Annotated in this window: 48 protein-coding genes and 1 tRNA gene (1 of these 49 running past the window's edge); 33 read left to right on the forward strand and 16 right to left on the reverse strand. The window is 47.4% G+C overall.

The genetic code is table 11. The features are described from left to right. Nucleotides 1–77: 77 nt before the first annotated feature. On the forward strand, nt 78–1,730 hold the full coding sequence (locus I6E49_RS14560; RefSeq protein WP_235400293.1) for an outer membrane beta-barrel protein: 1,653 nt from the start codon (nt 78–80) through the stop codon (nt 1,728–1,730). A gap of 83 nt (nt 1,731–1,813) precedes the next feature. Here the strand turns inward: I6E49_RS14560 and I6E49_RS02665 are convergent, their stop codons facing one another. From I6E49_RS02665 to I6E49_RS02675, 3 genes are all read right to left on the reverse strand, one after another. Next, a complete protein-coding gene (locus I6E49_RS02665) occupies nt 1,814–2,269 on the reverse strand; it encodes a copper resistance protein NlpE (protein ID WP_235400294.1) in 456 nt (151 codons plus the stop codon). 73 nt (nt 2,270–2,342) lie between these two features. Then, nucleotides 2,343–2,849: a thioredoxin family protein gene (locus I6E49_RS02670; RefSeq protein ID WP_235400295.1), complete on the reverse strand. Its 507-nt coding sequence runs from the start codon at nt 2,847–2,849 to the stop codon at nt 2,343–2,345. A gap of 17 nt (nt 2,850–2,866) precedes the next feature. Further along, the gene (locus I6E49_RS02675; protein ID WP_235400296.1) at nt 2,867–3,376 is read right to left on the reverse strand and encodes a nitroreductase family protein; all 510 of its coding nucleotides are present in this window, start codon (nt 3,374–3,376) and stop codon (nt 2,867–2,869) included. 144 nt (nt 3,377–3,520) lie between these two features. On the opposite strand from I6E49_RS02675, the gene I6E49_RS02680 reads away from it, so the two are divergent. The 18 genes from I6E49_RS02680 (at nt 3,521) to I6E49_RS02765 (ending at nt 25,120) form a co-directional block, all read left to right on the forward strand. Then, nucleotides 3,521–3,907 carry a hypothetical protein gene (locus I6E49_RS02680; protein WP_235400297.1) on the forward strand — a complete coding sequence of 129 codons (387 nt, stop codon included), beginning with the start codon at nt 3,521–3,523 and terminating at the stop codon, nt 3,905–3,907. Nucleotides 3,908–3,917: 10 nt separating this feature from the next. Further along, nucleotides 3,918–4,571, forward strand: coding sequence for an FHA domain-containing protein (locus I6E49_RS02685; protein WP_235400298.1), 654 nt, complete (start codon nt 3,918–3,920; stop codon nt 4,569–4,571). A gap of 23 nt (nt 4,572–4,594) precedes the next feature. Beyond that, nucleotides 4,595–5,350: a caspase family protein gene (locus tag I6E49_RS02690; RefSeq protein ID WP_235400299.1), complete on the forward strand. Its 756-nt coding sequence runs from the start codon at nt 4,595–4,597 to the stop codon at nt 5,348–5,350. A 51-nt stretch (nt 5,351–5,401) separates the two neighbouring features. After that, nucleotides 5,402–6,175 carry an FHA domain-containing protein gene (locus I6E49_RS02695; RefSeq protein WP_235400300.1) on the forward strand — a complete coding sequence of 258 codons (774 nt, stop codon included), beginning with the start codon at nt 5,402–5,404 and terminating at the stop codon, nt 6,173–6,175. Nucleotides 6,176–6,254: 79 nt separating this feature from the next. Next, nucleotides 6,255–7,796 (forward strand): serine/threonine-protein kinase, encoded by a 1,542-nt coding sequence (locus I6E49_RS02700; protein WP_235400301.1) that lies wholly within the window; start codon nt 6,255–6,257, stop codon nt 7,794–7,796. A gap of 105 nt (nt 7,797–7,901) precedes the next feature. Further along, the gene (locus tag I6E49_RS02705; RefSeq protein ID WP_235400302.1) at nt 7,902–9,284 is read left to right on the forward strand and encodes an SEL1-like repeat protein; all 1,383 of its coding nucleotides are present in this window, start codon (nt 7,902–7,904) and stop codon (nt 9,282–9,284) included. A 33-nt stretch (nt 9,285–9,317) separates the two neighbouring features. Further along, on the forward strand, nt 9,318–10,130 hold the full coding sequence (locus I6E49_RS02710) for a hypothetical protein (protein ID WP_235400303.1): 813 nt from the start codon (nt 9,318–9,320) through the stop codon (nt 10,128–10,130). Nucleotides 10,131–10,133: 3 nt separating this feature from the next. Further along, complete coding sequence (locus I6E49_RS02715; RefSeq protein ID WP_235400304.1) at nt 10,134–11,288, forward strand: formylglycine-generating enzyme family protein; 1,155 nt, start codon at nt 10,134–10,136, stop codon at nt 11,286–11,288. A 25-nt stretch (nt 11,289–11,313) separates the two neighbouring features. Then, the gene (locus I6E49_RS02720) at nt 11,314–12,687 is read left to right on the forward strand and encodes a tetratricopeptide repeat protein (protein ID WP_235400305.1); all 1,374 of its coding nucleotides are present in this window, start codon (nt 11,314–11,316) and stop codon (nt 12,685–12,687) included. A 33-nt stretch (nt 12,688–12,720) separates the two neighbouring features. Continuing rightward, a complete protein-coding gene (locus I6E49_RS02725) occupies nt 12,721–14,307 on the forward strand; it encodes an SEL1-like repeat protein (protein WP_235400306.1) in 1,587 nt (528 codons plus the stop codon). A 151-nt stretch (nt 14,308–14,458) separates the two neighbouring features. Next, complete coding sequence (locus I6E49_RS02730) at nt 14,459–15,973, forward strand: SEL1-like repeat protein (RefSeq protein ID WP_235400307.1); 1,515 nt, start codon at nt 14,459–14,461, stop codon at nt 15,971–15,973. A 144-nt stretch (nt 15,974–16,117) separates the two neighbouring features. After that, nucleotides 16,118–16,996, forward strand: a complete 879-nt coding sequence (locus I6E49_RS02735; protein WP_235400308.1) for a PP2C family protein-serine/threonine phosphatase — start codon at nt 16,118–16,120, stop codon at nt 16,994–16,996. A gap of 157 nt (nt 16,997–17,153) precedes the next feature. After that, the gene (locus I6E49_RS02740; protein WP_235400309.1) at nt 17,154–18,008 is read left to right on the forward strand and encodes a hypothetical protein; all 855 of its coding nucleotides are present in this window, start codon (nt 17,154–17,156) and stop codon (nt 18,006–18,008) included. Nucleotides 18,009–18,041: 33 nt separating this feature from the next. After that, nucleotides 18,042–19,643, forward strand: a complete 1,602-nt coding sequence (locus tag I6E49_RS02745) for a tetratricopeptide repeat protein (protein ID WP_235400310.1) — start codon at nt 18,042–18,044, stop codon at nt 19,641–19,643. A gap of 1 nt (nt 19,644) precedes the next feature. Continuing rightward, nucleotides 19,645–20,733 carry a hypothetical protein gene (locus I6E49_RS02750; protein WP_235400311.1) on the forward strand — a complete coding sequence of 363 codons (1,089 nt, stop codon included), beginning with the start codon at nt 19,645–19,647 and terminating at the stop codon, nt 20,731–20,733. Continuing rightward, entirely contained in the window at nt 20,730–21,461 is a 732-nt protein-coding gene (locus tag I6E49_RS02755; protein ID WP_235400312.1) for a hypothetical protein, read from the forward strand. The genes I6E49_RS02750 and I6E49_RS02755 overlap by 4 nt, the downstream gene beginning before the upstream one ends. Nucleotides 21,462–21,483: 22 nt before the next feature. Next, complete coding sequence (locus I6E49_RS02760; protein WP_235400313.1) at nt 21,484–22,470, forward strand: hypothetical protein; 987 nt, start codon at nt 21,484–21,486, stop codon at nt 22,468–22,470. Nucleotides 22,471–22,516: 46 nt separating this feature from the next. Further along, nucleotides 22,517–25,120, forward strand: a complete 2,604-nt coding sequence (locus I6E49_RS02765) for a M6 family metalloprotease domain-containing protein (RefSeq protein WP_235400314.1) — start codon at nt 22,517–22,519, stop codon at nt 25,118–25,120. Between the two features lie 17 nt (nt 25,121–25,137). On the opposite strand, the gene I6E49_RS02770 is transcribed toward I6E49_RS02765, so the two are convergent. Both I6E49_RS02770 and I6E49_RS02775 read right to left on the reverse strand, forming a co-directional pair. Next, a complete protein-coding gene (locus I6E49_RS02770; protein ID WP_235400315.1) occupies nt 25,138–25,902 on the reverse strand; it encodes a M15 family metallopeptidase in 765 nt (254 codons plus the stop codon). Nucleotides 25,903–25,997: 95 nt separating this feature from the next. After that, complete coding sequence (locus I6E49_RS02775) at nt 25,998–26,165, reverse strand: PG1828 family lipoprotein (RefSeq protein WP_235392661.1); 168 nt, start codon at nt 26,163–26,165, stop codon at nt 25,998–26,000. A 314-nt stretch (nt 26,166–26,479) separates the two neighbouring features. Here I6E49_RS02775 and mtaB point away from each other — a divergent pair, with 314 nt between their 5' ends. From mtaB to I6E49_RS02790, 3 genes are all read left to right on the forward strand, one after another. Further along, on the forward strand, nt 26,480–27,847 hold the full coding sequence (mtaB, locus tag I6E49_RS02780) for a tRNA (N(6)-L-threonylcarbamoyladenosine(37)-C(2))-methylthiotransferase MtaB (protein ID WP_235400316.1): 1,368 nt from the start codon (nt 26,480–26,482) through the stop codon (nt 27,845–27,847). 28 nt (nt 27,848–27,875) lie between these two features. Next, nucleotides 27,876–28,898: a glycosyltransferase family 2 protein gene (locus tag I6E49_RS02785; protein WP_235400318.1), complete on the forward strand. Its 1,023-nt coding sequence runs from the start codon at nt 27,876–27,878 to the stop codon at nt 28,896–28,898. A 157-nt stretch (nt 28,899–29,055) separates the two neighbouring features. Beyond that, the gene (locus tag I6E49_RS02790) at nt 29,056–29,847 is read left to right on the forward strand and encodes a gliding motility protein GldB (RefSeq protein WP_235400320.1); all 792 of its coding nucleotides are present in this window, start codon (nt 29,056–29,058) and stop codon (nt 29,845–29,847) included. Nucleotides 29,848–30,087: 240 nt separating this feature from the next. Here the strand turns inward: I6E49_RS02790 and mltG are convergent, their stop codons facing one another. Then, entirely contained in the window at nt 30,088–31,143 is a 1,056-nt protein-coding gene (gene mltG / locus I6E49_RS02795; protein ID WP_235400321.1) for an endolytic transglycosylase MltG, read from the reverse strand. A gap of 159 nt (nt 31,144–31,302) precedes the next feature. Here mltG and I6E49_RS02800 point away from each other — a divergent pair, with 159 nt between their 5' ends. Next, nucleotides 31,303–31,941: an HAD family hydrolase gene (locus tag I6E49_RS02800; protein WP_235400322.1), complete on the forward strand. Its 639-nt coding sequence runs from the start codon at nt 31,303–31,305 to the stop codon at nt 31,939–31,941. A gap of 147 nt (nt 31,942–32,088) precedes the next feature. Here I6E49_RS02800 and I6E49_RS02805 read toward each other — a convergent pair whose 3' ends face one another. The 5 genes from I6E49_RS02805 to I6E49_RS02825 form a co-directional block, all read right to left on the reverse strand. After that, complete coding sequence (locus I6E49_RS02805; RefSeq protein ID WP_235400323.1) at nt 32,089–33,330, reverse strand: ABC transporter permease; 1,242 nt, start codon at nt 33,328–33,330, stop codon at nt 32,089–32,091. Nucleotides 33,331–33,561: 231 nt separating this feature from the next. Then, nucleotides 33,562–34,314, reverse strand: coding sequence for an ABC transporter ATP-binding protein (locus I6E49_RS02810; protein ID WP_235400324.1), 753 nt, complete (start codon nt 34,312–34,314; stop codon nt 33,562–33,564). Between the two features lie 12 nt (nt 34,315–34,326). Continuing rightward, the gene (locus tag I6E49_RS02815; RefSeq protein ID WP_235400325.1) at nt 34,327–35,511 is read right to left on the reverse strand and encodes an efflux RND transporter periplasmic adaptor subunit; all 1,185 of its coding nucleotides are present in this window, start codon (nt 35,509–35,511) and stop codon (nt 34,327–34,329) included. A gap of 83 nt (nt 35,512–35,594) precedes the next feature. Further along, on the reverse strand, nt 35,595–36,938 hold the full coding sequence (locus I6E49_RS02820) for a TolC family protein (protein WP_235400326.1): 1,344 nt from the start codon (nt 36,936–36,938) through the stop codon (nt 35,595–35,597). 421 nt (nt 36,939–37,359) lie between these two features. Then, the gene (locus I6E49_RS02825) at nt 37,360–37,962 is read right to left on the reverse strand and encodes a riboflavin synthase (RefSeq protein ID WP_235400328.1); all 603 of its coding nucleotides are present in this window, start codon (nt 37,960–37,962) and stop codon (nt 37,360–37,362) included. Nucleotides 37,963–38,646: 684 nt separating this feature from the next. On the opposite strand from I6E49_RS02825, the gene I6E49_RS02830 reads away from it, so the two are divergent. The 3 genes from I6E49_RS02830 to I6E49_RS02840 all read left to right on the forward strand — a co-directional run bounded on the left by I6E49_RS02830 (nt 38,647) and on the right by I6E49_RS02840 (nt 41,678). Then, nucleotides 38,647–38,883 (forward strand): DUF4492 domain-containing protein, encoded by a 237-nt coding sequence (locus I6E49_RS02830; RefSeq protein ID WP_235400329.1) that lies wholly within the window; start codon nt 38,647–38,649, stop codon nt 38,881–38,883. A gap of 64 nt (nt 38,884–38,947) precedes the next feature. Further along, nucleotides 38,948–40,519, forward strand: a complete 1,572-nt coding sequence (locus I6E49_RS02835; RefSeq protein WP_235400330.1) for a cytochrome ubiquinol oxidase subunit I — start codon at nt 38,948–38,950, stop codon at nt 40,517–40,519. Nucleotides 40,520–40,574: 55 nt separating this feature from the next. Continuing rightward, nucleotides 40,575–41,678, forward strand: a complete 1,104-nt coding sequence (locus I6E49_RS02840) for a cytochrome d ubiquinol oxidase subunit II (RefSeq protein WP_235400331.1) — start codon at nt 40,575–40,577, stop codon at nt 41,676–41,678. Between the two features lie 98 nt (nt 41,679–41,776). On the opposite strand, the gene I6E49_RS02845 is transcribed toward I6E49_RS02840, so the two are convergent. Continuing rightward, nucleotides 41,777–42,754 carry an SPFH domain-containing protein gene (locus I6E49_RS02845; RefSeq protein ID WP_235400332.1) on the reverse strand — a complete coding sequence of 326 codons (978 nt, stop codon included), beginning with the start codon at nt 42,752–42,754 and terminating at the stop codon, nt 41,777–41,779. Nucleotides 42,755–43,052: 298 nt separating this feature from the next. On the opposite strand from I6E49_RS02845, the gene I6E49_RS02850 reads away from it, so the two are divergent. From I6E49_RS02850 to I6E49_RS02860, 3 genes are read left to right on the forward strand one after another with little or no spacing between them, the layout of a single operon-like run. Then, nucleotides 43,053–43,964, forward strand: a complete 912-nt coding sequence (locus tag I6E49_RS02850; protein WP_441006956.1) for a metallophosphoesterase — start codon at nt 43,053–43,055, stop codon at nt 43,962–43,964. Nucleotides 43,965–43,997: 33 nt separating this feature from the next. Then, a complete protein-coding gene (locus I6E49_RS02855; protein ID WP_235400335.1) occupies nt 43,998–46,784 on the forward strand; it encodes a TonB-dependent receptor in 2,787 nt (928 codons plus the stop codon). A gap of 5 nt (nt 46,785–46,789) precedes the next feature. Continuing rightward, entirely contained in the window at nt 46,790–48,169 is a 1,380-nt protein-coding gene (locus I6E49_RS02860; protein WP_235400337.1) for a hypothetical protein, read from the forward strand. Between the two features lie 21 nt (nt 48,170–48,190). On the opposite strand, the gene thrC is transcribed toward I6E49_RS02860, so the two are convergent. Genes thrC through thrA form a run of 3 tightly spaced genes read right to left on the reverse strand, consistent with a single transcriptional unit; the run spans nt 48,191 to nt 53,251 of the window. Beyond that, nucleotides 48,191–49,492, reverse strand: a complete 1,302-nt coding sequence (gene thrC, locus I6E49_RS02865) for a threonine synthase (protein WP_235400339.1) — start codon at nt 49,490–49,492, stop codon at nt 48,191–48,193. Nucleotides 49,493–49,525: 33 nt separating this feature from the next. Beyond that, nucleotides 49,526–50,803, reverse strand: a complete 1,278-nt coding sequence (locus I6E49_RS02870) for a cofactor-independent phosphoglycerate mutase (RefSeq protein ID WP_235400340.1) — start codon at nt 50,801–50,803, stop codon at nt 49,526–49,528. A gap of 12 nt (nt 50,804–50,815) precedes the next feature. Beyond that, on the reverse strand, nt 50,816–53,251 hold the full coding sequence (thrA, locus tag I6E49_RS02875; protein ID WP_235400342.1) for a bifunctional aspartate kinase/homoserine dehydrogenase I: 2,436 nt from the start codon (nt 53,249–53,251) through the stop codon (nt 50,816–50,818). A gap of 19 nt (nt 53,252–53,270) precedes the next feature. Between thrA and I6E49_RS02880 the strand changes: the two genes are divergently transcribed. Continuing rightward, nucleotides 53,271–53,435 carry a hypothetical protein gene (locus I6E49_RS02880; protein ID WP_235400344.1) on the forward strand — a complete coding sequence of 55 codons (165 nt, stop codon included), beginning with the start codon at nt 53,271–53,273 and terminating at the stop codon, nt 53,433–53,435. 402 nt (nt 53,436–53,837) lie between these two features. After that, nucleotides 53,838–54,212, forward strand: a complete 375-nt coding sequence (locus tag I6E49_RS02885) for a DUF805 domain-containing protein (protein WP_235400345.1) — start codon at nt 53,838–53,840, stop codon at nt 54,210–54,212. 115 nt (nt 54,213–54,327) lie between these two features. Here the strand turns inward: I6E49_RS02885 and I6E49_RS02890 are convergent. Further along, nucleotides 54,328–54,401 (reverse strand) — tRNA-Arg (locus I6E49_RS02890). 278 nt (nt 54,402–54,679) lie between these two features. On the opposite strand from I6E49_RS02890, the gene I6E49_RS02895 reads away from it, so the two are divergent. Beyond that, nucleotides 54,680–56,587, forward strand: a complete 1,908-nt coding sequence (locus I6E49_RS02895) for an SUMF1/EgtB/PvdO family nonheme iron enzyme (RefSeq protein WP_235400346.1) — start codon at nt 54,680–54,682, stop codon at nt 56,585–56,587. Between the two features lie 34 nt (nt 56,588–56,621). Next, nucleotides 56,622–57,671: the 5' portion of a glycosyl hydrolase family 28 protein gene (locus I6E49_RS02900; protein ID WP_235400347.1), read on the forward strand. The gene runs 231 nt beyond the window's last position; only the first 1,050 of its 1,281 coding nucleotides appear in the window; its start codon is at nt 56,622–56,624; its stop codon lies off the right edge, out of view.

A 57,671-nucleotide genomic window follows, 5' to 3' on the forward strand; every position in this document is an offset into this window, starting at 1 on the left:
AATCATAAAGGTACTAAAAATTATTGAGATTACCAACTTTTACAAAGACTTTCTTATCCCGAACTCAGGTTATCAGTGTGAACGTGAAGGCTGAATATGGGAAAATCCGAAACACTGATGAGAACAAGGGTGCCTCGTATGGCTATGAGCCAAACCAGTTTGAATATCATTCGCTCAGTGCTGCTCTTGCCGCCAAGCCCGGCGACGCACTCTACGAACGACTCATCACACGCAACCGCAACTATCAGTCTTCCGAACAGCAGACACGTGGCATCAACATCGATTATACGTGGAAGCACTTCCTCGGCAAGAAAGGCTCGTTCTCTCTGCAAGGCTACACCTACATCAATGGAGCCAATGAGGACACATACATCAACCGCAATCTGGAGTATCTTCGCGAAAAGCAAAGCGAGACAGTATGGCAGTATTACGACCGCAGCAACAATGATCTTAGCACACGTCTTGGTGCTTCGTTCGACTATTGGTTTGGCAAGAAGGTGTATGTCAACATTCTCGACAACGTGACCTATTCACGCACACGCACTACACGCGATTTCTTCACCGACAACAACGAGCAGAACGTAGTAGACGGCACACCTACAACGCTTGATCCTACAAATGCTCTGAGCAATCTTATGCACAAGTGGACCAACCAGTTGACGCTGAAGTCGACCATCACACCGGTGAAGGCCCTGATGATTATGCCTAAGTTCAGCTGGAATGTCTATCGTGAGAATACCGACTACCGCTACGGACCGCTCGACACTACAGCCGTGCGTACAAGTCAAACCTACGAGCCGTCGATATTCCTGAAGTGGAAGATGAGCCGTATGCGCAATATGGACTTCTCGTTTGCATACACCACCACAGTGCCCGACCTCGTCAGTACTCTCGGCTACCGCAATACCATCGACCCGCTCGCTATATCTACGGGCAACCCTTTGTTGCGCAATTCGCACAGCCACACCACTACGTACAACTATCATCGCATGTGGCTGCGCAAGCAGATAGTGATGGGACTGAGTGCATCGTACATCAAGAACATCAACCCCGTTGCCACACTCTATCGCTACAACTCATCTACGGGTGTGTATGAGTCGAAGCCGATGAACGTGAAGGGTGGCGACATGTGGAAGTTCGGATTCAACTACGACCAGGGTTTGGGCGTATACTTCCGACTGATGAACAAGTTTGCGTTGCTCACGTCGAAGTCGTACGGATTCCTCACGATTGTTGACAATGTCGACCCTAATGCCATTCCCGACCTCAACCTGCAGAAGCGCCTTGGTATAGACGAGAACATGGAGTTTTCGTATGAGGCAGAGAAGGTTCAGCTGACGCTGTTCAATCGTTTGCAGTGGAACCGCTATCGCTACGAAGACGCTTCGTACAACACCAGTCCGCTATATAACAGCGCTGGAATAGAAGCTACGCTCCATCTCTCGCCGTTCGAACTGTATATACGATTGTCTGACGATTATCGTTCGGGCTATGCCACTTCAGCAATGAACGGACACAAACTTATGTCGCAAGCAAGCGTCAGCTATGGTTTCTGCAAGAACAAATGTAGGCTGTCGTTATATGTTGATGACATCTTCAACAAGGACATCTGGTACGAGAGCGACTACTCGGCATATCAGCGCAGCGAATCTTCGGTAAATTATATTCACCACTATGCAAACCTGAGATTTACATACACATTTGATGCCAAGGCTAAGAAGAAAAAATAAATGACTGTATACGAAATACGGGAACAGCAGACATTTGATTGTCTGTTGTTCCCGTTGTTTTTTAGAGTTCAGAAAGGTTTCTTTTACTTCTTAGTCAGCACATACAACTTAGCCATTTCGCCTTCTGCCTCATTGCCAAGCGAGTCGGTCATAACGACGCTCTTGCTGTCCTTAACCTTATAGAAGGTATGTTCGCCGCTTGACGGACGTACAAGCATCAGGACTTTTCCGTCAAGTACTTGCAGCACGCCGCTTGCTTCGTCGTGTCCGTCTTTACGGTCGATGTAGTCCTGCTTCAGCTCGTATGTGCTGTCGGCATTGATAGTGAGTACGGTCTTAATGCCCGGGCAGTCGGCAGCGGGCAGTGTGCCTTCGTAAGTGCCGGAAACAGTAGCCAAGTCAACATTCTCATCGGCAACGGTTGTGTCAGCTATGCTTGTTGAATCGTTGTTTGCTTCGTTCTGTGCGGTCTTCTTGCCATTGCAAGAAACCATGATAGCTGCAGCCATTGCTGCAACGTAAATTAGTTTTCTTTTCATACTCTTTAGTGTGTTTGTTGTTATTATCCTTTTATTAGTTGTTCTCTACTGTTTATATCTTGTTCTCAACATCTTATTTCTTGTTTTCTACAGCAGCAGGAGTCCAGTTGTTGAAGAATCGTAGCACCTTCTTTTCGCTGTAGCTCTTTTCTTCTTCAAGAAAACTTGAGTCTTGTGTGTGCAGCACCTTGCCATTGGCATCAAGCACAACGAATACGGGGAATCCGAAACGTGCCGGATTGTAAAGACGCTGCATCAGACGGGCGTCTCTCTTTGCAGCCTCTTCGCCACCTGCCTTGCGCGGATTGTAGTTGACGTGCAGGTAAACGAAGTTATCGTTAATCACCTTGTTGACAGCCAGGTCTTTCTCGGCAAAGTCGGCAAATCGCAGACACCATGGACACCAGTTGCCACCTACCTGGCATACTACATACTTGCCTTCGGCTTGGGCCTTGACAAGAGCTTTGTCAATCTGTTCCATCGGGTCGATGTTTTCGTCGTACACCTTCTTCAATGCTGTTTGGGCATTGATGGTAAGCACCGCCATTAGCATGAGTGCTGCTGTTAATATTCTTTTCATCAGTCTTTCTTTTTTGTTTATATTTCTTCTACTATCTCTTCCATAGCCTTGCGCTTCTTCTCAGCACGTGGGCAGTCGTCGGCTATATGTCCAATGGGTATGATAGCCACTGCTTCGAAATCGATCGATGGCAACAGCTCGCTCATAACGTTGGTGTCGTAGTTGCACACCCAGCAAGTACCCAGTCCGCGTTCAGCAGCAGCGAGACACAGGTGCTCAGTAGCTATAGCTACATCAACGTCTCCATGTTTCTTGTCGTCATAGCGTCGTGTCCAGCATTCGTCATTGTTCTTCATACATACAATGTAGAGTGGGGCGGTGCGAAACCATTCGCGGTCGTATGCACGCCAAAGACTTTCTCTTGCCTCCTGGTTGCGTACAATTACAAACTTCCACGGCTGGCGGTTGACTGCCGAAGGAGCCATACGTACACACTCCATGATATAGTTAAGGTCGTCATCGCTTACCGGCTCGTCAGTATACTTGCGTGCCGAGAAGCGTGTCTGTGATAGTTCAAGTATGTTCATATATGTTATGCTTAATCTGTTAATTATAGTAACGCAAAATTACGTATTTAAAATCAAAATATATTTATTGCCATATATAAAAGTTCTAAATTTGTGCATTTATTATTTTTTTTATACTTTTGTACAGTTAACAATATACAATGTATGCGAAAGATTTGCATCAATAATCGTGACGAGCTTGTCATGCTGTTTGTAGACAACATTGCCTACATTATGGCAGACGGCAATTGTACCAAGATAAAGTACATTGGAGGACTTCAGACTACGCTCTCGCTTGGTATCTCAAAAGTAGAGGCTATGCTCTCCGACTCATGGCGTCAGGGTGGTGTTTGCCCATTTGTACGATTGGGCAGAAGTCTGATAGTCAATCAGATGTTTCTATATGGAATTAACCTTTTGACACAGCGGCTTACGCTTTCCGACGGAATGGGTGCTACAATTAGTTTGCAAGTGCCCAAGCAACTGTTGAAGACATACAAGGGAATGATTGCCGGTGCGGTTGTAAAGAAAGATACAAAACAGAAAACTTAACAAAATCTATATGAAAGAATTTATAATAGGTAAGGAGGGAACACAGAAATTCCTTATACCGTTGACAAAGACGAGAGTCAGCAGACAACATGCGCGCATCACCATTGATGACAATGGTGTGTGGACACTCGAAGACTTGAACTCTACAAACGGCACGTTCATCATTGACGATGAAGGCGAACTGCGTCAGATACGACGTATGGTGATAGGCGAGTTTACACGCATTGTGCTTGCTGACCAGACTCAGATGGGTTTCTCGTTTATCGCCCACCATGTCATAGAGGATGACCCTAACGATTATCGTGCTGAGTTTCGTCATGTGCTGGAGATACATCAGAAAGCTCTGTCGGATAAGGCTGCTATGGATTTGCGCTTAAAGCGCAGGGGATACATTAAGTATGTGCCGTCTATGCTTGCTGCATGTATCGGACTTATACTTACGCTTTTCCTTCCATCCGAAATCAAGGTGTATGGCGTTTCGGTGACGGCTGTGTTTACTACCATTCTTACTGCAGTCATCAATATATTCCAGGGCAATGACAAGAGCAAGCAACGCTTCTCTGATTATTACGGTAAGTTTCTTGTATGTCCGCATTGCGGGAAGATATTGACAGAAAAAGAATTTCAAATGCAGATGTGTGCCGTATGCAAGGCACATTCATAAAAACAAACAAAAACAACATAATTATGAAAAAGCTTTTATCTTTACTGTTTTGTGTAGCGCTTGCCTTGTCGGCCAATGCGCAGAAAACATATGCTATCATAACCGGAGTGTCAAACTATGAGGGCAACGACCACGACCTCGCCCAATCGTCTAAGGATGCCAAGAGTATTGCGGCTCTTTATAAGGAGAAGAACGCTTCGGTTACATTGTTTACGTCGAAGTATGCAACGCGCGACAATATCATAGCCCAGATACGCAAGGTGGCTAAGGTGGCTACTGCTTCCGACCGTGTAGTGTTCTCGTATAGCGGACACGGCGCTCCCAATATTCTCTGCACATACACTACTGGCAATATGAAGATGCTGTCGTATGCCGAACTTTTCAAGGAACTCAACAAGTGTCTTACTAAGGATATTGTAGTGTATATTGATGCTTGTTTCTCAGGATCGGCAGCTTCGTCTGCAGTTGGTACAAAGGCATTGCCTGTTGAGATGAACTGGAGAAACATGGTGAAGTCAAACCCTCGTTACATACTTTTCCTTTCATCGCGCGAGTCGGAGACTTCGGCTGAGTCGGGACTTGTAGGTGCCGGCTTCTTTACACGTGCCTTGATAAAGGGCTTGCGTGGCAAGAGTGATGTCAATGCCGACCGCAATGTCACGGTTATGGAGCTGTTCAGATATATCTATAAGGATGTGTTGCTGCATTCAGACAAGAAGCAGCATCCGCAGCTCGTTGCTCCTAAGACTTTGCACGACACTGTACTTATGAAGTGGTAATGACAGAATAGCGTCAAAACTGGTTAATAATATATATTTAAATCAGAAAAAATGGATTCTACCGAGCAAAAACCAAAGCGACCTATTGTAAATGCTGCATGTCCGTATTGTGGCAATTCCGTTAAATTCTATATGCCTCTCAAGCCGGGAGTGTTGTCATTCACGTGTCCGGCAGCAGGTTGTGGCAAGCAGTTTAGAGTGCAAGTGACTGAGGCTATGTTGCTTCAGGCTAATTCTGCAGCTACTAAACCGCAACAGCCGAACCCGCAGCCACAGCAATCTCAGCCACATCAACCGCAACCTCAAACGCAATCTCTATCTCAACAGCCTCAAGCTCAGCCTAAGCAACAATCTCAGCCTAAAGTTCAGCAAGCCCAAGCTCAACCACAGCAGCAAGTTCAAGTCCAGCAGGCTCAAGCCCAGCAGCAGAAGCGAAGCATTAAACCGACTGATAGTATAGAGAACTGGACGGCAGAAGGAAAGGCTGGCGGACGTATAGCAAAGGTTGTTGTCACTCGCACCAAGATGATATTCATGAAGGAGCACAAGGAATACGACCTTAAGATAGGAGTCAATGTAATAGGTCGTGCCGATGCTATGTCGCCATCAGACATAATGATTGAGGACGATATGACGGTAAGTCGCCGTTCAGTATCTATTACGGTTGAGGCAAGTGGTGGAAGCTATCGCTATTGGTTTGAGGTGCTCAAATCTACCAATCCCGTCCTTGTCAATGGCAAGCGTCATGCAGTAGGCGAGTCGTTTGTTGTAGAACCGGGAACAAAGTTTGTTCTTGGAAGAACCAAGTTGAGCATAGAATTATAGTGTTGAGCATTGAATTATAGTATAGTTCGGCTTAATACAATCAGAATAGTAACAAAACAGAAAAACATACAGAGTTAATATGAGCAATTTTCTGCCTGTTGGCACCGTTCTTAACGGTAAACGTAAATATACAATAGAGAGTACACTCCATAGTGGCGGTTTCGGTAATACCTATCTTGTCAAAGGCATTGTCATGGACGAGAACATCGCCCAGGAGGCAACATATACCATCAAGGAATTCTACTTTGCCAAGTACTGTACGCGTGCTGCAGACGGTAGCGTTACTGTAGCCGACGCTTCCAATGCTTCACGTTTCAATGCTGCCAAGGCTGATTTCTATACTGAGGCTAATATATTGCACGGATTGAAGCACGAGGGTATAGTGCCGGTCAATGAAGTGTTCGAGCAGAACAACACGGTTTATTATGTCATGAAGCATCTTGGCAACACTTCGCTCGACCAGTATGTGATGGAGCGTGGCGGTATGCTTGCCGAGCAGGAAGCTCTCCGCATAATACGCCTTGTGGCAGGAGCGCTTGCCTATCTGCACAATCAGCAGATACTTCATCTCGATGTAAAGCCCAACAACATAATGATGTGTACAGGACGTGACGGCAAGATGGTGCCCGTGCTGATAGATTTCGGTCAGGCCATGTTCTACAACAATGGCAAGGCTAAGACAAATCATGTGGTTGGCGGATATACCGAAGGTTATTCGGCTCTTGAACTCAAGCAGCATGGTGCCGACAGGACATTCGTTCCGTCGTACGATGTCTACTCGCTTAGTGCCACATTGTTTTTTATGCTTACGGGCAAGGACCCCGACGATGCTTCGCAGATAAGCAAACGTTCGGTATATCTCGCAATGCCCTCTAACGTAACCGAGCGCACTATAGACACTATTGTGTCGGGAATGGCGCAGAATGCACAACAGCGTACTCCGTCAATCAATGCTTTCCTTGCTCAGTTGAGCGGTTCTGCCAATGCTGGCAATGCTGCTGGAATGCAGGGAATGAACGGAGGTCGTGTTACCGACCCTACAATTGACGACGAAAGTACCGACCATAGCAAGACGATTCGTCTTGCCGGCATAGCCGTGGCAGTGGTTGTTGTCATCGTTCTTGTAGTGATGGCTGTAGGTGAATTGGGAAATGGCGGTCAGCAGTCGTCTCCTTCAAATCCTACTGTAGCGCAAAACGACTCTACTCTTGCTGATACTGCACATATATATAATAAGGTGTCGGCTGATGCCAATGCCGATAACGTGAAGACTGATGAGCAGAAGGCAGGTGCAAAGCCAACTGTTGAGCCTACAACAGCAGACAAGCAACCGAAGAAGGAGTCTGCTAAGAAACCATCAACATCTTCTGCTGATGCTTCAACGGCTTCTATGCCAACCAACGGTACTGTAAATCTTGGTTACGCTACATGGACCGGTGGCTTGCGTGCAGGCAAACCTCATGGCAATGGTACAATGCGTTTTCGCAGCAGTCATTCTATTTCCGGATGTTCTACTACAGCTCAGTCGGGCGACTATGTAGTAGGTTTTTGTGAGAACGGTGTGCTTCAGAGTGGTGCATTGTATCACGATGGCGAGAAAGTAGAGACATTTGTGAGATAACGAAAACCTGATATGAGACACCTTTTATTTATAATAGTATTCTTATCAAGCATATTGACGGCTGGCGCGCAGGAATTGCGCGTCAAGTCGTTCACACCCCTACCTATGGATCTTACAGCACGCAAGCAGCAACGTCTTGACTTGAACGGCAAGCCTTGCGCAATGCTTAAGATAATGGTAATGGACGACATTACCGATTGCAATAAGTCTAACATCGGAGACATTGCGACAAGTGGCGTTATGAAACTCGTGTATTTGCCGAGTGTTGTAAGAAGCGTAACGCTCAATTTCAAGTATCATTATCCGCTCACCATAACCTTTGCTGATTATGGCGTGACTAAGCTCGAGGGCTGCGCAACCTACGAGTTGCGCCTTGTTGATGCCCTGCAGATGATGATGGAGAATGGAAATGCAGCGCAGCCAGTAGGTGTACGTCAACCTTCACAGCATCAGACTGTTAATACACAATCTGCTTCCACGACAACCACAACAACACAGACCTCAGGTAACCAGAACGATAAGAAAGATGATGCTTCTAATCCTTTTTTGTTAAAATATTGGGAAAAGAGGGTGGCAGATAACAATAAGAAAAAAGAAGATGAACGAAACCAGGCTGATGTGCTATATGAAAAAAAACAATATGGCGATGCCTTCAAACATTATATGTCTGCGGCTGAACTGAATGACATTTATTCTCAATACAAAGTTGGGTTCATGTATTATAATGGAGAAGGCGTTGCTAAGGATTTAGGCAAGGCTTCTGAATGGTTTCTTAAAGCTGCGAAACAAGGAAATTTAGATGCTCAGTATTCTGTAGGTGTTATGTACCATGAAGGAAAAGGACTGGCACAAGATTATCAGGAAGCATTAAAATGGTTAAACAAGGCTGCAGATAGTGGTTCTGCTGATGCACAATATAACCTTGGCTTTATGTATTCGCAAGGCCAAGGTGTAACGGCAGATTATGACATTGCATTTAAATGGTTTAGTAGGGCTGCTGAACAAGGCCAAACAGAAGCGCAATTTAGTGTCGGACTATCTTATTATGTAGGACTTGGTGTGGAGCAGGATTTCTCTAAGGCTCTCCAATGGTTTACCAAGGCTGCAAACAGTGGACATTCTGCTGCACAGAATAATGTAGGCTTTATGTATTATAAAGGCCAAGGTGTAAAATCTGACTATGTCGAGGCTTTAAAATGGTATCAAAAGGCTGTAGCCCAGAATAATCCGAACGGAATGGTAGGTATTGGCGATTGCTATATGTATGGCCAAGGAGTGAAGATGAACAAGGAAGAAGCTGTTAAATGGTATAGTAAGGCTGCCGACTTGGGTAGTTATGAAGCAATATATAATCTGGGACAATGTTACGAGAATGGTTATGGTGTGGAAAAGAATGTTACCGCTGCTATATTTATGTATAAAAGGGGCATAGGTAATGATGAGTATTCCGACAAGTGCCGTGAAGCCTTAAAACGTCTTGGTTATTAATCATTACATCTGAAACTCAATAATAATAAGAATATGAACAAGCTAAAGCTAACAATACTGTTCCTCTTTATGTCGTTGGCAGCATCAGCCCAGCGTCTTGCCGTTGAGTCGTTGAAGCTTCGACCTAACGATTTGAGTGCCCGTAATGTCAAGAACCAGCGCCATGACCTTAACGGCAAGCCGTGTGCATTGCTCAAGGTGATGGTGCTCGACGACATTACGAAGTGCAGTAGTGGCAATATTGGTGATATTGTGACCGAAGGACCGGTGAAATTGATATTCATAACATCAGCAACTCCCTCTATCGAACTGTCCTTCAAATATCATTATCCTCTCACTATCAACTTTGCCGATTATGGATATAAGCATCTCGAAGGCAACTCCACCTACGAGCTTAACCTCGTTGATGCTCAGCAGATGATGATGGGCAATGGCAATAGTCAGAATGCCAATACTGCACAACAAACTTCAACAGCGACTACAACACAAAATGTAGACAGAGGTAATGGTCGCAGTTTGAGAAGGGATGCAACTGGAACCAACTGGTCTGATTATGAGAATAATAAGTTGTCGCTATTCAAATATGGAGGATATAAAGACGGCAAGGAACTGAATACGTTTTTCGGTTCAGGGGAATACATGCTCTTGCATAACGGTGTCTTGGAATGGAACGGCAGGCTGGACGGCGACACTAAGTATAACGCCAGAGTGTCGGGAAATGTGATTTACATTACACCGAAAGGTAAAGCACCGTCGTATGTGAAATGGATAAGGATAGAAAGAAGGGATGACAATGCGATTTTCACTTATGACAATCTTGGAACATACAGATATTTAAGATTGTAGACTATGAAGATATTGGTGATTGCGCTTTTTGCAATATTAGGATTGATTAATGCCTCAGCCCAAGAACTGCGCATAAAGTCGTTTGAGTCTTTGCCCACCGACCTTACAGCTCGCCGCCAACCACGTCAAGACTTGAACGGCAGGCAATGTGCGTTGTTGAAGGTACGTGTAACGGATGATATTGTAAGTTGTGAGGGAAGCATTGGCGATGCGGTAAATGAATGTATGGAGAAGCTGGTTTATGTCACGCCAGCGGCTCCGCATATTGTCATGAAGTTCAAAAACCACTATCCGCTTAGGGTCGTCTTTGCCGATTATGGAGAGCGCACGCTGTCGGGCGGCACCACTTATGTGCTTACTATTGCAGACGAATCCGCATCAACTAAGGCTGCTTCAAATACAGGTAGACGTGAATTGTCTGCTGACGGCATAAGCGACCCAGTGTTGGCTAATATCGTTCGTAATATGGTGCGTGTAGACGGTGGAACATTCATTATGGGCAGCGACAACCGCAAGGCAACTGATGACGTGAAGAACCAGCACAGCGTCACTCTCTCCGATTTCTATATTTGCAAATATGAGGTTACGCAGGAGGAGTGGCAAGCTGTAATGGGGCGTAATCCGTCGGCTCACAACTTTGTTGATGTCACCTCTTATCCGGTTGATAATGTTAGTTGGGACGATTGTCAGGAGTTCATCTCCAAACTGAACGCCCTTACAGGCATGACATTCCGTTTGCCTACTGAGGCGGAATGGGAATACGCTGCACGTGGTGGCAACAAGAGTAAGGGCTACGACTATGCAGGAAGTGCCAAGATAGATGATGTTGCGTGGTACTGGAGCAAGTCGGCTGCAATAAAGAGTGCAGTATCGGGCAATGCCTATTCGCATCCCGTTGGTGGTAAACAACCCAATGAACTTGGTCTGTACGATATGTCGGGCAATGCTTATGAGTGGTGTGCCGACTGGTGGGAGCCGTATGGCTTGCGCGCGCAAACCAATCCTAAAGGTCCTACCGAAGGCACATGGCGTTGCAAGCGTGGAGGCAGTTGGGATAGCGTGAAGGGCGATTGCTATGTTTGGACGCGTGGATATGAATATCCGCACGGACGTATGAACTATCTCGGATTAAGGCTTGCAATGAGTGTCGGTCAGTAATCTATTATTATATTTTATGAGTTTTATGAATAGAATCAAGTTGATATTTTTATTCCTCTTTATGTCGTTGGCAGCATCAGCCCAGCGTCTTGCCGTTGAGTCGTTGAAGCTTCGACCTAACGACTTAAGTGCCCGTAATGTCAAGAACCAGCGCCATGACCTTAACGGCAAGCCGTGTGCATTGTTGAAGGTGATGGTGCTTGATGATATTACGAAGTGTAGTAGCGGCAACATAGGTGATATTGTGACCGAAGGACCGGTAAAGCTGATATACATAACATCAGCAACTCCCTCTATCGAACTGTCCTTCCAGTATCATTATCCCCTCACTATTAACTTCGCCGACTACGGATACAAGCATCTCGAAGGCAACTCCACCTACGAGCTTAACCTCGTTGATGCCATGCAGATGATGATGGGGAATGGCGTACAAAAGATAGAATCTACAACTGAAACTAAAGTAGAGGCAAAGACAGAACCTAAGCCGGAAGTCAAGACAGAACCTGATACAGAAGTAAAAACGGAGCCCAGTTCGACTCCAAATGTTTCACATCGTAATAGTATCTATACGCCAGCGGAAAATATATTTGAACAGTCTGTTGAGGCAGAAAAAGCTAAAGACTATGACAAGGCATTTAAGTTATGCAAGAAGGCTGCTGTTGCTGGTAATCCTCGTGCACAAGATAATCTCGCCTATTATTATGAAAAAGGCATGGGTTGTAAGGCTGATGTCAAGAAAGCTTGGGAATGGTACAATAAGGCTATTGTTAGTGGTTATGGACCAGCTGCTTTTACTTTGGGGTACTATTATGAAGAAGGCAATGGTATAACAGTAAAGGATGCAGCGTCTGCTTATAAGTATTACAAGATAGGTGCTGATTTAGGAGACAGAAATGCAATGTCGGCTTTGGCGCGTTGTTACCTAAATGGAATAGGAACAGCATTTGATATAGACAAGGGTTTGTCCATACGTAAGGCATTGGCTGAGGATGAAACGGATGGATTTCAAGCATATCTTATTGGTGCTCATTATTGTTATTCTGGTGATCTTATTTATTATCGTATAAATCATAAACTTCCAGATAAGAGCCTGGATGATCCCGTTGAGGGAATGAAATGGTTTCGTAAATCAGCTCAACAAAACAATCCTGATGCAATGGAGGCGCTTGGTGAATTATACAAGGATGGTAAAGGTGTAGCAATGAATAAGCAGGAAGCTGTGAAATGGTTTCGCAAAGCTGCCGACTTAGGTAATGGTGTTGCTATGTGGAATTTAGGACGCTGCTACGAAGAAGGTGAAGGCGTAGAAAAGAGCATTGATCAAGCCGTTTACTGGTACAAGAAAGGTGCAGACAAGGACATTAATTGCAAGCAAGCCTTAAAACGCCTTGGTTATTAATCATTACATCTGAAACTCTATAATAATAAGAATATGGACAAGCTAAAGCTAACAATATTGTTCCTCTTCATGTCGTTGGCAGCATCAGCCCAACGCCTTGCCGTCGAGTCGTTGAAGCTTCGCCCCAACGACTTGAGTGCCCGTAAGAGTCCGCGTGTGGATCTTAACGGCAAACAGTGTGCATTGATTAAGGTGATGGTAATGGACGACATAACTGCATGCAGTTGGAAGATAGGTAATGTAGAAAACAAAGGAATCGTAAAGTTTATTTATGTTACAACAACAACGTCTTCTATAGAATTGTCTTTCAGTAAACACAATTCTATAGTTGTTGATTTTGCCAAATATGGAATACCAAAACTTGACGAAGCGAGCACATACGACCTGATGTTGGTTGAGGATGTGTTGTCTGCCAAGCAAAGCGATAAGCAGAGTGTAAAGGAAGAGGAAGTGCTTATAGATGGTAAAGACAGACATTATACCCAGTCTGAACTTGCCAGTATGAAGTTGAAATTTGAAATAGCCCAAAAAAGGAGCTATAATAATCAAAGAGCCTTAGCAGATGCTTCATTCAAGAATCTTGCTGCCAAGGGATATGTGCCGGCATATAGTTATGCTGCAAACGCTTGGTCAGATAATGATTCGTTGTACGAGTATTATGGAATGAAGGCTTTGTCTAATTCTGAAGGAAAATGGCTTGGTATAGCACTGGGTGATCGTTATAAGAAGAAAGGTGATTATAAGAAAGCGTTCGTCTGTTATGATGCGGCTAAAGGATCAAGGACTGAAGAATCGTATTACAATATGGGTGTTCTCTACGAGAATGGTTTGGGTGTAGATAAAGACATTGAGAAAGCGAAGGAGTATTATAGACAATCTTTTATGGCAGCACTAGGCGGTATGGAATATTCTGACGGCTATAGAGCCTACAAGCGCCTTGCTGGTGGTAATGTTTTTGATGCCTCGCTTTTTAAGGATGCTGATGAGGCTGATTTGGCTGGTCTTTCACCAGAGGAAATTCATAGAAAGGGACGCCATTATGAAGATGGCTTTATAGAGAAAAGAGATCCATACAAGGCATTTGCCTTTTATAAGGCAGCAGCCGATAGGGGAGTGCCAGATGCCATGGAAAGCATAGCAAAGATGTATAAGAACCCGCTTTATGGATTAAAAGATACTGTCAAGGCAAACTATTATTTGACTAAGCGATTTGAGTATTACGAGGCTAAGGTCGCTCAAAATGAAGTTGAGGCTTTTAGTACTTTGGCTGGTTTGTATGAATATGGGAATGGTGTAGCCAAAGATATGGCAAAGGCAAAGGACCTTTATCTGCGTGGTGCAAATCTCGGTAGCAGTCATTGTCACTATTGTTTGGCTGAGATATTAAAGCGTGAAGACAAACCGAAGGAAGCCTTCCAACACTATAAGACAGCAGCCGAGATGGGGCATGGAAATGCTATGTACAGTCTTGCGCATTGTTATAAGGATGCATACGGTACAGAGGCAGATGATAATATGTATGTTTATTGGCTGAAGGAAACATGCAAAACCTCATATTATCTGAAAGACAAAGCAAAGAGTGAACTCCGGAAGTTAGGTGTTTCCATTGATGGAAAATAAAAGAAATGACAAAAAGTAATATTTGAAGTTTATGTCAAAACATACGTTATTTATAATATTGTTTCTGTTTGAGACGTTGATGCTCAATGCACAGAAACTCACAGTGGAGTCGTTGAGAAAGTCGCCGGCTGGAAATAGTGCTCATACCGAAATGAGAACCGACCTGAACGGCAAGGCGTGTGCTTTGCTGAGAGTTTCCGTGTCAGACGATATCGTATCTTGCAGCAATGGCAATATAGGTGATGTCGTTGTTGAAGGTCAAACCAAACTGTTGTATATCACATCGGTGACCCCATTTATTGAATTGTCGTTTAAGAATCATTTTCCACTGTCAATCAACTTCATTGATTACGGATTCAAGCATCTTGAAAGTGGTGCCACCTTTGATTTGGTGCTTGTTGAGCCAAAACTGGCTGCCGGTATAAATAGTAACGGTGGACTTAACATACAGGACGAAAAGACAATAGCTCTGAAGAAAAAGGTGGACAATATCCTTGCTGGTGCAATCAGGTATTCGGCAGTAGAACTGAATAAGATGAAGACAAGGTATGAAAATGTCAAGCAAAAAAGTATTAGCAATTGGACTGAGGAGGATGAAGTGACAATCAAGGATTTGGCTTCAAAGGGTTATGTCCCGTCCTTTGCTTATGCTGCATTAGTCTATAGTAGAGATGGAAATCTGGATTTGTTTGAATATTTCGGTCTTAAGGCGTTGTCTGAAGCTGGAGGAAGCTGGATAGGCTATAATCTTGGCAACCATTACAAGAAAAAGAATGATTTTGAAAAGGCCCGTATCTGCTATGAGGCATCAGTCAATTCCAATTGGAGAGAGCATTCCTGCTATGAACTCGCCCTTTTGTACGAAAATGGCAATGGCGTAACAAAGGATTTGGAAAAGGCAAAAGAGTATTTAAAGAAATCGTTTCTCTCAGCCTCCTTTTCCATCGAGTATTCCGAAGCCTACCGTGAGTATAAGCGGTTGGGTGGCAGGAGCATATATGACCCTACACTCTTTAAGGATGCCGAGGCAAAAGACCTTGTAGGTTTGACTCCACAGAAAATGTATGAAGAGGGGAATAAGTATTTTGAGAATGCTGCATACAAGAAATCTCCATACAAAGGCTTCGGACTGTTGAAGGCTGCAGCGCAGCGTGGCGTGCCTGAAGCTATGTTTCGTCTTAGTTCTATTTACAAGAATGAAATTTATGGGTTGAATGATACGGCGATGGCTAACAAATATCTTGCAGAACGTGTTCGTTGTTATGAAGACAGAGTGGCTAAGGGAGATGTCGGGGCATATAGCGACCTTGCCTATATCTATAGCTATGGAGTAGGTGTTAGTGCAAATAAAGAAAAATCCAATGATTTGTATCGTCAGGGTGCTGAGCATGGCAACAGTTATTGCTGCTTTAGATATGCTGAAATCTTAAGCTCTGAAAAAAAGGACACTGAAGCCTTCGCTTATTATAAGATAGCTGCAGAGAAAGGAAATGTAGATGCTATGTATGAACTGTCTCATTGCTATCTATATGGAAAAGGTACCGATGCCGACGACGAACAATATCTGTATTGGCTGAAGAAAGTGGTAAAGGGAAACTATCACTTTATAGATAAAGACCCTAAAAGAGAACTTGAGGATTTGGGCATTTCTGTCAACGATTTGTAGAGCTAATTCCTTCTTTTTCCAAAAAGGACTCCTTTTGCCCTCCAAAAGTACCCCTTTTGCCTCGTAAAAGGACTCCTTTTGCACTCCAAAACGAATCCTTTTGCAAGCCAAAAGGACTACATTTAGAAATTAACTGTTATTTTTATGAAGATAAGTATAAATCAACCATACGGCTACACGCAGATTGGACAGCGTAAGGGCCAGCAGGATTCGATAGCTCCGCAGGCTGCCGATACAGCTACACGGTGCTTCGTTGTGTGTGATGGAGTAGGCGGACTGGAGCGTGGTGAGGTAGCGAGTGCTCTTGTAGCCGAGACCGTTGAGCGGATGGTTGAGGAGACTCTTGCCGATGGCGGCACATTCGGTGTAGCCGAACTGCAGCGAGTATTGTGCCGGGCCTACGACTGTCTGTACGACAACCGCAGCGTGAGCCACCACATGGCTACCACGCTTGCCATGATGGTAATGACCGGTAGGGGAGTGCTTGTGGCTCATATAGGCGACAGCCCGATACTGCAATTGCGACCTCACGAGGGAACAATTTTCCGCACGTCCGACCACTCGCTTGTGGCTGAAATGGTGGCACGAGGCGACATAACTGCCGAGGATGCTCTGCAACATCCGCAACGCAACATCATAACACGCTGCATGTTTGTGCCCGACCGCCAACGTCGCATATCTCAGGCTACTGTCGATATGATTGCCGACGTGCGTCCTGGCGATGTGTTCCTATTGTGCAGCGACGGCGTTAACGGTGCCGTGAGCGAGGAATACTTGGCCCGACTGCTTACTGCCGACGACCTTACGCTGCAGCAGAAGGGCGAACTCTTGCAGCAGCAGACTGCCGACAGCCACGACAACAATACGGCGTGGATAGTGGAGGTGGCTGATGTGGAGCACGAGGAGGGCGACCCTACGGTCAATTCTACGTGCGAGACGGCTATAGATAGCGTCTTCGACGACAACGATTCCATTGCCGACAGAATCAGACGCTGGTGGAAAGACGTCACGTCGAAGTGGTAGAGTGTGGATAAAGGGCAGTTCGTCAGCTAAACTTATGGTTTCGTCAGCAAACCTGCCCACTTCGTTTATCCGACCCGAAAACGTTTGGCGACATCAAAAAATAAAACTAACTTTGCAATCGTAAACATAATATTAACCATCAAAAAACATAACGATTATGAGTACACAACCTATCGAGGATAATAAGAAAGGTAAGAAGGAAGGCTTGAAGACTGCTGCTACTATGGCAGGTGCTGCCGTTGCAGGTGCCGGAACCGCATTTGCTGCAGGCGTAGTAATCAATGGCGATGCTGATGATGACGCTCCTATTGTTGAACCTACTGTAGTGAAGCCTGACGAAGTAAAGCCCGAAGACGAACAGAAGGAACCCGAAAAGACAGCAGAGCCTGCTGCCGAAACTCAGAATGAGGACAATACAACCCAGCAGAACGAGCAGCACGGACCTCAGGCTGGTGGACATGAGGAGCCTATAGAGCCTACTCCGGTAGAGCCGGAACCTGTTAATCCAGAGCCAGCACCCGTCAATCCGGAACCTACACCAAATCCCGACCCTAACCCAATAGAACCCGATCCGATAGAGCCGGACCCAATTGCTCCGGGCGAGATTGATATCGACGGACTACCTGATGTTGCCCCTGACGTCGTAGCCAACAATATTCTGACGGGCGAATATGTTGATCCAAGCGACATCGAAGCCCAGAATCTTGCCATTACAAATGTCGGAACGATTGAGACCGTAGACGGTCAGGTGCTCAATGCAGCCCAGTTTACCGGTGAGAACGGCGAACAGCTGTATATGATTGACGTGGACGGCAACAACCAGTATAACCTCGTTGCCGACGCTTCAGGCAATATCGTAGGCGAGATACCGGGTACTCTCACCGTCAGCGACAGCGAGAGTCTGCTGGCAGAGAACTCTGGCGAGGGTGGATATATGGCACATGGCGATACCGACAATACGCCCGACGATGGCGACATGAACGATATCGACCAGGACATCCTGACCACCTAAACCGTCAACATTCATCACAACCAACTAAACAGTATGAAAAAGTTAATGACACTGGCGCTGCTCATGGCATGCTCGACAGCCATGATGGCGCAAAAGACTAAGCTGACAAAGCCGACCAAACCAGCCACTCAGGTGGCTGCGGCTGTTGCCGACACGCTCGATATAAAGAAGCTTGCGGCGGCTGCTTCGGCTGGCAAGGCCGATGCGCAGAACCTGCTTGGCGTGTGCTACTACACGGGTCGTAAGGTGAAGAAGGACTATACTGCCGCCCTTAAGTGGTGGAGTCTGGCTGCCAAGCAGAACCATTCGGAGGCTGTAGCCAATATGGCGCTGTGCTATCAGTATGGCAATGGTATAAAGCAGGACTCGCTCATGTCGGTGAAACTGTACAAGCAGTCGGTCAAGATGGGCAATGTGGCTCTTGTTAAGAATCGTGAGAAGGCTTTCATCAAGAAGCCAAATGTATACGACGCTTGTCTGCTTGCCGACATCTATTCATATGGTGTGGGTAGCATCAAGAAGGATGCAGCCAAGTCGATAGCCTACTATGTGAAGGCTTCGGATGCCGGTTCGCTCGATGCTACGCTCGGAGCGGCACGCATGTATGAGTCGGCTGAGAAATATCCCGAGGCAATGAAGCGTTGGACTATGGCTTCGCCGAAGAGCGACTTCGCCTCGTACAAGTGTGGCGAGTATCTGTGCAAGGGACTTGGCACGGCTGTAGACAAGACCAAGGCTGCCGCCCTGCTCAAGAAGGCAGCCAACGCCAATATTCCAAATGCCCAGCTTCTGCTCGGCGACCTATATTATAAAGGTGACGGCGTAGACCGCAATGTAGCTGAGGCTGTCAAGTTGTACAAGGCAGTAGCATTGAATGGCAATCCTGCAGCGATGTGGAATCTCGGCGTGATATACTGCAACGGCACCGAGGTCAAGGCCGACTATAATGTCGGACTGACATGGATAGCTCTGGCAGCACGCAAGGGTATGATGAACAATGTACAGGGCAAGCTCGACGCTACTTCTGACAACGGTCAGAACGGATGGCACGGTACGCCGCTGTATCACTACATGAACGGCATCAATATGCTTAACGGCAACAATAAGGACGTTGATGCTGCGCTGAAATGCTTCTCCGCTCTGGAGAAACGCGGCAACAAGCATGTGGCTGTGGCTATTGCTGCCTGCTACAACGATGCTGCGTGGAAGAAGGCAAACGGAAAAAAGAAGATTAAGTATCTGGAAGAGGCGGCTGCCGAAGGCGATGCTGCCGGATTGTACGGACTGGCTCTGTGCTGTGAGAAGGGAACTGATGTGGCTGCCGATAAGGAGCGTGCGCTGAAGCTGTTCAAGCAGTCGGCCGACTGCGGATATGTGCCTGCATTGTGTCATCTGGGCAACCTTTATAATGAGGGCAAGGCTGTAAACCGAAATCTTACTACTGCCATCGACTATTATCAGCGTGCCATGTGCGGTGGCTATCTCACACGTGAGGCTGCCGTAGTGCTTGCCGATGCTTACGAGAAGGGACTCGGCGGACTGCAACGCAATGCCGATATGGCAAAAAAGGTGAAGGCTATGGTGTGGACGTCCGACCCCGTTACTTATCTGTGTACGTCAGTAATATATCGATAAAATGAGAAAATTGTTTTTGTCACTGGCTTTTCTTGCCGTCGTAGCGGTGCCAATGAGTGCTGCTACCGATGGCGGATACAGCTCCGACCATATTCGTGCAGCAGCCCAGCGGCTGAATGTGTCGGCTGATTCGCTTGCCGTAGGCGACACCCGTATGAAGGTGAAGGGCAGCACCATATTGGTGCGCAAGATTGACAATGGGGATATTGACTTCATCGGTATTCCGCTGTTCAATCCTGCCATGCGTCGCGATCAGCCTCTGCCCATATACGACTTCCTGGAGTATGCTTGTCTCGACCGCAAGTTCGGCATATCTTCCAATCGTCTGCTTTATAAGGATGTGACGTTTGTCAAGGGCGACTGGAACGTGCTGTTGCAGCTTGGCGACTCTGCCGACTGTTCGGTGCGGAGTGTCAACGACCGTATATACGAGGTGCAATGGAGCCGTGGCGGTAAGGTGATGGCTGATGTCAAGGTGCCTATAAGGTACGATGTGCTGTCGCTTTCGTCGCGTGGCGAGATGGAACGCCGATTCCTCAGCGGACTGAAGAGCTTTGCTGACAAGCGTGTTGCTGCCGATGTTCTGCCTAAAGATACTGCGGGACTGGAGGAAGTTGCCGACAATGGCAAGCGGTTGTATATGCGCAAGGGTGGCATTTATGCCGACAGTCGCATCTCCAATTCCACCTATTATATATATACAGGTTCGAATGCGTTGCAACCGGTGTTCAGTCGGCTGTTTCCCGTACAGAGTATCGGCAACCTGATTGTGCTGCCTGCGTGGGAAGGCGTAGCCGATGTTCCTATGAAGATACGCTTCGTATGTGCCAATCGCAAGGTGGAGGAGCTGACCACTACGGTGCGCCAGCTTGTAGGCTACGCCGTTAGCAAGGGTTGCAAACCTTATTATGGTGTTGAGTCAAACAAGGACGGCCGTCTTGTAGTGTCGCTCTTTCTGTATGATGCAAAGTCGGGCTACGACCATGTGTTGAATGTTGAGTGCAAAACGGCAGACATAGCTACCGACAAGCTGGTGCTTACGGGTCGTGGCTATCTGTATTCGCCAACCACAAATGTCAAGAGAAGATGAAGTGTAAGTGTCGATTTTTGATGACTTTGGTGCTCTGCCTGGCTGGTATTGTGGGGCTAAGGGCACAGTCGGGAGCCGATCGTATGAACGAGATAAAGCTCTCGGGCAAGTACTATACGGCTGAGGCTACCGATCACGACCAGGACAAGGCGTTTGTGTCGGCTTTCAGTATGCTGCTCGGCAGCATAAATATGGCGTTGATGGAGGAGGAACAGCCTACTATAACATCGCTTCAACTCGAAAGTCATGTCAAGAGTATTGACATTCAGCGTGGTGCCGACGTTATGGTGTTTGTGTATGTGGAGAAGTCGCGACTGGCTCTGATGCAGACCAATGGTGGTGGCAATGCTGCTCAGCCGTCGGCTCCTAAGGTGCAGAATCATAGTGAGTCGCAGCCTACCAAGGTGCAGACTGAGGTGCGACCTGCTGCTCCGGGTGTTACGCCCGAAGTGATTAGCAGGCTCGTTGGTGTGGAAACATTCATGTCGGCACGCTGGATTCTGGACAATGCGCGCAACATGGGCGAGGTGAGCGACTATGGTTCGCCACGCACAATGGGCAATGTCGAAGGCTGCTACATACTCGCTGTCAATGAGGACAAAGACGTTGTGGGTGTTCTTTCGCCAAAGACCGACGGCAAGCGTACCGACTTGCGCACCGGCGCTGTGGCTGATATGTCGCGCTTCAAGGGGTGTGCAGCCGTGTGTGTCAGACTGAATAGTAAATAGTGAACATATCGAACTAATATTAATGAAACGATTATCTACAATAGTATTAATGTCGCTTGTGGGTGTGGCGTTGCTGCATGCACAGGTGACTTTCCGCTTTAGCGGTGGCATTTCCAACGAACAGCTGAAGCAAAACGTAGAGCGCAATGTGTCGGCTCTGCTTTCTGAAATCAATAATGCTGAGTCGGCTGGACGCAGTCTTGACTTCTCGGGCATTAGAATTACTGAGACTGCACGTGGCGGACTGAGCAGTTTGTGGGCCAATCTGCGCTTCCGCTGCGAGTGGAAGACCAATGTGCAGAACTGTCTGCGTGATGTGCAGGAGTTTGAGATACGCCAGATTCCGGTAGAGATGAAGCCGCTTGACAATACGTATAAGGGCGAAATACATAAGGAACTGACCGTAAGCTTCAATCGCAACGGCATGATTACGGGTGTGCGCACGGCTATGGACAACAACTCTTATATGAGTCTGATGGCTGGCGGAATGTCGGTCAAGGATGTGCGTATGCGTCGCGAGATACTCAAGTTTGTTGAGGATTTCCGCAGCTATTACGACGAGAAGAATCTTAGTGCTATCGATGAGATTTTCAGCGACAACGCTCTCATCATCACCGGACGCGTGTTGCGGAAAGACCTTACGTCGCAATCTAATTCCGACATTCGTATTCCGGGCAAGAACATAATATTCAACAAGCAGACCAAGACGCAGTATATAAACAATCTGCGCAATGTGTTCAGGGTGAACAGATATATCAAGGTCGACTTCTCCGACATCGAACTGATCCGTCATTCGTCGCGAGAGAATATCTATGGAGTACGTTTGCGCCAGCGCTGGAACAGCCAACGCTACAATGGTGGTACCTATATGGACGACGGATATGTGTTCCTGCTATGGGATTTCAATGACGAGGAGCATCCGAAGATTCACGTGCGCAGCTGGTCGCCGGTTTCGGGTGAGGTGTCGTCAGACAACTTGTTGTCTCCCGATGATTTCTCGGGATTGTAATAATGTGTGTGCTCTGATTTACAGATTGATATAGCTTTTAATCTCCATGAAGCATAATAGAAACGTCGCTGTTCTCGTTGCCTTGCTCTGTACTGTTGCCGTTTGGGCTGTACCGGCAAAGCGCTGTAAGACACAGGTGCGCCAACCCGATGGCAGTATGGTTACTGTCATGGTGCGTGGCGACGAGAACTTCCACTTTATGTCTACCGAAGACGGTATGCCGATAGCCATGAACGCAGACAAGGCTTATTGTTATGCGTACATGGCTGATGACGGTGTGCTGCGTGCTTCGGCACAGGTGGCGCATGACGCAGAGCGACGTTCGCTGAAGGAGAAGGCTTTTCTTGCAGGACATAAGACTGAGGTGGAGCGCATTGTCGGCTTTGCTTCCAAGCTTGCGGCAAAGCGCAACAAGGCTCGTCTGCAACGCTTTGCCAAGCGACAGAATGTAATGGCTGCTGCTGAACCTGCGCTTACACGTATGGCTGGTGCAACGGGTGGCGACGGCATTGGCATCATAGGTAAGCGAAAGGGTCTGGTCATTCTTGTTGATTTTCAAGACGTGAAGATGCAGTCGGCTCATGACAATGCCGAATGGAACGACTTCTTCAATAAGTCGGGCTATAACACGCTCGGCAACTCTGGTTCGGTGCATGACTATTTTTATAGTCAGAGCTATGGACAGTTCGACTTGTCGTTTGACGTTGTCGGACCGGTGACTGTATCGAAGAATATGGCTGATTATGGTGGCAATGACGCTAGGGGCAATGATAAGGATCCTGGTGGTATGGTGTACGAGGCTTGTCGGCTTGTAGCCGATAAGGTCAACTTTGCCGATTATGATTGGGATGGCGACGGCGAGGTCGATCAGGTGTTCGTTATATACGCTGGTTATGGCGAAGCTTCACGTCCGGCATTGATCCCTAATACCATTTGGCCGCATGAGTGGACTCTGAAGGCTGCCGGCTATAGCCTCACTCTCAATAAGGTGAAGATAAATACCTATGGATGTACTGCCGAACTGAACGACTATGGCAGTAATAATATGGCTGGTATAGGTACGGCTTGCCATGAGTTCAGCCATTGTCTGGGTTTGCCCGATATATACGACACGTCTGGTGGCGATTGTTTTGGCATGGACTTGTGGGATGTCATGGACTATGGTTCGTATGCTGGCAATGGCTATTGTCCCGTTGGCTATAACACATACCAGCGTTGGGTGAGCGGATGGATGCAACCAGAGGTGCTGGACAAGCCTACTGATGTGTACGACTTGCCTGCTTTGAGCGAGTCGCCTAAATCGTATGTGGTGTATAACGACAATAAGCCACGTGAATATTACATCTTTGAGAATCGTCAACAACGCGGGTTTGACAAGCAGTTGCCTTCGCATGGTTTGCTTGTCATCCATGTTGATTATTATAGTTCGATTTGGGAATACAATGAGGTGAATACGGATGTGTCGCATCCGCGCTTCGGCATAGTGGCAGCTGACAACGATAGAAGCCGCAAATCGCTTAAAGGCGACACCTATCCGGGTATGTCGGGCAATACTCAGTTGACTGACACCTCGTCGCCTGCGGCTACTTTGTTCAATAATAACAGTTCGGGAACAAAGTTGCTTGGCAAGCCGGTGACTGAAATCAAGGAGAGTTCAGATGGATTGATTTCGTTCCTGTTTATGGGTGGTGCTCCTTCGGTGGCTACAAAGTTGCATTCTGAACAGACTGGTTCTGATTCATTCCATGCTACGTGGAATGAAGTGGAGTTTGCCGATTACTATAATGTTCAATTAGAGAAGGTTGGCAAGGTTTCACCCGAAGATAAATTGCTCTTGGCTGAAGACTTCACTGGTTGGGGAAGTGGAAACAAGAGTGACGGAACTACGGATTTGTCGTCACGACTTGATGCCCATACGAGTAATGAAGGGTGGACTGGCGATAATGTATTTAAGGGTGTGGGATGTCTTAAACTTGGAACTTCGACTCCTCAAAATAGCTTCCTCATATCGCCACATATCAAGAACTGTAAGTATGGAAAGGTCACGATAAGTTTTGTTTCAGCCGCTTATAAGGATGATAAGCCGAACATCATGTTGTCGCTTATTGATTATGAAGGAAATGTTATTGATAGAACAAATATTGTAGCTGATGGGAAACGGCAGCTGATAGTATTTGACAATCAGTATTGCAAGCCTTTCAACCTTTATGTTGCGCCTACTGCACGATGCTATATATATTCAATTGGTATATATGATGGCGCTTTCTCGGAGAGCGACTTTGCAGCAACGCGTGCCGCGGGCGATGTGCTATATATATATAATGTGTATGACACAGAATATGAATTCACTTCGCTACAGCCCAATGTGGTGTATCGATGGCGTGTTCAGGCTGTAAAGCGAGGAGTGGAAAAGCCCTGGAGCGATTGGCGCAATGTGGAACTGAATGACGCAACTAATGGAATAAGCGATGTTTATGACAGTCATGATGCTATTGAACCGTTGGCTATGGTGTCTGTCTATTCCATTAGCGGAGTTATGCTCGGACGTATGCCTTATGCCTCGTTTGTGAATAACAAGGCATATGTGGGCGTGTATATAGTGAAGTACGGGGCAAAGACATTCAAGATAGCTAAGTGTGGGGTTAGGTAAGAATATATAGACAGCTGTCATTTCTCGAAGTGCTGGTAGTCTTTCAGCGAACGCCAGCTGCCTCCCCATGTAAATCCGTGCTGCGTAAACAGGCGGTAGGCAAGGTCGTTGCGGTCAATCTTGTATTCGAATTGTTTGCTTCGGTTGGCATATTGGCGTCCTTTCTCGGGGTTGACAATTGTCTTTCCGTTGGGGCGGTGCTTTACGTAGGGGTTGTAAAGTGGATTTATGTCTACTGCTTTGCCCATACTGTGCTTTGACAGTTTCTTTGAGCCGGCTACAGCTCTGTAGTTGAAGCACGATGTGTTGTTGTTGTTCATTGATGTCACGTCGTCGGCGCCGAAGTCGTCAATAAGCTGCATACGCTCAATAGGGTAGTGAGCGTCATACAATTTGCGGAATATCTCAATCAGATCGTTGGCTATGTCCTTATGGCAAATCATCTCGCCAGTCATTATCCGTCCGTCAACTGTGTAGTGCAACAGCTGCAGATAGCGCAGCTCGGTGCGAGGCAGTGTGCAGTTGGTTTTGTACGACTTTCCGTATATGCGTGCAAATATTGGGTTGTCTATATTTCTCTTGCAGAAATAATGTTCAAGTCCGTTTTTCTTGATTTCTGCCATGCTGACAATTCTTCCGGCTTGCCATTGTTTTGTTGTTGCAGTGACTAATGTAATGTCAGCACCCTTATTCTCACTATTTGTACCGATAGCGTATGTTGTGGTACTTGTTATATTGGCTAATGTTATGCCGATGATTGATAGAATTGTCTTGGTGTTCATACTGATTCAGATGGTTGTAGCGGTAAGGACATAAAAAAACCGCCGACCCTGAGGGTCAGCGGTTAATCTCTCATTTCTTCTGTTCGAGCTAACTATTACTCAGCTACAGTTGTATCAGCAGCAACAGCAGTTGTGTCAACAGTTGTGTCAGCTACCTGAACGGTATCGCTGTCAGCGTTAGCAGCAGGAGCTGCAGTCTTGTTACCACATGATGCGAAAGAGATAGCTGCGATAGCTACGAACATTAAAACCAATTTCTTCATTTTCTTTGCTTTTTTAAATCTGTAAAACAATCATTTGTTTATTAAAACATTGCAAAGGTATATATTTTTTTGATACAACGTTCAACTTTTTAGGTTTTTTTTTTGAGAATTTTGTAACCCATTTGGAATGTATTGAAAATCAACAAGATACAGACTGTAAACGAATGTTAATCTTTTTGACAGGTCTCTCTGATACCACTTTTGACGTCATTTTGTTGTTTTGTGTGCGTACAAAACATCATTCATAAAATCTTTTTACTATCTTTGCACCTGTTAAGCCACAGTTGGCTTTTATATATTATATATAATGTGAAATGATAAATACTTCAGTTTTTCAGAATAAGAGGGCAGCTTACTATACGCTTGGCTGCAAACTCAACTTCTCCGAGACATCTACATTCGGCCAGATGTTGCAGGAGTTGGGCGTGGTTGCGGCAAAAGAGGGCGAGAAGGCCGACTTGTGTCTTATCAATACATGTTCGGTGACAGAAGTTGCCGACCATAAGTGCCGACAGGCAATTAATCGTATGGTGCGTAATAATCCCGGTGCTTTTGTGGCTGTAACGGGATGTTACGCTCAGTTGGAGTCGGAGAGAGTGAGCAAGATTGATGGTGTTGACCTGGTGCTTGGCTCCAATGAGAAAGCCGACCTTATACAGTTTTTGAGCGATGCTTGGACTGCTAAGGAGTCGGATGCCGAACATATGCAGCAGACAGGACAGGATTCGCTTCACCGTTATTACTCGGTTAAGACCAAGAACATCAAGTCGTTTGCTCCGTCATGCTCGCGTGGCAACCGTACACGTTATTTCTTGAAGGTACAGGATGGTTGCGACTACTATTGTACATATTGTACTATACCATATGCCCGAGGCAATTCGCGCAACCCGACTATCAGTTCGCTGGTGGCACAGGCTGAGCAGGCTGCTGCTGAAGGAGGCAAGGAGATAGTGCTTACAGGTGTGAATATCGGTGACTTCGGCAAGACTACAGGCGAGAGCTTTGTTGATCTTGTTAAGGCTCTTGACCGTGTTGAAGGCATCGAGCGCTATCGCATCAGCAGTATGGAGCCCGATCTTTTGACTGATGAGCTTATCGACTACTGTGCTCAGAGTCGTGCCTTTATGCCACATTTCCATGTTCCGTTGCAGAGTGGTAGCGATGAGGTTCTGCGTCTGATGCACCGCCGTTATGACAAAGCATTGTTTGCGCGCAAGATAGCGCTGATAAAGGAGCGTATGCCCGACTCATTTATTGGTGTAGACGTGATGGTGGGATGTCGTGGCGAGACACCGGAGTGTTTTGAAGAGTGCTACGATTTCCTTGATGGTGTTGACGTAACACAGCTCCATGTGTTCCCGTACAGCGAGCGTCCTGGCACAGCAGCATTGCGTATTCCTTATATTGTTAGCGATGCCGACAAGAAGTTGCGCAGCAAGCTATTGCTCGAAATGAGCGAGCAGAAGCGTATCGACTTTTATGCACGCTATAAAGGTACGGAACAGGAAGTGCTCTTTGAAAAGGCTTCGCGTGGACGTGCTATGCATGGCTTCACCAAGAACTATGTGCGTGTAGAACTTTCGCCACGCGATGCTAAGGAGGAATATGACAACCAGCTAATTCGTGTTCGTCTTGGCGACTTCAATCACGATAAGTCGGCATTGAAGGCGGAAATCGTTTAAGTGAAAATGTGAAGAGTGAAAAGTGATCATGAAGAAAGTTGCAATCGTAATACTTAACTGGAATGGAGCGGCAATGATGCGCCGCTTCCTTCCTTCGGTAATTGAGCACTCGTCTGATGTTGCCGATATAATCGTAGCCGACAATGATTCAAAGGACGACTCGCTTGCCTTGCTCAAGACTGAGTTTCCTACTGTTCGTACAATTATACTTGACAAGAACTATGGCTTTGCCGGTGGCTACAATCGTGTATTGGAGCAGGTGGACTATGAATACTATATGCTCCTCAACAGTGACGTTGAGGTGACTGAAGGCTGGATGGAGCGTCTCATTGATTTTATGGATGCTAATCCGGAGGTTGCAGCATGCCAGCCAAAGCTTCGTGCCGAGCATTCGCGCGACATGTTTGAATATGCAGGTGCAAGCGGTGGATACATCGACCGCTATGGCTATCCGTTCTGCCGTGGACGTGTGTTCGATACCGTAGAGAAGGATCAAGGGCAATACGATGACCCGTGCGAGGTGATGTGGGCAACTGGTGCAGCGCTGATGATACGCCGTGAGGACTACTGGCGTGTTGGCGGACTTGACGCTCGGTTCTTTGCGCACTGTGAAGAGATTGACCTTTGTTGGCGATTGTGCAATCTCGGCAGAAAGATATATTGCGTTCCGCAGAGTGTTGTGTATCATGTTGGAGGTGGAACTTTGCCCATGGGTAATCCGATGAAGACATTTCTCAACTTCCGCAACAATCTGACGATGCTCTACAAGAACTTGCCTGAAGCCGAACTGGTACATGTTATGCGCATTAGAAGAGTGCTCGACTATGTGGCAGCATTCAAGTCGTTGCTGCTCGACCGTAATCTTGGCGAGTTCAAGGCGGTGGTCAATGGTCGCAAGGCTTTTAAGGCGTGGCGTAAGGATTTTGATGCCGACCGTAGGCAGATACAGGCTTCGCGCACATCGGCTACAGACGCTATGCGCAAACCGTATTCTATATTGTGGCAGTATTATGTACATGGATGTTGCACGTATAGAAATATTAAAGAATAGGCTAAAATTCGACAAATTTTGTGTTTTTTAATGGTTAAACGGCAGAAATATATCTGCTGTTTAATCTTTTTTAGCTGAAAAGTTGCTTAGAAAGAACTTTTTTAGTATTTTTGCATTGTGTTAATGAACACTTTTATAGAATAACAAGAAGCCTATTGTGAGAAAGATTTATATTATTATAGTAACAGCCATCATTTTAGTTTCAACTGCTTGCGAGTTTAAGTTGAAACAGTTTGGTGAAGAAGGTCATCCGACGCTTGTACAGGTGCAGCGTTATGATCGTCTTGAAAGCCGTTATCTCACTACGGGCGATTTCTCGGCTCTTCAGCAGATGAACATCGACTATCCCAAACAGACGCGTATGCTTATTGAGGATATACTGCAGTTGGGCGAGGTGAATGATGCTGGCATTAACACAAAGCTTCTGAATTTCTATCAGGATACAATCCTTCAGACTATCATAGCCGAGACAGATATGCAGTATGCCAATATGAGCGACATCAATACTCAATTGAGCGATGCGTTTAAGAAACTCCAGAAGATATGTCCTGAGATAAAAATACCCACAATATATACCCAGATAAGTGCTCTCAATCAAAGCATTGTGATAGGCGACAACACCATTGGCATATCACTTGACAAATATTTAGGCAAGGACTTTGAGCCATACCGTCGCTTCTATACCAAAGAGCAGCGTCAGCAGATGACTCGCGAGCAGATAGTGCCCGACTGTATGAGTTTCTACTTGTTGAGCCTTTACCCGATGCGCAACTTCGAGAATAGTACGCAGCAAGAGCGCGACATGCACATGGGCAAAATAATGTGGACGGTAAATAGATTGTTGGGACGCAAGGTTTTCAACACCAAGTACACAGCAATTGTAGACCGACAGGCTAAGCAAAACCCTAAATTGTCGGTAAGAAACATCCTTGAACAGGACTGTAAGTAATGATGTGTAGATTTGACTGATGATTTTCTTTAAATTATGCTTTAAAGCATATATTTTAATTTGCACATTCAATTCGAAAGCCCTACCTTTGTGGAGTTATCCTGAATACAATCTTTTTACCTTAAGAAAAAAAGACTAATGCCTATTGATAAAAATGCCGGCCGCTGTGAAGCAACCGGCATTTGATGTTTTATAATGTTTCCTTATTTTTTTCCTTTACTTGTTATTTTTCTTTTCCTCTTATTTAATTCCTCTCTGATTCAGAGCTTGGCTGTAACGTTTGGCGTTTTGCAGGTGTTCCTGATAAGTACGTGCAAAGTTGTGAGTGCCGCTGAAGTCTTCTTTGGCGCACATGTATATATAGTCGTGGTGTACGTGGTTCAGTACAGCGTCAATACCTGCGATAGACGGAATACGGATTGGTCCAGGTGGCAGTCCGGGATTTTTGTAGGTGTTGTAAGGGCTCTTGATGTAGAGTAGATTGTTGTATATGCGCTTTATATCGAATCGTTTCCATGCAAATTTAATCGTTGGGTCAGCCTGCAGTGGCATTCCGTTGGGATACTCAGCGTTGCGCAGCATCAGTCGGTTGTAGTACATTCCGGCTACCATTGGCTTCTCACCATCATTGGCGGTTTCTTCATCAATGATACTTGCCAGTGTACTTACTTCGATAGGCGACAACTTCATAGCGTTGGCTTTCTCTTTGCGCTCAGCATTCCAGAACCTGTTGCATTCCTTGTGCATACGGTCGAGCAATTTCTCTGTACTTACGTTCCAGTAAATATCGTAAGTGTTAGGTATGAACATGGCTGCTATTGTAGTGGTGTCGTATCCATATTTCTGACATGTCGCTTCATCAGCAAGTGCGTGATATATGGTAGCGCTATCAAGCATAAGTTTCTTTGAGAACTCGGCAGCCAAGCGGTCCACAGTGCGTACCGACGGTACAACAAGATTCACCGGAGTCTGCAATCCGTTCTTCAGATGGCGGAACACAACAAACGAGCCTTCACCGGGACGAAGAGCATAACGTCCTGTGCGAATGTTATCTGCATACTTGCTGTTGTTGACAAGCATCTTGAAGCCTGTCATCTGTGTACCCTTTTTAGAGAACTCAGACATCTTTGTGTAAACCGAGTCGATAGTGTCGTCGTTGTCAATGTATACGTATTTAGTGTCATTGCCAACAAGCAAGGCAGAGAAGAAGAACATGTAGGCAGCACCTAATATGATGCCCATACATACGCACGCCAATATAATGACGTTTCGCTTCGTGTTGTTTTTTCTTTTCATGATGTGTTTGGTATTTAATCGTTGGCGCAAAGGTACAACAAAAAAATGTCAGGACAAAACAATGACTTATTAACTTTGCGGGCTTAAAATTATTTGTATTTTCCTTACGTTTTTAGATAAAATATATGTAATTTCGCTGTATTAAATACATTAATATATATGTACAATACTTATATTTTTGATCTTGACGGTACGTTGCTGTCTACTCTTGGCGATTTGGCTGCGAGTTGCAACTACGCCTTGCGCACCAACGGCTTGCCTGAGCGTACTGTTGATGAGGTAAGACAATTTGTAGGCAATGGCGTGAAGAAACTTATGGAACGCGCCATTCCCGGCGGACTTGATAACGATAAGTTTGACAAGACTTATGCCGATTTCCGTCAGCATTACATGCAGCACAATCTTGATACAACCAAGCCATACGATGGTGTGATGGAAATGCTTGAGGAGTTGCGTAAGCAAGGAAAAAAGGTGGCAGTAGTAAGCAATAAGTTCTATGCAGCTACTCAGGAATTGTGCCGCCACTTCTTTGGCGACCTCGTGCCGGTAGCGATTGGCGAACGTGAAGACATTCGCAAGAAACCTGCCCCGGATACAGTATTGGAAGCAATGCGCCAACTTGGAGTTACTGCCGAAGGTGCTGTGTATATAGGCGACAGCGATGTGGATATTGACACGGCACGCAATTCTGGTATGCCTTGTATCAGTGTGCTGTGGGGATTCCGTGACAAGAAATTCCTATTGGAACATGGAGCAACAACGTTGGTGAGCAAGCCGGAAGAAATCTTAGAAAAGTAAAAAAAGTAAAAGAGTAAAAAAGTAAAAAGTCTTACCCTATACTTTTTACTTTTTTATTCTTTTACCCTTATACTTTTTTTTACTCTTTTTACTTTTTTACCCTTTTACTCTTTTACTTTTTTCCCTTTTTACTCTTTCCCTTTTAAACTATTCGTATCTAATCGCTTCAATCGGGTCGAGCTGTGCAGCCTTCTTTGCAGGATACCATCCGAAGAATACGCCAGTGAATGTACATACGGCGAAGCTCATGATGATGCTCCAGGGCTGTATGTAGATAGGCCAATGAGCTATGAGTTTAACGGCGTATGACGCGCCAACTCCTATTCCTACACCTATAAGTCCGCCTGTGACACTGAGTAGTATAGCCTCGATGAGGAATTGGTTGAGGATGTCGATGCCACGTGCGCCGACCGACATACGCAGACCAATCTCGCGTGTACGCTCAGTGACACTCACATACATGATGTTCATAATACCAATACCACCCACGATGAGCGATATGCCAGCCACACAACCCAAGAGTATGGTCATCATGTCGGTTGTAGAGTTCATCATGCTGGCAAGTTCCTCTTGCGAACGGATGTTGAAATCGTCGTCATCGGCAGCTTGTGTGTCTGTGGCATCCTTCAGTTTGTGGTTGCGACGCAACACTTTTGTTATTTCATCAATAGCCTTGCTTGTAAGGTCTTCGGTTATGGCCGAGCAGGTGATACCGCCGAGAAAGGTTTGTGCCTTGATGCGTTTCATTACCGTTGTGTATGGGGCCAGCACCAAGTCGTCCTGGTCCATACCCATAGAGTTGTAACCCTTCTTCTTCAATACGCCGATAACACGAAACGGAATAGAATTGAATCGAACAACCATGCCTACAGGGTCGGAGCCGTCGGGGAAGAGATTGTCTACAACCGTTTGTCCGAGTATGCACACTTTGGCACTCGACTTGATGTCGGCATCGGTGAACATCTCGCCTTCGTCAACCGACAACTGTCTAATCTCCAGATAATCCTGATTGACACCATAGATGCTCGACGGCGTGTTGTTGTTGCCGTAAATCCATTGTCCGCTACTGTTCACGGTAGGGCTTATGCCCTTGATGAAGTTGCACTCGTCCTTAATCGACTGGTAGTCGGTGAGCTTTAGTGTTTCCATCGATGAAGCATCTTGCCTTACACCACCCGGACCGCGGTCGGCACCCGGGCTGATCATTATCATGTTTGAGCCCATTTCGGCAATATTTGCCTGAATGCTCTTCTTCGAACCCTGACCTATGGCAAGCATCGTGATGACCGAAGCCACACCGATGATGATGCCAAGGGCGGTGAGGAAGGAGCGCAACTTGTTGGCAGCGATTGCGCGGAGGGCTATCTTTAAAAGATTGCTATAATTCATTTTTTTGTTAATTATTAGTTGTTAATTATTAAGTAACAGTTCAAAATTATCTTTACATATGAGGGTGTATTAAAAGTCAAACAAATTGCCACTCATATATAAAGATAAATATGACCACATACTTATTATATACCTCTTATATATTATACTCCTTTTTGTCTATTATATATCCTTCAAATGTAATCATAACTCTCAATTCTAAACTCTCAATTATCAAATTGAACGAAGCCGTTATTCGTCCGAGTTGGCTGGCAAGGCAGCCAACCCTTCGGCTGCCGACTGTATCTTGTGGTTGTACTCGTCGCTTATCACATGTCCGTCGCGCAGCATGATGTTGCGTGAGGAGTAGTTGGCAATGTCGGGATTATGAGTCACGAAGATAATCGTTCTGCCTGCGGCGTGTAGCTTTTGGAAGAGTACAAGAATCTCGAACGATGTACGTGTATCGAGATTGCCCGTTGCCTCATCCGCCAGAATCACCGCAGGATCGTTTACCAAGGCGCGGGCTATGGCAACGCGCTGCATCTGTCCACCCGACATCTGGTTTGACTTATGGTAGAGACGTTCGCCCAGTCCCACAGCCTGCAATGCCTTGATGGCACGCTCTTCGCGCTCTTTTGCACCTACTTCTGCGTTGTACATTAGTGGCAGTTCGACATTTTCCACGCTTGTAGTCTTCGGCAGAAGGTTGTAGTTTTGGAATATGAATCCAATTTTGCGGTTGCGCAGCACGGCACGTTGCGACTTCGACATCTTTCTGACCGACACCCCGTCGAGATAGTATTCGCCCGAACTTGGCGTGTCGAGGCATCCGAGCTGATTGAGCAGTGTCGACTTGCCCGAGCCCGACTTACCCATGATTGTGACGAATTCGCCCTCGTATATCTTGAACGACACTCCGCGCAGCGCATGCACCGTCTCGTCGCCCACGAGGAAGTCGCGCTTCACGTTGTCGAGTTGTATTACTACTTTCTTTTCGTCCATATAAAAATGTATTTATTTCTTCTTACCTCGTGGTCCGGGAGCAAACGGACTCCTTTCGCTGCTGGCATTAGGCTGGGCATCATCCTGCTCTCCGCCCGTGACATTAAGGCCTGTAACCACCTTAACGCCAGCAGAAATGCCATTAAGAATCTGAGTGTTAGTGCCGTCGGTCATGCCGATGTTCACATTATGTGCTACGATAGAGTTGCCCTCTATGGTCCAAACCTTGTTCTTGGCATTGCCAGTCTGGTCAACAATCTTCATCTTGCCTACAGTCTCCTTCTGTGGAGTGAAGCGCAGAGCCTTTGACTGAACAGAGAGTACGCCTTTGCGTTCGGCTGTGTATATGGTGACATTGGCGGTCAGACCTGGTTTGAGTTTGAGGTCGGCATTGGGAGCCGAGATAACCACCTCGTATGTCACAACATTATTGGTAGTGGTTGCTTCCTGGCGCACCTGCTTCACGGTACCCTCGAATGTATCGTCTGGATAAGCGTCGACGGTGAACGAAACGCGTTCACCTTCCTTAACGTCGCCTATGTCAGCCTCGTCGACATCTGCCACAACCTGCATGTTGGTAAGATCCTGGGCGATAGTGAACAGCTCAGGAGTAGAGAAGCTGGCTGCTACAGTCTGTCCTTCCTCAACCGACTTAGACAGCACAATACCGTCTATAGGCGATGTGATGGTAGCATAGCCGAGGTTGGTCTGGGCGCGCTGCACCTCTTCCTTAGCCGCTGCCACCTGCTCCTTAGCCTGAGTGTATGAGAGCTTGGCGCTGTCGAAATCGTCGGCAGCAACAAGTCCTTTTTGGTAGAGAGTCTTATAGCGGTTGAAGTTTGTGGTCTGATAGTTGAGCTGGCTCTGTGCCGTAGCGAGTTGTGTCTTTGCCGAATTGAGTTGGCTCATAAGATTTGTCTTGTCGAGTTCGGCAATCACCTGTCCCTTCTTCACTACGGAATTGTAGTCGACATAGAGCTTGCTCACAATACCGCTCACCTGAGTACCCACCGTAACCGAAGTCACCGGCTCGATAGTACCCGTAGCGGTGATACTGTTCATGATGTTAGCCGGTGCCACAGCAGCCGTTTCAAACGAAATCTGTTCTTCCTTCTTGCTGCCCGACAATGCCCAAGCGACAATGGCTACAATAATGACAACCGCCACTACCAGCCATACTTTACTTAATTTTTTCATAAATCTCTATTCTTGTCTCTAATTAATATTACATACCATTCCCCTCCCTACGGGGAGGGGTTAGGGGAGGGGCTTTCCCCTTTTTACTTTATCTCTCCAGTCTTGTAGAACTCCAGCATATTAAGATTTAGAATAGCAAGATATTTGCTCTGCAGTTCGTTCTGCTGTGCTTGCAGCAGGTTGTTCTTGCCAGTCATCAGTTCTACGATGTTCTTCAGTCCCTGCTTAAACTGTTCCGACAGCAGTTCGTAGCTTGCCTGGGCACTCTCGGTCGAAATGCGAGCTGCCCTGAACTTGTTCTGATTTGTCACAGCCTGCAACCAGTAGTTCTCAACCGTAGAGTATAGAGTAGTCTGCTTGTCCTGCAAGTCGAGCATATAGTTCTGCTTCTGAATCATAGCCTTATTGACGGCAGTCTTGGTCTGACGGTTGTCAAACAGCGGAATGCTAACAGTCACGCCGCCACCCACGGTGAAGTTGTTCTTGAGCTGCGAGCCCCAAGCGTTGTTGCTCATTGACGAGGTGTTGGTAGAGAGTCCGGCACTCAGTCCGATAGTAGGCAGCTTGCCAGCCTTGGCTATCTTCACGCTGAGGTCGCTGCTCTCAATGCCCAACATGGCATTCTTTATCTCCGGACGCTGCTCTACCGATGCTGTGTACACGTCGTTGAGAGCCGGCACCGTGGCAAGAGCCATCTCGTCGGTAGTAGAAGGAATGGCAATATCAAACTCCTCGTCGTTGGTAATCTGCAGCAACTGTTTGAGCTGTCGCTTATAGTTGCGCAGGTTGCTCTCAGCCTCAACTATGCTGTACTCGTCTTGTGCTCGCTGGGCTGTTAGCTGTGCGAGGTCGGCCTTGCTCATCTTGCCTACATTCACCATAGTCTTGCCACGCTCCTCGTTGGTCTGACTCGTTTTCAGGCTCTCCTTGCTAACGTTTATCGCCTCGTTAGAGTAGAGAATCTGGACATACAGTTGCGCTATCTGCTCCAGCACGCTGTTGGCAGTCACGGCAGAGTCGAGCTTGGCCTGCTCGGCAGCAAGCTTGTTTAGCTTGACGGTGTTCTGGTTCTTGTTGCCGTTCCATACGGTCCAGTTGCCCATAAGCGAGTACGAACCGTTATAGTATACCTTGTCTACCTTCGACTGCACCTTGTTGCCGGCAATCATAGCCGACCCCTTCTCGGGCCACGGATTGTACGACACGTTCTGCGATGTCGACAGACTGAGCGACGGCAGCAGTGCCGACTGGCTCTGCTTCACATCCTCAAGGGCGGAATATTGCTGGAGTTTGGCTTTCTGTAGCTGAATGTTGTTGGCAATGGCATAGTCGATACAATCCTTAAGCGACCATTGTCGTGCCGCACATTCTGTAGACATTGACAGCAGGAAAACTCCTGCCAGGCAAGTCATCCCGATCTTTCTCATAATAAATGTCGTTTTGTTAATGTTTTCTGAAACTTGATTTCTATATTAAGAAGTTATAGAATTTAAAGCCGTATGTCTTATAGCTGAATATTCAGCAAAAAGAGTAATAGCTATAAATTCTAGCGACCGTAGGGAGCGCTAACTTCTTTAACTTCTGAATTCTATGAACTTGCTAAAGTTCATTAATCTGATTATAGGATGTGAAAAGTTGGTTAATAGTTTATTTGGAGTGCGGATTATTAACATTTATTGGGGATAAAAGCCTCTCCCCCTGCCCCTCCCCCGTAGGGAGGGGAGTGATATGAACTGAACACTTGTACATTTAACAAATAACCTAACAGGCAATTATCCTCTAATTTCCCCTCAAAATCACATAACTCCCCTCCCTACGGGGGAGGGGTCGGGGGTAGGGCCTCTCCCTCTATTTCAGCTGCTGCAATCGTGCAATGTACTTGCCCAGAATATCGAATTCGATATTTACCGTAGTGCCAACGCCGATGTTGCAGAAGTTGGTGTTGTCGTGAGTGTAGGGGATGATAGCCACGGTGAAAGAGTTGGCTGTAGGATTGCAAACGGTCAGCGAGACGCCGTTTACCGTAACCGAGCCTTTGTCAACGGTGAAGTATCCGCGCTCAGCCATAGCCTTGTCAAACTCATACTCGAATGTGTAATAGGTCGAACCGTCGGCATCGCGCATGTCGATACACTTGGCTGTGCCGTCTACATGTCCCTGCACGATGTGTCCGTCCAGTCGGCCGTTCATTATCATCGAGCGCTCCACGTTCACCTTGTCGCCCACCTTAAGCAGTCCGAGATTGGAGCGGTCGAGCGTCTCCTTCATAGCCGTCACCGTGTAGTTGTCGCCTTCGATAGACACAACGGTCAGGCAAACGCCGTTATGAGCTACGCTTTGGTCGATTTTCAGTTCGTTAGTGAACGAGCATGTCAGCGTGAAGTCCACATTCTCCTTGTCGTTTTTGATGGCAACGACAGTAGCCATTTCTTCTACTATACCGGAAAACATTTGTCAGAATATTTTAATTTGTTAATATTTATGTATACGGGGCGGATTGTTCAGCAAAGTAACTAAATATTTTCTTACCCTCCAAATTTTTTGTAGTGCTATTAAACCCTTCAATTGCTATAGCTTCGCAAAAGGACTCCTTTTCCACGCTAAAAGGATTCGTTTTGATATGTAAAAGGACTCCTTTTGACTTGCAAAAGGACTCGTTTTGAAGAGCAAAAGGACTACATTTTCGAAACGATGGCTTAAAAACGAAAGCAGGGTGTGTCAAAATAGAAGTCCTATTTTGACACACCCTCCTCCTGTATTATTTTAAAAACAGGTCGCCCAGTGATGTGATGAAACTCCGAGTATACAAGATTTGAGAGCTCTCCGCCTTTGTAATCCACCGGCTTTGCAGCTTAGTCCACTGAGGGTTTTATATGGCCCGCCATTGGCAAAAGAAGTCTTCTCGGTTTCGATTTTTTTATTGATGAGTATCCCGATCAAACTGGCACGACCCGTATGTCTTTCTGTTTCTTTGTGCAAAGTTAATATTTTCATGCGATACGACAAAATGTTTAAGACATAAGTTTGTTGTAGGTGCATTTTTTCGTCGAATAGATGAACGTTCAATTGAATTATTTTATATCTTTGCAATTGTTTACTAATCTGTAAATATTTCAACCTTTAACTCTGATTGTTATGACAGATACCAGCATATTATATAAGGTGTACCATATATTATATAAGGTGTACCGCTTCTATATAGACGGATTTCGCAGTATGACCGTAGGGCGTGTGCTTTGGACGGTCATACTCATCAAGCTCGTTGTCATATTCCTTGTGCTCAAGCTGTTCTTCTTTCCTGACGTGCTCAAGCTGAAGGCGGCAGACGGCGACCGTGCCGGATATGTGGCACGCGAACTCATAGAGCGTTGACACAAACCGTACGTATTGAAATGTTCAATTTAATAATACCAATAACCATTAACTGTTTAAGCTTATGAATCATCTGCTTGCTATCGACCCTACGCTTATCGACTGGTCGCGTGCGCAATTTGCGCTCACAGCCATCTATCATTGGCTGTTTGTGCCGCTCACGCTGGGACTTGCCGTAATAATGGGCATTATCGAGACTATCTATTATCGCACCGGCAAACCTTTCTGGCTGGAGGCTTCCAAGTTCTGGCAACGTCTGTTCGGTGTAAACTTTGCCATGGGTGTGGCTACGGGCATCATCCTGGAGTTTGAGTTTGGCACCAACTGGAGCAACTATTCATGGTTTGTAGGTGATATATTCGGTGCTCCGCTTGCTGTTGAAGGCATAGTCGCATTCTTCATGGAGAGCACGTTTGTGGCTGTGATGTTCTTCGGATGGCAGAAGGTGTCGCGCGGATTCCATCTTGCCTCAACATGGCTCACGGGCATAGGAGCCACTATTTCGGCTTGGTGGATACTCGTTGCCAATTCATGGATGCAGTATCCTGTAGGTTGCGAGTTCAATCCCGACACCGTGCGCAATGAGATGACGAGCTTTGCCGAAGTGGCGTTGTCGCCCATGGCTATCGACAAGTTTTTCCATACGGTCATATCGTCGTGGATAGTAGGTGCAGTGTTTGTGTGTGCAGTCAGCTGCTGGTATCTGTTGCGAGGTCGTGAGCAGCAGCTGGCACGTCAGAGCATCAAGATAGCAAGCATCGTCGGCATCGTAGCCTCGCTGTTGGCAATACATACGGGCCATTCGTCGGCTGTGAAGGTGGCAGAGGTGCAACCCATGAAACTTGCTGCTATGGAGGGTCTGTACGATGGAGGCAATGGTGTAGGGCTGACCATGGTGGCAGCCATCAATCCTTTCTCACAGCCCGATTATGCCAAGGGCGGTGAGGCTCCGCTGCGCATAGCTATGCCTGGTGGGCTGTCGCTGCTTGCTACAGGTACGCTCGACGGTTATGTACCTGGCATAAACGATATACTCAATGGCTACACACGCCCCGACGGAAAGCGCGAACTTTCGGCTGAGGAGAAGATGCAGCGTGGACGCAAGGCCATAACGGCTCTTGCCGAGTATCGCAAGCTGAAGGCTGCCGATGCCGACGACAAGCGTCTGCCCCAACTTGCCCGTCAGTTGCAGAAGGACATGCCTTACTTCGGATATGGCTACATAAAGGACCGTGCCGAACTGGTGCCTTACATCCCCGTCAACTTCTATGCTTTCCGAGTCATGGTTGGTGTGGGCATGTTGCTGCTGCTGTTCTTCCTCGTCATTGGTCATGTGGCATGGCGTCAGGACATCACCAGGCGTGGACGCAGCCTATGGACGGCTGCCTTGCTGATGCTTCCGCTTGCATATATAGCAAGTGAGGCAGGATGGATAGTTGCCGAACTCGGCCGTCAGCCATGGGCCATTCAGGACATGTTGCCAACAGTAGCAGCCGTATCCGACCTTAAGTCGGGCAGCGTGGCGCTCACGTTCTTCATCTTCCTCATTCTGTTCACACTACTGCTCATAGCCGAGATAAGGATTATGTGCCGTGTGATAAAGAACTATAAGTCGCAAATCGAATCGGCTGATTAAATTCAATACTCAGCATTTAACATTCAACATTCAACACTCAACATTCAACATTCTTATGAGCTATACATTTCTTCAACAATACTGGTGGTTTGTAGTGTCGCTGCTCGGCGCATTGCTCGTGTTTCTGCTCTTCGTTCAGGGTGCCAACTCGCTTGTGTACAGTCTTGGTCGCACAGAGGAGGGACAATTGAAGGTGATAGAATCCACCGGTCGCAAGTGGGAGATAACCTTCACCACACTAGTAACATTCGGCGGAGCCTTCTTCGCCTCGTTCCCATTGTTCTACAGCACCAGCTTTGGCGGAGCCTACTGGCTGTGGATGATAATACTCTTCTCGTTTGTGCTTCAGGCGGTGAGCTATGAGTTCCAGCATCGCAAGGGCAATCTGCTCGGCACGCGCACCTATCGTTGGTTTCTTCTACTGAACGGCATTGTAGGCCCGTTGCTGTTGGGTGGGGCAGTAGCCACATTCTTCGACGGTTCCAACTTCATTGTCGAGAAGGCATCGCTCACCGACATTGGCGCTCCCGTCATAAGCCGTTGGGCCAATGCCTCGGCAGGACTCGATGCTTTGCTCGACCCGTGGAATCTTGTATTCGGATTTGCCGTGATGTTCTTGGCACGTATGCTTGGCATACTGTATATAATGAATAACGTGGATGATGAGGACATTCGCTCGCGTGGCTCTGTAAGACTCATTGGTTGCACGGTGCCGTTCCTCGTGTTGTTTCTGGCGTTCTTTGTGCGTACATTGCTCAAGGACGGCTATGCAGTCGACCCGGCTACGGGACTGGTGTTTATGCAATCGATGAAGTATCTGCACAACTATCTCGACATTTGGCCCTTGGCTGTGCTCACCGTGACAGGCGTTGTGCTGTTGCTTTATGGTGTAGTGCGCACCATTATCAGCTCTACATATATACGTGGTATATGGCCTGCAGGAATAGGAGTGGTGTTGGTAGTACTGTCGCTGTTGCTTGTGGCAGGGTGGGGCGATACTGCCTACTATCCTTCAAATGCCGATCTGCAATGCTCGTTGACAATAGCCAATAGTTGCAGTAGCGAGTTCACGCTGCGCACTATGTTCTACGTCTCGCTGCTCGTACCATTCGTGTTCGGTTATATAGCCTATGTGTGGCGTGTGATGGACAGAAAATAAACAGATAAGGGACGAAGCTGCAATATCAATGCCTATAATTGTAGGCAATGTAGATATTGCGGCTTCGCCCCTTTTATTGATATCGTTTCTGCTCTTGCTTAATTGTTTAGAGTTCCGGTGTTGACAACGGGCTGAGCCGAATCGTCGCCACAAAGCACTACGAGCAGGTTGCTCACCATGGCAGCCTTCTTGTCGTCGTCGAGTTCGACAATATCCTCGCTACTCAGTTTGTTGAGAGCCATCTTAACCATAGATACAGCACCCTCTACAATCTTCTCGCGAGCTGAGATGATAGCGTCTGCCTGCTGGCGACGTAGCATAACGGCAGCTATCTCTGGGGCATAAGCCAGATAGTTGATGCGAGCCTCTACCACCTCTATGCCAGCCATGCTAAGACGCTCGTCGAGCTTTTCCTCAAGCTGCTTGTTTATTTCGTCGGCACCATCGCGAAGTGTAAGTTCCTTATTGCCCGACTCATTATTGTCGTAAGCATACAGACCTGCCACCTGACGAAGTGCGGCGTCGCTCTGCGTCTTGACAAAATTCTCGAAGGCAAGCATTACATTAGACACGCTTGTGCCAATCTGAACTCCATTCTGTTGTGCCGCTCCGCTCTGTGCCATAGTCTGCGAGTCGATTTCAAACATTGCTTTATAGGTGTCCTTAAGTTTCCACACAAGCACCAAGCCTATCATAACGGGGTTGCCCGTCTTGTCGTTCACCTTTATAGGTTCGGCATCGAGGTTGCGCGCACGAAGCGACAACTTCTTGGTATTGATAAATGGATTGACCCATGAGTAGCCCACCTTGGTGAACGTGCCTTTATATTTTCCGAAGAACATCATTACACGTGCCTCGCCTGGCTCGAGCATAACAAAGCCGCCCCAAACAAAGAATGTAGACACAAGTACTACTGCACCCATACCTATAAGCAGCCCCATCAACACCTCATTAGGCTCATGAAGTATGCCCATTACTATCAATGCTATACTTAACAACGTCAACAGAATGTTTGCAAAAAGCATTGGGAAGCCACCAAGTGTAGCACCTTTAAACTGAAATTCCTTGTTCTCCATAATTGTAGTTTTTTATTATTAGATATTGTACAAATGATTAATTACATCGTTTAGACATGACAAATGTAAAGAAAAGAAATGATATAACTATATAAAATCATAGTTTTTCTTATATGTTTAACACATTCTACAACAACATACCTTCTTAAACATTCTGTAATCTTATTGCAACAAGCGTTGCCTACCTTTGCACCGCGTAAGACATTAAAACAGGTATAACATATTATAAAAGTATTACAGAATGAATTTTATCAAAACTCTCGGTAAGCGCACAGCTACCGTTCTGGCAGCGACCTTCATGTTGCTTGGCTGCTTGCAGTTGCAAGCACAAACCCCTAAGGAATGGAAACGACTTAAAGGTGACGTTACGCTCTACATGGCAAACGACCTTGGACGCAACGGCTACTACGATCAGAAGCCCATAGCCGAGCTGATGGGACACATGGCTGAGACAACGGGTATGGAGTGTGTGCTTGCCGTTGGCGACATTCACCACTTCAACGGTGTAGCTTCGGTCAACGACCCTCTGTGGACTACCAACTACGAGCTGGTCTATTCGCATCCCGAACTCATGCTCGACTGGTTTCCGGTGCTTGGCAATCATGAGTATCGTGGCAACACACAGGCTGTGCTCGACTACGGCAAGGTGAGCCGCCGCTGGGTGATGCCAGCCCGCTATTATACTAAGGTGTTTGAGAGCAAGGGCACAACCATTCGCATAGTCTTCCTCGACACAACTCCACTGATAGACCGCTATCGTGAGAACAGCACTAAATATCCCGATGCTTGCAAGCAAGACCCGCAGGCGCAGCTCGACTGGCTTGACCGCACATTGAAGTCGGCTAAGGATGATTGGGTTGTCGTAGTGGGCCATCATCCTATCTATGCCTACACCACAAAGGCTGAATATGAGCGTACCGACATGCAGAAGAACGTGATGCCGATACTTCATAAATACAATAATGTGGCTATATATGCTTGCGGACACATCCACAACTTCCAGCACATACGTATGCCCAACGACAGCATCGACTACGTTGTCAACTCATCTGCCTCGTTGGCTCGTCCCGTAAAGCAGACCACTGGAACCGTGTTCTGCTCGTCGGCCGACGGATTCTCTATCATCTCTGCTACAAAGGATAAGTTGAGAATGTCGATGATCGACAAGGACGGAAAGGTGATACATACTATCGAAAAGCTAAAGAAGTAAAAGTCTCAACGACTCCATAATTCAATAACATATATGAAACAGTTTATACTAAGTGCTGTTCTCATTGCTGCCTCAGCCACTGTTGTCTCAGCCCATACCCTCGACGGCATTGTCAAGGACAACCGTACGGGCGAGCCTCTCATTGGTTCGGTGGTAGAGGTGAAGGAGTTGCCAAGCGTCAAGACTACTACGGGTCTTGACGGATCGTTCACCTTGCATGAGTTGCCCGACAAGGGTCGTTACACACTCGTTGTGAGATACATATCGTATAAGACACGTGAGATTCCGGTGGAGGTTTCGGACAAGGGCGTTGTCACCATTACTCTCGATGAAGACCTGCACCAACTTGGCGAGGTGGTGATCAAAGGACATAAGGAATATCATTCCGACCGCAGTGCCATAGACATGGAGAAGACTGCCGGCAACGTGCTTAATGTAATGAGCCAGCAGAGCATACAGCTCTCGCCCGACGTGAATGTGGCAAGTGTGCTGCAACGTGTGTCGGGCGTTACAATGGAGCGTGACGCTTCGGGTGAGGCTTCGTACGCTATACTGCGTGGCATGGACAAGCGCTACAACTATACGCTTGTAAATGGTGTGAAGATACCAAGCCCTGATGACAAGAACCGCTACATACCGCTTAACATCTTTCCGTCAGACCTTATGGACCGTCTCGTTGTGTCCAAATCGTTGACTGCTGATATGGAGGGCGATGCGGCTGGTGGCGTGGTGGATATGGTGATGAAGGACGCACCGTCGCACTTCCAGATTCAGGCCAATGCAGCTGTAGGCACAAGCGACTATTTCTGGAAAGACAGCCGCGACTATCTGACATCTAACCGAAGCGACTATACGCACAAAGCTCCATACGAAGTAAATGGTCCTGAATATAAGGCTGCTACATCCGACTTCAGTAACGGACCTACACAGATAAGCCGCCACTCGATGCCAGCACCCAACTTTGTAGGCGGACTTTCGATAGGCAACCGCTTCTGGAAGGACCGCATTGGTGTGATGCTTGCGGGCAGCATACAGAACACATTCCGTGGAACAGAACGCACATACAATTCCGTGAAGATGGCATCGGGCGAACAGTCCATGTACATCTCATCGCTCCAGCACCGCTATTATTCTATACACGACCTTACGGCAGGCGTTCACGCCAAGGTAGATTTGCAGTTGGAGAACAACAAACTTGAGTGGTACAACATGTATGTGTGCACCAACTCGAAGAGCGTGCGCTACAACAACTCTGTCAATACAGAGTATATTTCAAGCGACAGTTACACCCAGGACGATGAGACTCGTTCGCTCTCGCAGACGCAGAGCATCTTTGCCACACACCTTAAGGGTACCCATCATCTTACGAAAGACTTCACTGCTGACTGGGCTGGAATCTTCTCGCAAGCTAAGGCCGAAGACCCCGACCGTGTGTATCTGAGTCTGACCAATACCATTCAGTCGGCAGATGGAGTGGACGGATCGCTTTGGAGCGGCAACAAGAACATACTGAAGACGCTGCCTAAGAATATGGAACGACGTTTTCAGCACAACACCGATAAGGATTGGGCTGGATACATCAACCTCGCTTACAACTCACAGCTCGGCAACGACATAAATGCTCTGTGGAAAGCCGGTGCACAGTATCGTCGCAAGGAGCGTGGCAACAGATATTACTCGTACATCTTCAATCCTAGCGATATATCGCAGAAACTCGACGGCAACGGCTTCGACCAGTTTGCAGCTATCGACTGGACTTGCAAGACACCATACTCGCAGGCATCACAGCTCAACTACGACTCGAAGGAACACATAGGCGCTGCCTACATCATGACAACTCTTAAGAGTAGATGGGGCGAACTGAACGCTGGCGTACGTGCCGAGCATACCAACCAGATATACACCATGCTTCAGAAGTTCCGCAACATGGGACAGGTGGGCGAGCAAAGCTATTGGGACTGGTTGCCGTCGGCATCCATAAAATGGACTCCAACAAAGAAGATGAACGTGCGCCTTTCTTACTACCGCTCAATCAACCGTCCGGGCTTCTACGAGATTGTGCCTTACCAGATTATGGGCGAGGAATATCAGGAGAAGGGTAATCCTAACCTGAAGCGTGCACGCATCGACAATGTCGACTTGCGTTGGGAGTGGTTCCCATCTGCTACCGAGCAGGTGTTGGCTGGCGTGTTCTACAAGTATCTGCAAGACCCAATCGAGCAGGTGTTTGTGGCTGCCGACGGCAAGTTGGGCAGTGGAGCCGATGCTTACTATATGCCCGACAATCTTGGCAACGCCAAGAACTATGGTTTTGAGATTGACGTAGTGAAGTACATACGCCACTTCGGCATCAAGGCCAACTACACCTATACCCACTCAACGATTACCACCACCAAGCGTGAGTATAAGGAAGGCAGCGCCGAGTATAAAACTGGCGTAACGCAGACACGTCCGCTCGTAAATCAGGCTCCACACACAGCCAATCTCTCCCTGCTGTACAAGGACACCAACTACGGATGGAACGCACAGCTTGCTGCATCCTACACAGGTACCAAGCTTGCACTTGTGTCGCCGTTTAAGGATGCCGACCAGTGGGATAAGGCTATGTTCGGACTCGACTTCAGTATGGAGAAGAAGTTCCCTTGCGGCGTATCAGTATTCCTCAAGGCAAATAACCTGCTCGACGCAAAGCGCGAGCGTTATCTCAAGACTGTGAACCAGAGCAACCTTGAATATGAAGGACAGCGCTCTGACAAGACTATTGTAGGAACATATAAATATGGTAGAACATTCCTTATTGGAGTGAGAGTGAAAATGTAAGAAATATGAAATTAATAAACAAAATCGCCTGTTTGCTTGCCGTTGCAGCAACAGCCCTCGTTTCAGCATCGTGCGAGAACGACAACATCAATCCTTATGAGTATAACAACAATGGCGGCAACCAGAACCAAGGTTCTACCGAGGTATTGACGACCAAGATTGCCGAATATCCCGTTGGCTCACTTGTATGGACCAAGGACACAACGCTAACAGAAAGCGTGGAGATACCCGTAGGCACATCGCTATATATTGAGCCTGGCGTGACCGTAACTTGCAAGTCGGATGTGCAGGTACCTATAGAGATTGTGGTGCTTGGCAATCTATATTGCATGGGAACAGCCGAGCATCCAGTGACGTTCGCCTCCGACGCAAAGAAGGCCGAGGACTGGGGTGGTATCATCTGCGGATACAACAGCCAGGAGGTTGTGCTCAACCACGTTGATTTGGCTTATGCCGGAGCGACACCTACAGAATCGTCGGCGTCATTCCAAAACCACCTCTTCAAGAGCACCATCGACGGTGGTGTGCCTGCCTTCCACTTCTGCAACGTCAACGGCAAGTTTGTAATGGCAAACTGTTTCTTGCACGACAACTACAACGACCAGACCTATTTCACGGGCGGTCAGGGCGTGATATACAACTGCATATTTGCCGACAGTGGCAATGCCACAGACGGTGGCGAGGCTATCAACGTTAAGGCGGGTTGCAAACTCGACATTGCCAACAACATAATATACAATGCTTGCACCAATGCCTTCAAATTGTCCAATGCCGGCAACAGCGAGATTATTCCGCTTACACAGCTCGCTGCCTACAACAACACTATCGTAAACTGCGGTTGGCGTCGCGCCAAGAACAAGAAGGGTGGAAGTATCTGGCTTGAGAAGGCTATTGCTCCGACATTTGTCAACAACCTTGTATACGACTGCCGTTTCGGCTTGAAGCAACCTAAAAAGGACGGTGCCGACCTCGAACACTCTACTATAGCTCCCAACTACTATTTCGCTTCTACCGAAACTGGCGTGAAGCAGATGTCGAAGGATGCCGACATGATTATCTGGAACGACAACGACATCAAGAGCAACGTAGCCGGACAGTTTAATCCGCTGTTCAGAAACTTCAAGCAGAGCGATGTGATGAACATCAACTGCGAGATAGACAACGTGCAGAAGGGTGCTCCTCTTCCATTCGACCGCTCGTGGAACTTCAACTTTCAGCAGGGCAGTCAGGCTCTGTCGAATGGCATCACCAACTTCCAGCGCATCTTCCCCAACGGTCTTGCATTCTTCGGGATGAAGAAAGTGATGTTCCTCGACAACAGCAACGATCAGAACTACTATTTTGCAGCACCAGCACCGACAACACGGTTCGGTGCGGCGCTGTAATCAGGCGACGAGCATACGCAATCATTCTCCCATCAGCAACCTCTTGAAGTCGCCGAACTCCCTTGACATTGCTATGCTCCGCTTCTCGCCCTTCATGAAGGCAGCAAGACGTTCGGGCATTGCAACCTCGGCATTGACAGCCGACTCTACGGTTTCCTTGAACTTGGCAGGATGGGCAGTCTCGCCAAACACGCCCACTTCGCCGTCGAGCAGGAGGTCTTTCAGGGCCTGATAGCCGCATGCGCCGTGCGGGTCGAGGATGTAGTGATTCTGGTCGTAGCACCGGCGCATGGCCTGGCGTATCTGCCCGTCGCTGTACGTGGCACCGCTCATCAGACTAGAAATCTTCCGCCAGTCGCCCTTGAAGAGGTCGTTGATACGGGCGAAGTTGCTCGGGTCGCCCACGTCCATGGCGTTGGCAATGGTCTGGATGCTTGGGCGCGGACAGTATTCGCCGGTCAGCAGATACCTGTAAACGATGTCGTTGGCATTGTTGGCAGCGATGAAGCGCTTCACGGGCAATCCCATTTCTCTGCCGAATATGGCTGCTGTGATGTTGCCGAAGTTGCCGCTCGGTACGCATATTACGTATCCGTGCTCCTTGCCGATGCGCTTCAGCTGTGCGTAGGCGTAGAAATAGTAGAACGCCTGCGGAAGGAAGCGTGCCACGTTGATGGAGTTGGCTGAAGTAAGCTTCATGTGTCTGTTAAGCTCGTCGTCCATGAATGCCTGCTTGACGAGAGCCTGGCAGTCGTCAAACACGCCGTCCACTTCGATGGCGGTGATGTTCTGTCCGAGAGTGGTGAACTGGCTCTCCTGAATCTTGCTGACCTTGCCCTTAGGATAGAGCACGTATACATGTATGCCGTCAACGCCAAGGAAACCGTTGGCTACAGCCGAACCCGTGTCGCCACTTGTGGCAACCAGCACATTGACGTTGCGGGTTCCCTCTTCGCGTATGAAGTATTGCAGCATACGCGCCATGAAGCGTGCGCCTACGTCCTTGAAGGCGAGAGTAGGTCCGTGGAAGAGTTCGAGCGAATAGATGTTCTGTTCGACTTCCTTTATGGGGCAGTCGAACGCCAGGGTGTCGTATACGATGCGCTTGAGGTCGTCTGCCTTGATGTCTTCGCCGAAGAAGGCGTCTGCCACCCTGTATGCTATCTCCTGAAACGTGAGCCTGTCGATGTTCTCAAAAAACTCCTTAGGCAACTTCTTGATGCGTTGGGGCATGTATAGACCGCGGTCGGGTGCAAGTCCTTTTACTACTGCTTCGTGCAGTGATGCGAGTGGGGCTGTATGGTTGGTGCTGTAATATTTCATAGAATTTAAATGTTAAGTGTTGATTGTTAGGTGTTAAATTGCAGGAACGTCTATGCTCATGAACATGTCCATGAATTCGGTGAGGTGAAGCATGCCGTAGCTGCCGCTTACGCAACTCACTTCGCTGTATGTAGCAACGTTGTCGGGCTGGATGCCGGGATGCCATACGGCGAAGGGCACGGGCTCATTCATGTGCGTGCGTATCTCCACAGGAGTGGGATGGTCGGGCATCAGGGCTATGCATACAGGCTCGTCCCACTTGGACACCTCGTCAAATATAGGGCCGACCATACGGCTGTCGAGGTTTTCGATGGTGCGGAGCTTCAGTTGCAGGTCGCCGTCGTGTCCGGCTTCGTCGCTTGCCTCGACGTGTACGAATACGAAGTCGTCATTGCGCAGGGCGTATATAGCGGCTTGGGCTTTCCCCTCGTAATTGGTGTCAGCAAGTCCGGTAGCGCCCGGCACGATGATGTTGTGCAGTCCGGCGTAGCGGCCGATGCCACGTATCAGGTCGACAGCCGAAATCACGTCGCCCCGCTTTATCTGCGGATACATCTCCTGAAGCGTCTTCATCTGCGGACGATAGCCACCGCCCCAAGGCCATATGCAGTCAGCCTCGTCTTTGCCTTCGGCACGTCGGGCTATGTTGAGCGGAGCATTGGCAAGCACTTGCTGCGACTTCAGAATCAGGTCGTTCAGAAGGTCGGCGGTCTGTTGTGCCGTCATTCTGCCGGACGGTGCATCCTCGTTGAATTTGCAGCCATTGTCTTCATATCCAGGTTCGGGAGTGACGAGCAGCTTGCGCCACGGTTCGTTGGGATGGTCGTGGGGTGGGGCGCATGTCACGTGCTTGTTGCCACCTCTTATTATAAGCAAGTGTCGGTATTGTATGCCCTTGATGAACATCACACGGTCGTTGCCCAGCTTCTCGTTCAACAGGTCGATGAGTTGCTGGCTGTCGTCGGTAGTAAGGTGTCCGCCGTGGTGGTTCTTTATCTTGCCGTCGGCAATGCAGATGATGTTGCAGCGCAAGGCGAAGTCGTCGGACCGCATGTCGTAGCCTATTGAAGCGGCTTCCAATGGTCCGCGACCTTCATACACCTTGTTCATGTCATAGCCAAGTATGGTGGCATTAGCCACCTCGCTGCCCGGTAGAAAACCGTCGGGTACGGTATTGAGTCGTCCGGTTCGTCCTATGTGAGCCAGATGGTCCATGTTAGGTGTGTTGGCATACTCAAGGAGGGTTTTGCCTCCGAGTCGGTCGACAGCATGGTCTGCCATGCCGTCGCCGAGGATTATAATGTGTTTCATGGGATATGCTTTTTAGACGTTAGCGATAGACATGATGTTGGCGAATACGCCTGCAGCCGTCACGCTTGCTCCGGCTCCGTAACCCTGTATGAGCATCGGGTATTCGCGATAGCGCTCAGTGGTGAGCGATACCACGTTGTTGCTGCCCTCAAGGTTGTAGAACGGGTGGCGCATGTCGACCTCTTTGAGTGCCACGTTGGTCTTGCCGTGGTCGAATGTTGCTACGAAACGCCAGCGCTTGCCTTCGGCTTCGAGTCGCTTGCGACGCTCTTCAAAGTCGGCATCAAGCTGTGGCAGATTCTTCCAGAAGTCGTCTATAGTACCCTCGAAGAACGAGTCGGGTATGAACAGATACTTCTCAACATCAGCTTTCTCTACCTTGTATCCTGCCTCACGGGCGAGAATTACGAGTTTGCGGATTACGTCCTTGCCCGAGAGGTCGATGCGTGGGTCGGGTTCGCTATATCCCTGTTCTTTGGCGCGGCGTACAGCCTCCGACAATGGAACGTCGGCTGAAATCTCGTTGAAAATGAAGTTGAGCGTACCGCTGAGCACCGCCTCAATCTTCAATATCACGTCGCCCGAGTTGCGCAGGTCGTTGATGGTTCCGATGATAGGCAGTCCGGCTCCAACGTTGGTTTCGTAGCGGAACTTAACGCCACGTGCCAGAGCCGTTTCCTTCAGTTGGATGTAGTTGTCGTACGATGACGAGGCTGCAATCTTGTTGGCAGCAATCACCGAGATGTTATGTTCGAGGAACGACTGGTAGAGTTGCGCCACGTCCTTGCTTGCTGTACAGTCGACAAACACGCTGTTGAAGATGTTCATACGGATAATCTCGTCGCGCAAGGCATTGTCGTTGCATAAGGGTGCCTGCTCAAGCAGTTCGCGGTATGTAGTGAGGTCGATGCCGTCGCGGTTGAATATTGCCTTCTTCGACGATGCTATGCCTACCACATTAAGTTTCAGACGCTTGGCGCGTTTCAGTTCTTCATATTGGTCGTGAATTTGCTCCAGGAGCTGTCCGCCCACCGTGCCCACACCGCATACAAAGAGGTTAAGCACCTTGTATTCCGAAAGGAAGAACGAGTCGTGTATTACGTTGAGTGCCTTGCGCAGATATTTGCTGTCTACTACAAACGAGATGTTGGTCTCCGATGCACCCTGCGCACATGCTATCACGCTGATACCGCTTCTGCCAAGAGTGCCGAAGAGTTTGCCGGCAATACCAGGTGTGTGCTTCATGTTCTCGCCTACGATGGCTATTGTGGCAAGTCCGCTCTCGGCGTGCATTGGGAACATGGCACCCGTCTCTATCTCCTTGGCAAACTCGTTGTTGAGCACCTTTACGGCAGCCTGCGAGTCCTGATCGCGCACACCGATAGACGTAGAGTTCTCTGACGAAGCCTGCGACACCATAAATACGCTTATGCCATTGTCGGCAAGAGCGGTAAAGATGCGTCGGTTGACACCGATAACACCCACCATCGACAGGCCTGTTACGGTGATGAGGGTGGTGCCGTTGATGCTCGAAATACCCTTGATGGGTTTGGAATCGTTGGCTATTTTGGCCTTGATGATGGTTCCCTCAGCGTCAGGATTGAATGTGTTCTTGACGCGTATAGGTATATTCTTAACACAAACGGGGTATATTGTAGGCGGATAAATCACCTTTGCACCAAAGTTGCAAAGCTCCATAGCCTCGATATAGCTCAGTTCATTGATGGTGTATGCTGTCTTGATTACTCGTGGATCGGCGGTCATGAAGCCGTCTACATCGGTCCATATTTCGAGTATGTCGGCATCGAGTGCTGCCGCAATGATAGCCGCTGTATAGTCTGAACCACCGCGTCCGAGATTGGTAATCTCGTCGGTGTCGCGGTCCATACTGATAAAACCAGGAACAAGCGAAATGCGTGGCAGGTCGCTGAATGTGCGACGCACCAGACGGTTGGTGAGTTCTGAATCGAGAGTGTTCTTATGGTTCTTCTGTACGGTCTTGATGAAGTCGCGCGAGTCAAACCACTTGGCACCATGCACAAGCGTAGCTACAATGTTAGAGCTAAGGCGTTCGCCGTAGCTTACGATAGCGTCTTGTGTCTTCTTGGAAAGGTCGTGGATAAGGAACACGCCAAAATATATAGAGCGCAACTGTTCAAACAGCGAATCGACAATCTTGAACAGGTTCTCGCGCTTGCGTGTATCGGTGATGATGGTGTCAATCATCTTGTGGTGGCGGTCCACCATAGCCTGAAACTCTTCCTTCCATGCTTCGTCGCCCTTAAGTGCAAGCTGCGAAGTGGCAAGGAGCTTGTCGGTGATGCCACCAAGAGCACTGACTACAATGATGACTGGCTGTTTCTGGGCCTCTTTCTCTACAATAGCCTTCAGGCTGAGAATACTCTCTACGGAACCTACCGAGGTTCCGCCAAATTTCAATACTTTCATTCTTCTTGTTCTTTGGTTAATGCCTCCATACAAAGGAGGCGGATTGTGTTTCGATGCCGTGGCTTGCCGGCGCAGCGAGACTGGCTTCTGCATCATGCCTCAATACGAGAGAGGAATGCGCAAGACTCCTTGGTCTGCTTTTCTATACTGCGCGACAGCGGGGCGTGACAGCACCGTGTCGTGACATAAAGTTTTAATAAAGTGTCGGCAAATTTACGAAAAATAAATGTTATGTCAATAAAAAACAAAAGAAAAAATTACAATTTTATTTTAGTTGGGGTGTTTACCGAACAGATAGTCTACGTCATATGGCGTGTGGAATAGGGTTGTAGTACTGCTATTATAAGATAGTAGAACTGATGGCATTAGTAATGGGTCTTGTTGTAATACTATTATATAATCCGCTTCTTACGTATATATAAGCATTCTGATACCGTATTAAATAGTCGTATCGTGCCATGAAATGCTCGTATCAAGCCATGAAACGACTATATCGCGGCTTGAAACGAAACAATTATCTCGTAAGAGAAGTCTTTTTGGGGATATAATCATTATCTTTGCATATTATCACTAAAAATATAAATCTATGATTGAATCTGCTAAAAGTGCCTATTCGCAATACTTTTCTATATCCGGACGGGCTTCCCGTTATGAATTTTGGTCGTTCATGCTTTACCAATTTGTTGGATTAATTCTTATTGGTTGTATTTGTGTTCTTGCTTCTTATGTGTTTGATGATAAGCGTGGGTTGTCCTTTACCTTGATGGCACTGTGGTATCTTTTTCATCTTATTCCAAACTTCACTATTCTTGTGCGTCGTTTGCATGATACCTCAAGGTCTGGTTGGTGGCTTCTGTTAGTATGTCTGCATGGGTTAGGTGTCTTAATCTTATTTATTTTTACATTATCACGAAGTTCTGAAGATAATGAATACGGGCCAAAGCGAGATTTAAAATATTGATATTTAAACAGGGCCTTTTGTTTGCTCAGGCTACGGCGGTGACGCCATAGTCTCCTATGGCGCATAAACAAAAAAGAGGACTTTACTTTCGTAAAATCCTCTTTAAATATGTTTGTGACTCCGGCAGGATTCAAACCTGCAACCTTCTGATCCGTAGTCAGATGCTCTATTCAGTTGAGCTACGGAGCCAAACCTTATTGCTTTGCGGAAACGTTGTTCCTTAAAAGCGATTGCAAAGGTATAGCTTTTTATTTAAACCTCCAAATGTTTTTGAAAGTTTTTTCTGTTTTTGTCGAAATTTCTTGGATTTGCACTACCTTTGCATAAGGTAGGCTGCACCTCGGCAATTGAAGCAAGCTTCATTGCGCTCGGTTTGCACTACCTTTGCATGTGAAAAAAAACTAATTAAAAACCATTTTATGTTACGTTTCAGATCTAATTTATTTATTGTTCTGACCATTGCTTCTATGGGATGTGATAGGGCTTTGGCGCAGAATGCCGATATCATTCCGCTGGTTGAGATACCTGCGGGAAGTTACTATATGGGTAGTAATGGTGAGGGTGAGAACTTTGATGAGGCTCCCGTTCATAAGGTGAATATAACTCATGCGTTCAAGATGGGACGTACGGAAGTGACCAATGCCCAATATGAGATGTTTCGTCCTGAGCATCGCAAGCTTCGTGGCAAGAACAATGTTTCGCTTAATGACGATGATGCAGTAGTAAATGTTAGCTATCAGGATGCTGTCGATTTCTGCAAGTGGATTTCGGTAAAGGAGGGCAAGCAGTATCGTTTGCCTACTGAGGCGGAGTGGGAGTATGCCTGTCGTGCAGGTACGTACACCTTATATTATACAGGCGATGGGTTGCCTGCCTCGATGTGTCGCAATCAGGTAGTGGCTCGCGATTATAAGCCGGTGTCGCTTCGTGTTGGTCAGACCGAGCCTAATTCTTTCGGTCTGTATGATATGCATGGCAATGTGGAGGAGTGGTGTAGTGATTGGTATGGACGCTATAGTGCAGTCGAGCAGACTGACCCAGTCGGTCCTATGGATGGATTGTATAGGGTGACACGTGGTGGCAGTCATCATACTCCGGTAGAATATCTGCGCAGCGCCAACCGTATGGCCATGATACCCGAAGACCGTCAGTCGCTTACAGGATTCAGAGTGGTTCAGTCCGATTATCCTTTACTGTCGACCACGATAGACAAGAACAGTCCGCAGTTTCTCGAACCGATACCTTTTGTCATAAAGCCAGAGCTTTCTACTGTTCCGTTCTATCGCCATAATCATCAGCCTTCTGTCACATGGTGTGCCAATGGTAACTTGGTTGCAGCGTGGTTTTCGGCTAATGTAGAGAATGGTCGTGGCATGGTTGTGCTGTCTTCAAGGCTGAAGAAAGGTGCCGACGAATGGACTCCTGCCGAACTCTTCTTCTCTGTGCCTGACCGTAATGTCACCGGAACCTCGCTTTTCAATGATGGCAAAGGACACATTTTCCATTTCAATGGTGTTGAGGCTGCCGGCGATTGGCAGAATCTTGCATTGGTAATGCGCGAGAGTGTTGACGACGGAATGTCATGGAGCCGACCGCGTATTATTGAACCCGAACATGCCAAGCGTCATCAGGTGATTTCGGGTACGATTAGCGACAGTCGCGGATGGATGTATCAGTTGTGCGATGCAGGTCCTGGCGGCAATGACGGAGCCTCTATTCATATCTCTAAAGACGGTGGCAAGACGTGGAATGACCCATGGGACGGCAAGCCTCTGCCTGATTTTGCTGAAGGAAAGAAGGGTTCTACTATTGCCGGTATTCATGCCGGACTTGTAGTGCGTCGCGACGGTTCGCTTATGGCGCTGGGTCGTGGCAACAGTATTGTAGGTAAGGATGGCAAGAAGCATATGCCAATGTCGGTTTCTTACGACAATGGCAAGTCATGGACTTATTCTGCTTCTGTGTTTCCGCCTATAGATGGCGGACAAAGACTTGTGCTGATGCGATTGCTGGAAGGTCCGCTTATGCTTGTGTCGTTTACCGATCATCCGCAACGCACACCTGAATCCGACCGTGGAATGGTGTTCACGGATAATGAAGGTAGGCAGCATAAGGGCTATGGCATGTATGTAGCCGTGTCGTACGATGAAGGAAAGACATGGCCCGTTAAGCGTTTGCTGACCGATGGCAAGCAGCGCCATCTTGACGGAGGAGCATGGACGGGATTCTTTGATATGGATGCTACGCATGCTGAACCGCGTGGCTATCTGGCTGGAACGCAATCGCCCGACGGCATGATACATATATTGAGCAGCAGGATACATTATCGGTTCAATCTGAAATGGATTGAACAGTGTAAGGCGGTTGGTGATTAATCAATAAATTATTGTAGAAACAAATCTATCTGTTATGAATATATTCTTGTCGATAGTTGTTGGCATCGTGTCGTTTGGGGCGGTGCCGAACAACGAGTCGGTGAATAATGCCGACGCAATCAATAGTGCGATAGAGCAATGTAGCAGCAGGGGTGGAGGAGTAGTAACCGTGCCTGCTGGTGTGTTTACTACAGGAACGGTGTATATGAAATCTGGTGTTACTGTGCGTCTTGAACGTGGTGCTACACTTAAGGGCACGGCATGCTTGGACGATTATGCATCGTTGAAGATCGCTGATGACTTGTCGATGTATGAAAGCGGTCGCGGTACTGTCAATTATAATTCGGCTACTGACCCGCAATGGTCGAAAGCTATGATTATGGCAGTTGGTGTAAGCAATGCAGGTATTGAAGGTGAAGGCTGTATAGACGGAGCTGATGTGCGAAATCCGCTTGGCGAGGAACATATGCGTGGTCCGCATACTATACTGATGGCTGGATGTCGCAACATGCGTTTTACAGGTTTCTCGGTAAAGCATTCAGCCAACTATGCCTTCTTGGGCTATAAGGTTGACAAGTCGGTGTTCAGCAATCTGCACATAGATGGCGGATGGGACGGTATTCATATTCGTGGAGGACGCGACTTGAAGATTGTACGTTGTGAAATGCATACCGGCGACGATGCGATTGCGGGTGGATACTGGCAGAATATGCTTATAAATAAATGTGTATTGAACTCGTCGTGCAATGGTGTGCGTATGATTATGCCTTCGGTAGGACTTGAGATTTCCGATTGTGATATTTACGGTCCGGGCAAGTGCGAGCATATCACGTCGCATCGTAAACGTTCGGAGGCTGCCATAAATCTCGAACCAGGGGGATGGGGTAAAGCACCTGGACGTATGGACCGTATCGTGATAAAGCGCAATCGTGTGCGCGAGGTGCTTACCCCTTTGTGTGTAACGCTCGGCGAAGACAATACCTGCGGACGTATTGTTATAGAGGATATAGTGGCTCGTGGCATTACACGTATGGCAATGTCGGTAAAGAGTTGGGGCAATGCACCTACTGAGAAGGTGGTGATG

The sequence above is a fragment of the Leyella stercorea genome, assembly GCF_021531655.1.

Coding starts and splice junctions, on each gene's coding strand:
- I6E49_RS02665 (WP_235400294.1), bottom strand. CDS start 2,269: ATGAAAAGAAAACTAATTTACGTTGCAGCAATGGCTGCAGCTATCATG.
- I6E49_RS02670 (WP_235400295.1), bottom strand. CDS start 2,849: ATGAAAAGAATATTAACAGCAGCACTCATGCTAATGGCGGTGCTTACC.
- I6E49_RS02675 (WP_235400296.1), bottom strand. CDS start 3,376: ATGAACATACTTGAACTATCACAGACACGCTTCTCGGCACGCAAGTAT.
- I6E49_RS02680 (WP_235400297.1), top strand. CDS start 3,521: ATGCGAAAGATTTGCATCAATAATCGTGACGAGCTTGTCATGCTGTTT.
- I6E49_RS02685 (WP_235400298.1), top strand. CDS start 3,918: ATGAAAGAATTTATAATAGGTAAGGAGGGAACACAGAAATTCCTTATA.
- I6E49_RS02690 (WP_235400299.1), top strand. CDS start 4,595: ATGAAAAAGCTTTTATCTTTACTGTTTTGTGTAGCGCTTGCCTTGTCG.
- I6E49_RS02695 (WP_235400300.1), top strand. CDS start 5,402: ATGGATTCTACCGAGCAAAAACCAAAGCGACCTATTGTAAATGCTGCA.
- I6E49_RS02700 (WP_235400301.1), top strand. CDS start 6,255: ATGAGCAATTTTCTGCCTGTTGGCACCGTTCTTAACGGTAAACGTAAA.
- I6E49_RS02705 (WP_235400302.1), top strand. CDS start 7,902: ATGGATCTTACAGCACGCAAGCAGCAACGTCTTGACTTGAACGGCAAG.
- I6E49_RS02710 (WP_235400303.1), top strand. CDS start 9,318: ATGAACAAGCTAAAGCTAACAATACTGTTCCTCTTTATGTCGTTGGCA.
- I6E49_RS02715 (WP_235400304.1), top strand. CDS start 10,134: ATGAAGATATTGGTGATTGCGCTTTTTGCAATATTAGGATTGATTAAT.
- I6E49_RS02720 (WP_235400305.1), top strand. CDS start 11,314: ATGAATAGAATCAAGTTGATATTTTTATTCCTCTTTATGTCGTTGGCA.
- I6E49_RS02725 (WP_235400306.1), top strand. CDS start 12,721: ATGGACAAGCTAAAGCTAACAATATTGTTCCTCTTCATGTCGTTGGCA.
- I6E49_RS02730 (WP_235400307.1), top strand. CDS start 14,459: ATGAGAACCGACCTGAACGGCAAGGCGTGTGCTTTGCTGAGAGTTTCC.
- I6E49_RS02735 (WP_235400308.1), top strand. CDS start 16,118: ATGAAGATAAGTATAAATCAACCATACGGCTACACGCAGATTGGACAG.
- I6E49_RS02740 (WP_235400309.1), top strand. CDS start 17,154: ATGAGTACACAACCTATCGAGGATAATAAGAAAGGTAAGAAGGAAGGC.
- I6E49_RS02745 (WP_235400310.1), top strand. CDS start 18,042: ATGAAAAAGTTAATGACACTGGCGCTGCTCATGGCATGCTCGACAGCC.
- I6E49_RS02750 (WP_235400311.1), top strand. CDS start 19,645: ATGAGAAAATTGTTTTTGTCACTGGCTTTTCTTGCCGTCGTAGCGGTG.
- I6E49_RS02755 (WP_235400312.1), top strand. CDS start 20,730: ATGAAGTGTAAGTGTCGATTTTTGATGACTTTGGTGCTCTGCCTGGCT.
- I6E49_RS02760 (WP_235400313.1), top strand. CDS start 21,484: ATGAAACGATTATCTACAATAGTATTAATGTCGCTTGTGGGTGTGGCG.
- I6E49_RS02765 (WP_235400314.1), top strand. CDS start 22,517: ATGAAGCATAATAGAAACGTCGCTGTTCTCGTTGCCTTGCTCTGTACT.
- I6E49_RS02770 (WP_235400315.1), bottom strand. CDS start 25,902: ATGAACACCAAGACAATTCTATCAATCATCGGCATAACATTAGCCAAT.
- I6E49_RS02775 (WP_235392661.1), bottom strand. CDS start 26,165: ATGAAGAAATTGGTTTTAATGTTCGTAGCTATCGCAGCTATCTCTTTC.
- mtaB (WP_235400316.1), top strand. CDS start 26,480: ATGATAAATACTTCAGTTTTTCAGAATAAGAGGGCAGCTTACTATACG.
- I6E49_RS02785 (WP_235400318.1), top strand. CDS start 27,876: ATGAAGAAAGTTGCAATCGTAATACTTAACTGGAATGGAGCGGCAATG.
- mltG (WP_235400321.1), bottom strand. CDS start 31,143: ATGAAAAGAAAAAACAACACGAAGCGAAACGTCATTATATTGGCGTGC.
- I6E49_RS02800 (WP_235400322.1), top strand. CDS start 31,303: ATGTACAATACTTATATTTTTGATCTTGACGGTACGTTGCTGTCTACT.
- I6E49_RS02805 (WP_235400323.1), bottom strand. CDS start 33,330: ATGAATTATAGCAATCTTTTAAAGATAGCCCTCCGCGCAATCGCTGCC.
- I6E49_RS02810 (WP_235400324.1), bottom strand. CDS start 34,314: ATGGACGAAAAGAAAGTAGTAATACAACTCGACAACGTGAAGCGCGAC.
- I6E49_RS02815 (WP_235400325.1), bottom strand. CDS start 35,511: ATGAAAAAATTAAGTAAAGTATGGCTGGTAGTGGCGGTTGTCATTATT.
- I6E49_RS02820 (WP_235400326.1), bottom strand. CDS start 36,938: ATGAGAAAGATCGGGATGACTTGCCTGGCAGGAGTTTTCCTGCTGTCA.
- I6E49_RS02825 (WP_235400328.1), bottom strand. CDS start 37,962: ATGTTTTCCGGTATAGTAGAAGAAATGGCTACTGTCGTTGCCATCAAA.
- I6E49_RS02830 (WP_235400329.1), top strand. CDS start 38,647: ATGACAGATACCAGCATATTATATAAGGTGTACCATATATTATATAAG.
- I6E49_RS02835 (WP_235400330.1), top strand. CDS start 38,948: ATGAATCATCTGCTTGCTATCGACCCTACGCTTATCGACTGGTCGCGT.
- I6E49_RS02840 (WP_235400331.1), top strand. CDS start 40,575: ATGAGCTATACATTTCTTCAACAATACTGGTGGTTTGTAGTGTCGCTG.
- I6E49_RS02845 (WP_235400332.1), bottom strand. CDS start 42,754: ATGGAGAACAAGGAATTTCAGTTTAAAGGTGCTACACTTGGTGGCTTC.
- I6E49_RS02850 (WP_441006956.1), top strand. CDS start 43,053: ATGTTGCTTGGCTGCTTGCAGTTGCAAGCACAAACCCCTAAGGAATGG.
- I6E49_RS02855 (WP_235400335.1), top strand. CDS start 43,998: ATGAAACAGTTTATACTAAGTGCTGTTCTCATTGCTGCCTCAGCCACT.
- I6E49_RS02860 (WP_235400337.1), top strand. CDS start 46,790: ATGAAATTAATAAACAAAATCGCCTGTTTGCTTGCCGTTGCAGCAACA.
- thrC (WP_235400339.1), bottom strand. CDS start 49,492: ATGAAATATTACAGCACCAACCATACAGCCCCACTCGCATCACTGCAC.
- I6E49_RS02870 (WP_235400340.1), bottom strand. CDS start 50,803: ATGAAACACATTATAATCCTCGGCGACGGCATGGCAGACCATGCTGTC.
- thrA (WP_235400342.1), bottom strand. CDS start 53,251: ATGAAAGTATTGAAATTTGGCGGAACCTCGGTAGGTTCCGTAGAGAGT.
- I6E49_RS02880 (WP_235400344.1), top strand. CDS start 53,271: ATGCCTCCATACAAAGGAGGCGGATTGTGTTTCGATGCCGTGGCTTGC.
- I6E49_RS02885 (WP_235400345.1), top strand. CDS start 53,838: ATGATTGAATCTGCTAAAAGTGCCTATTCGCAATACTTTTCTATATCC.
- I6E49_RS02895 (WP_235400346.1), top strand. CDS start 54,680: ATGGGATGTGATAGGGCTTTGGCGCAGAATGCCGATATCATTCCGCTG.